This is a genomic window from Micromonospora sp. WMMD1120, assembly GCF_029626235.1.
Lineage (GTDB): Bacteria > Actinomycetota > Actinomycetes > Mycobacteriales > Micromonosporaceae > Micromonospora.
On record NZ_JARUBO010000005.1, the window covers coordinates 2,827,804 to 2,883,336 of the forward strand.

At 72.6% G+C, this 55,533-nt stretch carries 62 protein-coding genes, 2 tRNA genes and 1 pseudogene (2 of these 65 cut by a window edge); 43 read left to right on the top strand and 22 right to left on the bottom strand.

The window, feature by feature from the left end:
- Both O7634_RS13345 and O7634_RS13350 read right to left on the bottom strand, forming a co-directional pair.
- A protein-coding gene (locus O7634_RS13345; protein WP_278150446.1) for a CoA-binding protein crosses the window boundary here: on the bottom strand, window positions 1-12 show its beginning. The gene continues 396 nt to the left of window position 1, outside the view; 12 of the gene's 408 nt are visible here — the first part of the coding sequence; the start codon lies at window positions 10-12; its stop codon lies beyond the left edge, outside the window.
- A gap of 25 nt (window positions 13-37) precedes the next feature.
- Window positions 38-1,081, bottom strand: a complete 1,044-nt coding sequence (locus tag O7634_RS13350; protein WP_278150447.1) for an Rv2578c family radical SAM protein — start codon at window positions 1,079-1,081, stop codon at window positions 38-40.
- 92 nt (window positions 1,082-1,173) lie between these two features.
- Here O7634_RS13350 and O7634_RS13355 point away from each other — a divergent pair, with 92 nt between their 5' ends.
- A complete protein-coding gene (locus O7634_RS13355) occupies window positions 1,174-1,593 on the top strand; it encodes a DUF393 domain-containing protein (protein WP_278150448.1) in 420 nt (139 codons plus the stop codon).
- Here O7634_RS13355 and O7634_RS13360 read toward each other — a convergent pair.
- The 3 genes from O7634_RS13360 to trxA form a co-directional block, all read right to left on the bottom strand.
- Complete coding sequence (locus O7634_RS13360) at window positions 1,557-2,525, bottom strand: HTTM domain-containing protein (RefSeq protein WP_278150449.1); 969 nt, start codon at window positions 2,523-2,525, stop codon at window positions 1,557-1,559. The genes O7634_RS13355 and O7634_RS13360 overlap by 37 nt on opposite strands.
- On the bottom strand, window positions 2,522-2,962 hold the full coding sequence (locus O7634_RS13365; protein WP_278150450.1) for a hypothetical protein: 441 nt from the start codon (window positions 2,960-2,962) through the stop codon (window positions 2,522-2,524). The genes O7634_RS13360 and O7634_RS13365 overlap by 4 nt, the downstream gene beginning before the upstream one ends.
- Before the next feature lie 158 nt (window positions 2,963-3,120).
- Entirely contained in the window at window positions 3,121-3,483 is a 363-nt protein-coding gene (gene trxA / locus O7634_RS13370; protein WP_278150451.1) for a thioredoxin, read from the bottom strand.
- Between the two features lie 561 nt (window positions 3,484-4,044).
- Between trxA and O7634_RS13375 the strand changes: the two genes are divergently transcribed.
- From O7634_RS13375 to O7634_RS13425, 11 genes are all read left to right on the top strand, one after another.
- Entirely contained in the window at window positions 4,045-4,560 is a 516-nt protein-coding gene (locus O7634_RS13375) for a MaoC family dehydratase (protein WP_278150452.1), read from the top strand.
- Between the two features lie 93 nt (window positions 4,561-4,653).
- Window positions 4,654-5,190, top strand: coding sequence for a hypothetical protein (locus O7634_RS13380; protein ID WP_278150453.1), 537 nt, complete (start codon window positions 4,654-4,656; stop codon window positions 5,188-5,190).
- Between the two features lie 52 nt (window positions 5,191-5,242).
- Window positions 5,243-5,866 (top strand): RNA methyltransferase, encoded by a 624-nt coding sequence (locus O7634_RS13385; RefSeq protein ID WP_278153957.1) that lies wholly within the window; start codon window positions 5,243-5,245, stop codon window positions 5,864-5,866.
- Between the two features lie 79 nt (window positions 5,867-5,945).
- Window positions 5,946-6,623, top strand: a complete 678-nt coding sequence (locus O7634_RS13390) for a DUF6758 family protein (protein WP_347404250.1) — start codon at window positions 5,946-5,948, stop codon at window positions 6,621-6,623.
- A gap of 116 nt (window positions 6,624-6,739) precedes the next feature.
- A complete protein-coding gene (locus O7634_RS13395; protein WP_007455302.1) occupies window positions 6,740-6,898 on the top strand; it encodes a hypothetical protein in 159 nt (52 codons plus the stop codon).
- A 6-nt stretch (window positions 6,899-6,904) separates the two neighbouring features.
- Complete coding sequence (locus tag O7634_RS13400; RefSeq protein WP_278150455.1) at window positions 6,905-7,780, top strand: PH domain-containing protein; 876 nt, start codon at window positions 6,905-6,907, stop codon at window positions 7,778-7,780.
- A gap of 103 nt (window positions 7,781-7,883) precedes the next feature.
- Complete coding sequence (locus O7634_RS13405; RefSeq protein WP_278150456.1) at window positions 7,884-8,696, top strand: SigE family RNA polymerase sigma factor; 813 nt, start codon at window positions 7,884-7,886, stop codon at window positions 8,694-8,696.
- A gap of 56 nt (window positions 8,697-8,752) precedes the next feature.
- Window positions 8,753-9,955, top strand: coding sequence for a hypothetical protein (locus O7634_RS13410; RefSeq protein ID WP_278150457.1), 1,203 nt, complete (start codon window positions 8,753-8,755; stop codon window positions 9,953-9,955).
- Window positions 9,956-9,997: 42 nt separating this feature from the next.
- On the top strand, window positions 9,998-10,870 hold the full coding sequence (locus O7634_RS13415; protein ID WP_278150458.1) for a PHP domain-containing protein: 873 nt from the start codon (window positions 9,998-10,000) through the stop codon (window positions 10,868-10,870).
- Window positions 10,871-10,911: 41 nt separating this feature from the next.
- Window positions 10,912-11,526: a MarC family protein gene (locus O7634_RS13420; protein ID WP_278150459.1), complete on the top strand. Its 615-nt coding sequence runs from the start codon at window positions 10,912-10,914 to the stop codon at window positions 11,524-11,526.
- A gap of 44 nt (window positions 11,527-11,570) precedes the next feature.
- Entirely contained in the window at window positions 11,571-12,500 is a 930-nt protein-coding gene (locus O7634_RS13425; RefSeq protein WP_278150460.1) for a PD-(D/E)XK nuclease family protein, read from the top strand.
- A 16-nt stretch (window positions 12,501-12,516) separates the two neighbouring features.
- Here O7634_RS13425 and O7634_RS13430 read toward each other — a convergent pair whose 3' ends face one another.
- Together O7634_RS13430 and O7634_RS13435 are read right to left on the bottom strand one after the other, a co-directional pair.
- A complete protein-coding gene (locus O7634_RS13430) occupies window positions 12,517-13,380 on the bottom strand; it encodes an oxygenase MpaB family protein (RefSeq protein ID WP_278150461.1) in 864 nt (287 codons plus the stop codon).
- 51 nt (window positions 13,381-13,431) lie between these two features.
- Complete coding sequence (locus O7634_RS13435; RefSeq protein WP_278150462.1) at window positions 13,432-13,860, bottom strand: Fur family transcriptional regulator; 429 nt, start codon at window positions 13,858-13,860, stop codon at window positions 13,432-13,434.
- Between the two features lie 185 nt (window positions 13,861-14,045).
- On the opposite strand from O7634_RS13435, the gene O7634_RS13440 reads away from it, so the two are divergent.
- The gene (locus tag O7634_RS13440; RefSeq protein ID WP_278150463.1) at window positions 14,046-14,528 is read left to right on the top strand and encodes a DUF2231 domain-containing protein; all 483 of its coding nucleotides are present in this window, start codon (window positions 14,046-14,048) and stop codon (window positions 14,526-14,528) included.
- A gap of 64 nt (window positions 14,529-14,592) precedes the next feature.
- Here the strand turns inward: O7634_RS13440 and O7634_RS13445 are convergent, their stop codons facing one another.
- Entirely contained in the window at window positions 14,593-15,162 is a 570-nt protein-coding gene (locus O7634_RS13445) for a hypothetical protein (RefSeq protein WP_347404251.1), read from the bottom strand.
- A gap of 104 nt (window positions 15,163-15,266) precedes the next feature.
- Here O7634_RS13445 and O7634_RS13450 point away from each other — a divergent pair, with 104 nt between their 5' ends.
- The gene (locus O7634_RS13450) at window positions 15,267-15,449 is read left to right on the top strand and encodes a hypothetical protein (RefSeq protein ID WP_278150464.1); all 183 of its coding nucleotides are present in this window, start codon (window positions 15,267-15,269) and stop codon (window positions 15,447-15,449) included.
- A 249-nt stretch (window positions 15,450-15,698) separates the two neighbouring features.
- Here the strand turns inward: O7634_RS13450 and O7634_RS13455 are convergent, their stop codons facing one another.
- Complete coding sequence (locus tag O7634_RS13455) at window positions 15,699-15,935, bottom strand: hypothetical protein (protein ID WP_278150465.1); 237 nt, start codon at window positions 15,933-15,935, stop codon at window positions 15,699-15,701.
- A 338-nt stretch (window positions 15,936-16,273) separates the two neighbouring features.
- Between O7634_RS13455 and O7634_RS13460 the strand changes: the two genes are divergently transcribed.
- Window positions 16,274-16,531: a hypothetical protein gene (locus O7634_RS13460; RefSeq protein ID WP_278154137.1), complete on the top strand. Its 258-nt coding sequence runs from the start codon at window positions 16,274-16,276 to the stop codon at window positions 16,529-16,531.
- 14 nt (window positions 16,532-16,545) lie between these two features.
- Here the strand turns inward: O7634_RS13460 and O7634_RS31895 are convergent.
- Window positions 16,546-16,860 (bottom strand): annotated as a pseudogene (locus O7634_RS31895) (FmdB family zinc ribbon protein); the annotation flags it as partial.
- Window positions 16,748-17,425 carry a 5-formyltetrahydrofolate cyclo-ligase gene (locus O7634_RS13470; protein ID WP_278150466.1) on the bottom strand — a complete coding sequence of 226 codons (678 nt, stop codon included), beginning with the start codon at window positions 17,423-17,425 and terminating at the stop codon, window positions 16,748-16,750. The gene O7634_RS13470 and the pseudogene O7634_RS31895, both read right to left, overlap by 113 nt.
- Window positions 17,426-17,509: 84 nt before the next feature.
- Here O7634_RS13470 and O7634_RS13475 point away from each other — a divergent pair, with 84 nt between their 5' ends.
- The 6 genes from O7634_RS13475 to O7634_RS13500 all read left to right on the top strand — a co-directional run bounded on the left by O7634_RS13475 (window position 17,510) and on the right by O7634_RS13500 (window position 24,457).
- Entirely contained in the window at window positions 17,510-20,023 is a 2,514-nt protein-coding gene (locus O7634_RS13475; protein WP_278150467.1) for a diguanylate cyclase, read from the top strand.
- 9 nt (window positions 20,024-20,032) lie between these two features.
- Window positions 20,033-20,995, top strand: coding sequence for a UTP--glucose-1-phosphate uridylyltransferase (locus O7634_RS13480; protein ID WP_278150468.1), 963 nt, complete (start codon window positions 20,033-20,035; stop codon window positions 20,993-20,995).
- Window positions 20,992-22,305: a gephyrin-like molybdotransferase Glp gene (gene glp, locus O7634_RS13485; protein WP_278150469.1), complete on the top strand. Its 1,314-nt coding sequence runs from the start codon at window positions 20,992-20,994 to the stop codon at window positions 22,303-22,305. Before O7634_RS13480 ends, glp begins: the two co-directional genes overlap by 4 nt.
- 100 nt (window positions 22,306-22,405) lie before the next feature.
- Window positions 22,406-23,056, top strand: coding sequence for a GNAT family protein (locus O7634_RS13490; protein ID WP_278150470.1), 651 nt, complete (start codon window positions 22,406-22,408; stop codon window positions 23,054-23,056).
- A 239-nt stretch (window positions 23,057-23,295) separates the two neighbouring features.
- Window positions 23,296-24,081: a hypothetical protein gene (locus O7634_RS13495; protein WP_278150471.1), complete on the top strand. Its 786-nt coding sequence runs from the start codon at window positions 23,296-23,298 to the stop codon at window positions 24,079-24,081.
- A 302-nt stretch (window positions 24,082-24,383) separates the two neighbouring features.
- A tRNA-Ala gene (locus O7634_RS13500) sits at window positions 24,384-24,457 on the top strand.
- Between the two features lie 42 nt (window positions 24,458-24,499).
- Here the strand turns inward: O7634_RS13500 and O7634_RS13505 are convergent.
- The gene (locus O7634_RS13505) at window positions 24,500-24,622 is read right to left on the bottom strand and encodes a hypothetical protein (RefSeq protein ID WP_278150472.1); all 123 of its coding nucleotides are present in this window, start codon (window positions 24,620-24,622) and stop codon (window positions 24,500-24,502) included.
- Between the two features lie 354 nt (window positions 24,623-24,976).
- On the opposite strand from O7634_RS13505, the gene O7634_RS13510 reads away from it, so the two are divergent.
- Window positions 24,977-25,459: a hypothetical protein gene (locus O7634_RS13510; RefSeq protein ID WP_278150473.1), complete on the top strand. Its 483-nt coding sequence runs from the start codon at window positions 24,977-24,979 to the stop codon at window positions 25,457-25,459.
- Window positions 25,443-25,640: a hypothetical protein gene (locus O7634_RS13515; protein WP_278150474.1), complete on the top strand. Its 198-nt coding sequence runs from the start codon at window positions 25,443-25,445 to the stop codon at window positions 25,638-25,640. The genes O7634_RS13510 and O7634_RS13515 overlap by 17 nt, the downstream gene beginning before the upstream one ends.
- Here O7634_RS13515 and O7634_RS13520 read toward each other — a convergent pair.
- A complete protein-coding gene (locus O7634_RS13520; protein ID WP_278150475.1) occupies window positions 25,634-26,059 on the bottom strand; it encodes a nucleoside deaminase in 426 nt (141 codons plus the stop codon). The two genes, O7634_RS13515 and O7634_RS13520, sit on opposite strands and share 7 nt — an antisense overlap.
- Before the next feature lie 256 nt (window positions 26,060-26,315).
- Here O7634_RS13520 and O7634_RS13525 point away from each other — a divergent pair, with 256 nt between their 5' ends.
- Window positions 26,316-27,401, top strand: coding sequence for a Gfo/Idh/MocA family oxidoreductase (locus O7634_RS13525; RefSeq protein WP_278150476.1), 1,086 nt, complete (start codon window positions 26,316-26,318; stop codon window positions 27,399-27,401).
- A gap of 70 nt (window positions 27,402-27,471) precedes the next feature.
- Complete coding sequence (locus O7634_RS13530) at window positions 27,472-28,008, top strand: hypothetical protein (protein ID WP_278150477.1); 537 nt, start codon at window positions 27,472-27,474, stop codon at window positions 28,006-28,008.
- 48 nt (window positions 28,009-28,056) lie between these two features.
- Here the strand turns inward: O7634_RS13530 and O7634_RS13535 are convergent, their stop codons facing one another.
- Both O7634_RS13535 and O7634_RS13540 read right to left on the bottom strand, forming a co-directional pair.
- Complete coding sequence (locus tag O7634_RS13535; protein ID WP_278150478.1) at window positions 28,057-28,857, bottom strand: DUF4352 domain-containing protein; 801 nt, start codon at window positions 28,855-28,857, stop codon at window positions 28,057-28,059.
- 120 nt (window positions 28,858-28,977) lie between these two features.
- Window positions 28,978-29,634 (bottom strand): 4'-phosphopantetheinyl transferase superfamily protein, encoded by a 657-nt coding sequence (locus O7634_RS13540; protein ID WP_278150479.1) that lies wholly within the window; start codon window positions 29,632-29,634, stop codon window positions 28,978-28,980.
- Window positions 29,635-29,833: 199 nt separating this feature from the next.
- Between O7634_RS13540 and O7634_RS13545 the strand changes: the two genes are divergently transcribed.
- On the top strand, window positions 29,834-30,103 hold the full coding sequence (locus O7634_RS13545; protein ID WP_278150480.1) for a hypothetical protein: 270 nt from the start codon (window positions 29,834-29,836) through the stop codon (window positions 30,101-30,103).
- A 78-nt stretch (window positions 30,104-30,181) separates the two neighbouring features.
- Here the strand turns inward: O7634_RS13545 and O7634_RS13550 are convergent, their stop codons facing one another.
- The 3 genes from O7634_RS13550 to O7634_RS13560 form a co-directional block, all read right to left on the bottom strand.
- Window positions 30,182-31,015 (bottom strand): peptidase, encoded by an 834-nt coding sequence (locus O7634_RS13550; RefSeq protein ID WP_278150481.1) that lies wholly within the window; start codon window positions 31,013-31,015, stop codon window positions 30,182-30,184.
- Window positions 31,015-32,298 carry a VWA domain-containing protein gene (locus tag O7634_RS13555; RefSeq protein ID WP_278150482.1) on the bottom strand — a complete coding sequence of 428 codons (1,284 nt, stop codon included), beginning with the start codon at window positions 32,296-32,298 and terminating at the stop codon, window positions 31,015-31,017. Before O7634_RS13555 ends, O7634_RS13550 begins: the two co-directional genes overlap by 1 nt.
- Window positions 32,299-32,649: 351 nt before the next feature.
- A complete protein-coding gene (locus O7634_RS13560; protein ID WP_278153959.1) occupies window positions 32,650-34,278 on the bottom strand; it encodes a phospholipid carrier-dependent glycosyltransferase in 1,629 nt (542 codons plus the stop codon).
- Window positions 34,279-34,449: 171 nt separating this feature from the next.
- Between O7634_RS13560 and rsmI the strand changes: the two genes are divergently transcribed.
- Window positions 34,450-35,298 (top strand): 16S rRNA (cytidine(1402)-2'-O)-methyltransferase, encoded by an 849-nt coding sequence (gene rsmI / locus O7634_RS13565; RefSeq protein WP_278150483.1) that lies wholly within the window; start codon window positions 34,450-34,452, stop codon window positions 35,296-35,298.
- Between the two features lie 30 nt (window positions 35,299-35,328).
- On the opposite strand, the gene O7634_RS13570 is transcribed toward rsmI, so the two are convergent.
- Window positions 35,329-36,393 (bottom strand): hypothetical protein, encoded by a 1,065-nt coding sequence (locus O7634_RS13570; protein WP_278150484.1) that lies wholly within the window; start codon window positions 36,391-36,393, stop codon window positions 35,329-35,331.
- A gap of 158 nt (window positions 36,394-36,551) precedes the next feature.
- On the opposite strand from O7634_RS13570, the gene metG reads away from it, so the two are divergent.
- Complete coding sequence (gene metG / locus O7634_RS13575; protein WP_278150485.1) at window positions 36,552-38,354, top strand: methionine--tRNA ligase; 1,803 nt, start codon at window positions 36,552-36,554, stop codon at window positions 38,352-38,354.
- A gap of 72 nt (window positions 38,355-38,426) precedes the next feature.
- Here metG and O7634_RS13580 read toward each other — a convergent pair whose 3' ends face one another.
- On the bottom strand, window positions 38,427-39,674 hold the full coding sequence (locus O7634_RS13580; protein ID WP_278150486.1) for a hypothetical protein: 1,248 nt from the start codon (window positions 39,672-39,674) through the stop codon (window positions 38,427-38,429).
- Window positions 39,675-39,784: 110 nt separating this feature from the next.
- On the opposite strand from O7634_RS13580, the gene O7634_RS13585 reads away from it, so the two are divergent.
- The 7 genes from O7634_RS13585 (at window position 39,785) to O7634_RS13615 (ending at window position 46,338) form a co-directional block, all read left to right on the top strand.
- Entirely contained in the window at window positions 39,785-40,684 is a 900-nt protein-coding gene (locus O7634_RS13585) for a TatD family hydrolase (RefSeq protein WP_278150487.1), read from the top strand.
- Between the two features lie 46 nt (window positions 40,685-40,730).
- The gene (gene rsmA, locus O7634_RS13590; protein WP_278150488.1) at window positions 40,731-41,600 is read left to right on the top strand and encodes a 16S rRNA (adenine(1518)-N(6)/adenine(1519)-N(6))-dimethyltransferase RsmA; all 870 of its coding nucleotides are present in this window, start codon (window positions 40,731-40,733) and stop codon (window positions 41,598-41,600) included.
- A gap of 32 nt (window positions 41,601-41,632) precedes the next feature.
- Window positions 41,633-42,217: a Uma2 family endonuclease gene (locus tag O7634_RS13595; RefSeq protein WP_278150489.1), complete on the top strand. Its 585-nt coding sequence runs from the start codon at window positions 41,633-41,635 to the stop codon at window positions 42,215-42,217.
- Complete coding sequence (locus tag O7634_RS13600) at window positions 42,214-43,164, top strand: 4-(cytidine 5'-diphospho)-2-C-methyl-D-erythritol kinase (protein WP_278150490.1); 951 nt, start codon at window positions 42,214-42,216, stop codon at window positions 43,162-43,164. Before O7634_RS13595 ends, O7634_RS13600 begins: the two co-directional genes overlap by 4 nt.
- A gap of 132 nt (window positions 43,165-43,296) precedes the next feature.
- Window positions 43,297-45,102, top strand: coding sequence for an ABC-F family ATP-binding cassette domain-containing protein (locus tag O7634_RS13605; protein ID WP_278150491.1), 1,806 nt, complete (start codon window positions 43,297-43,299; stop codon window positions 45,100-45,102).
- A 100-nt stretch (window positions 45,103-45,202) separates the two neighbouring features.
- Window positions 45,203-45,655: a DUF4383 domain-containing protein gene (locus O7634_RS13610; protein WP_278150492.1), complete on the top strand. Its 453-nt coding sequence runs from the start codon at window positions 45,203-45,205 to the stop codon at window positions 45,653-45,655.
- Window positions 45,656-45,861: 206 nt separating this feature from the next.
- Window positions 45,862-46,338 (top strand): DUF4383 domain-containing protein, encoded by a 477-nt coding sequence (locus O7634_RS13615; RefSeq protein WP_278150493.1) that lies wholly within the window; start codon window positions 45,862-45,864, stop codon window positions 46,336-46,338.
- 6 nt (window positions 46,339-46,344) lie between these two features.
- Here O7634_RS13615 and O7634_RS13620 read toward each other — a convergent pair whose 3' ends face one another.
- Entirely contained in the window at window positions 46,345-47,037 is a 693-nt protein-coding gene (locus tag O7634_RS13620) for a TetR/AcrR family transcriptional regulator (RefSeq protein WP_278150494.1), read from the bottom strand.
- Window positions 47,038-47,260: 223 nt separating this feature from the next.
- Window positions 47,261-48,226 carry an acyl-CoA desaturase gene (locus O7634_RS13625; RefSeq protein ID WP_278150495.1) on the bottom strand — a complete coding sequence of 322 codons (966 nt, stop codon included), beginning with the start codon at window positions 48,224-48,226 and terminating at the stop codon, window positions 47,261-47,263.
- A gap of 314 nt (window positions 48,227-48,540) precedes the next feature.
- Between O7634_RS13625 and O7634_RS13630 the strand changes: the two genes are divergently transcribed.
- The 8 genes from O7634_RS13630 to O7634_RS13665 all read left to right on the top strand — a co-directional run.
- A tRNA-Gln gene (locus O7634_RS13630) sits at window positions 48,541-48,612 on the top strand.
- A 109-nt stretch (window positions 48,613-48,721) separates the two neighbouring features.
- The gene (glmU, locus tag O7634_RS13635; protein ID WP_347404252.1) at window positions 48,722-50,254 is read left to right on the top strand and encodes a bifunctional UDP-N-acetylglucosamine diphosphorylase/glucosamine-1-phosphate N-acetyltransferase GlmU; all 1,533 of its coding nucleotides are present in this window, start codon (window positions 48,722-48,724) and stop codon (window positions 50,252-50,254) included.
- 58 nt (window positions 50,255-50,312) lie between these two features.
- Window positions 50,313-51,293 (top strand): ribose-phosphate diphosphokinase, encoded by a 981-nt coding sequence (locus O7634_RS13640; protein WP_278150496.1) that lies wholly within the window; start codon window positions 50,313-50,315, stop codon window positions 51,291-51,293.
- Window positions 51,294-51,615: 322 nt separating this feature from the next.
- Window positions 51,616-52,305 (top strand): 50S ribosomal protein L25/general stress protein Ctc, encoded by a 690-nt coding sequence (locus O7634_RS13645; protein ID WP_278150497.1) that lies wholly within the window; start codon window positions 51,616-51,618, stop codon window positions 52,303-52,305.
- A 94-nt stretch (window positions 52,306-52,399) separates the two neighbouring features.
- A complete protein-coding gene (gene pth, locus O7634_RS13650; protein ID WP_278150498.1) occupies window positions 52,400-52,990 on the top strand; it encodes an aminoacyl-tRNA hydrolase in 591 nt (196 codons plus the stop codon).
- Window positions 52,991-53,121: 131 nt separating this feature from the next.
- Entirely contained in the window at window positions 53,122-53,952 is an 831-nt protein-coding gene (locus tag O7634_RS13655) for a 3'(2'),5'-bisphosphate nucleotidase CysQ (RefSeq protein WP_278150499.1), read from the top strand.
- Window positions 53,953-54,026: 74 nt separating this feature from the next.
- Entirely contained in the window at window positions 54,027-54,938 is a 912-nt protein-coding gene (gene cysD / locus O7634_RS13660) for a sulfate adenylyltransferase subunit CysD (RefSeq protein ID WP_278150500.1), read from the top strand.
- Window positions 54,938-55,533, top strand: the start of a protein-coding gene (locus tag O7634_RS13665) for a GTP-binding protein (RefSeq protein ID WP_278150501.1). The gene runs 700 nt beyond the window's last position; the window shows 596 of its 1,296 coding nt (coding positions 1-596); its start codon is at window positions 54,938-54,940; its stop codon lies beyond the right edge, outside the window. Before cysD ends, O7634_RS13665 begins: the two co-directional genes overlap by 1 nt.

Here is a 55,533-nt window from a genome sequence, read left to right on the forward strand (position 1 = left end):
AGCGGTACGCACCCGCCGACTGTAGCTCCGCGCCTCGCTAGAGCAGTGTCAACTGCTCGGCGGTGGTCGGCGGCGGCTCGGGCAGGCTGCGGTTGTCGCCCCGCTCGCCACGGTGCAACCCGTGCCGGCGGGCGGAGATCCGCACCCGTGCTGTCAACTCCCGCTGGTACGCCTGCGGCGCATAGGCGCCGGCCCGGTACAGCTCGCGGTAGGTGGGCACCAGGTGCGGGTGCTCCCGGGCGAGCCAGCGCGCGTACCACTCCCGGGCGCCCGGACGCAGGTGCAGTGGCAGAGCTGTCACGCTGCTCGCCCCGGCCGCGGCGATCGCCGACACGGTGGCGTCGATCGACTCGTCGCTGTCGCTGAGGCCGGGGAGGATCGGGGCCATCAGCACGCCGACGGAGAAGCCGGCGTCGGTGAGCGCCCGGACCGCGTCGAGCCGCCGGCGCGGATGCGGCGTGCCCGGCTCGACCGAGCGCCAGAGCCGCTCGTCGACGAAGCCCACCGAGAAGGAGACACCGACGGTGGTGACCTCGGCGGCCTGCCGCAGCAGAGGCAGGTCCCGCAGGATCAGCGTGCCCTTGGTGAGGATCGAGAACGGGTTGGCGAAGTCGCGCAGGGCCGCGATGATCTGCGGCATCAGCCGGTAGCGGCCCTCGGCCCGCTGGTAGCAGTCGACGTTGGTGCCCATCGCCACGTGCGCGCCCCGCCACCTCGGCGCGGCCAGTTCCCGCCGCACCAGCTCACCGGCGTTGACCTTGACGATCACCCTCCGGTCGAAGTCGGCGCCCGCGTCCAGGTCGAGATAGGTGTGAGTATTTCTCGCAAAGCAGTAAACACAGGCATGACTGCATCCACGGTACGGGTTGATGGTCCACTCGAAGGGGACGCGGGACTGCCCGGGCACCCGGTTGAGGATGGACTTCGCCCGCACCTCGTAGAAGGTCATCCCGGCGAACTCGGGGGTGTCGAAGGTGCGGACGACGGCGTCGGGCAGCGCCAGCGGCAGGGGTGGCGTCGCTGGCGCTGCCCGCTCGGGGTCTCCCTCAACCGGGGGAGCGGCGAGGTTCTCCCAGCGCATGGGCACTATTCGAACACGTGTACGAGCAACGCGCAAGTGACGCGCCGTACACCGGTGGTCGTTCGCGTGGCGGCAGAGAGGAGGATGGACGCATGGAGACGTCGACCTTCGTCTACGACGGGGACTGCGCGTTCTGCACGCAGTGCGCCGATTTCATCGCTCGTCGCATTCCCACCGGCGCCCGCGTGGTGCCGTGGCAGTTCAGCGACCTGGACGCGCTCGGCCTCACGGCCGCCGAGTGCGAGGAGGCGGTGCAGTGGGTCGGCGCGGACGGCTCGCGGGCGGCGGGTCCGGACGCCATCGCGAAGCTCCTCGCCGCGAGCTCCCCGCTCTGGCGGGTCGCCGGCGCGGGCCTGCATTTCCCCCCGGTACGCGCCGCCGCCTGGCCGGTCTACCGCTGGGTGGCGCGCAACCGGCACCGGCTGCCGGGCGGCACGGCGGCCTGCTCCCTGCCGCAGGAGGCCCGGGAGCGGCTCTACGGCGCGGCGGGCCGCCCGAGCGCCGGGGCCTGATCGCCGCGCGGCGTCGACCCCGCCTCGGCGCCCGCCGAAGGGTCGCTGGCGTCGGCCGCCGGACCGGTCGCCTCCGTCTCCGGTACGGCGGCCGTCGACCCGTTGGTGTCGCGGCCGACCAGCCGGCGGGCCCAGACGAGCGGGCGCACCCGCTCCAGCGGGAGGAAACTTGTCATCGCGGCCAGGTGCGGCGCGAACGAGATCGTGATCGTCGCGATGGTGACCGCGTGGAACGAGTAGAAGAACCCGACCATCGCGAGTCGCCAGCGCTGCGGCAGGAAGAAGACCACCGGGCTCAGCAGCTCGAAGGCGACGATGCCGATCTGGGCGGCGATCAGCAGGTACGGCACCTGGGCGATGAGGTCCGCCAGGTCGGTGCCCCGTCGGATGATCGCGCGGGCCAGGACCGACCCGGTCAGCCAGTCCAGGCCGCCGAAGCGCAGCTTGGCGAAGGCGGCCAGGAAGTACGTGCAGACCACGGCGATCTGGGTGACGCGCAGGGCCCAGCCCCCCGCCTCGGTACGGGTGGCGTCGCCGTGCCGGGCGCGACCGGCGGTGGGGAGCACGGCCAGCGCGACGAGCAGCCCGAACCGGTCGTGGTCGACCTTTCCGTAGCTCATCGCGATGATCATCCACTCCAGGTACAGCGCGCAGACCGCCCAGCCGAGCAGCCGGGGCGCGCGTCCGGTCGCGGCCAGGAGGGCGAGCAGCAGCAGCGACCAGAAGATCACCGCCACCAGTGCCGGGGTGGGGGTGGGCAGGGGGAGCAGGCGGCCGATCAACAGGGGCTGGTACAGCTCGCCGGGCACGCTGACCCGGGTGCGTACCCAGGGGGTGAAGATCACCAGGTCGGCGGCGACGAAGAGGTAGATCAGCGTCCGGAACGCGGCGACCCGCCCGCGGGGCACGGCCTCGGTCAGCCAGCGGGTCATCGGGGGGCCTGCCAGCGAACGACTGTCTGGTCGGTGTGCTCGCCGGTGGGCCGGCCGGCGCGGATGCCGTGCCAGCGGATGACGATGCGGACCTCGACCAGCGCGGGGGCGCCCGGGTGGCGTTCGGCGTACGCGTCGGCGACCTCGGTCAGCAGTGTCGGGTCGGCGGCGTAGCGGGCCTGCTGGCCCTCGATCTCGGCGCGACGGATGCCGGTGGCGTCCTGGCCGAGGTCGACCACCTCCCCGGAGCTGTTCACCCCTTCGACGCGGGTGTCGGGCGCCGGCGCGTTCGGCGGGTTGGAGGTGGAGTACATCCGGAACGGGCCGAACGGGAAGTCGTCGTCGCTGCCCCAGAAGGTGCCCGTGACGAGCAGGACGAGGCCGAGTGCGGTCACGCCGAGCCGGGTCACGCGCCCGCGGGTGGTCAGATTCTCCATCGGGTCGTGACGATACGGGATCTACCGGCCGCGTCGGGTCCCTCCGACGGTCGGTTCGGTCCACCCGGGCAGGTGATCACGCAGGCGCTGTCACGGGTACGACGGGGGCCGGGCCCGATGCGGACCCGGCCCTCTCCGTGTCGCCCGTGTGCGACGGCTCAGTGGTTGTGCTCGGCCAGCTGCTTGCGGACGTCGTCCATGTCCAGCGCCTCGACCTGCTCGATCAGGTTCTCCAGCGCGGACTCGGGCAGGGCCCCCGGCTGGGCGAAGACGATCACGCCGTCGCGGATCGCCATGATCGTCGGGATCGAGCGGATGTCGAACTTGGCGCCCAGCTCCTGCTGCGCCTCCGTGTCGACCTTGCCGAAGACGATGTTCGGGTGCTTCTCCGAGGACCGCTCGTAGACCGGGGCGAACCGCTTGCACGGACCACACCAGTCGGCCCAGAAGTCGACCAGGACGATGCCGTCGTTGCCGGTCACCTCGTCGAAGTTCGCCGAGGTCAGCTCAACGGTTGCCATTGCACTCTCCGATCACCGCGGTTTACCTACGTCCCGTAGAACCAGGGCTGACCGTATCGAATTCCCGGGTGCCGGGTCACGAAACGTGCGACGGGCCGTCCGGGGGTTACCACCACCATCGATGAACGTCGGTACATGGTTGGCGTGCGGAACGCAAGTGCATGACGCACTTGCGTGACCTGCGGTAATGGGAGCGTTTCCAGGGAGATCGCGGCGGTTGAGCTATACGAATCAGTAACTTGCCCCTTGACAAGGAGGTATCGGGCCTGCGGAGATCGCTGATCAACCTCGGCTCCGTCACGGAGAGTATTGTTACGAAAAGATAAATGTGACGCCGATCTCTGTTGAACCTACGCCGGCGTAGGGCAGAATTCCTCACATCAGAGCGTGGGCGGCGGGTGCCGGGGAGGGCCCCGCCGCTCATTGCGTCTCCCCCCGGTTGGACGTCCCGCGCGGGCGGTCGGTGTGACATTTCCGCCCCCCTCGCGCCCCGCCGGGCACCTTAACCACCGGTAAGGCATGCTGTCCCGAACTCCATCGCCGCCCGTCGAAGGGACCAGGATGCAGTTCGGTCGCTACTACGAGGAGTTCGAGGTCGGCGCGGTCTACCGGCACTGGCCGGGCAAGACCGTCACCGAGTACGACGACCACCTCTTCTGCCTGCTCACCATGAACCACCACCCGCTGCACCTGGACGCCCACTACGCGGAGACGGCCAGTCAGTTCGGGCGCAACGTCGTCGTCGGCAACTACATCTACTCGCTGCTGCTCGGCATGTCGGTGCCGGACGTCAGCGGCAAGGCGATCGCCAACCTGGAGGTCGAGTCGCTGCGCCACGTCGCGCCGACCTTCCACGGCGACACCATCTACGGCGAGACCACGGTGCTGGACAAGCGCGAGTCCGGCTCGAAACCCGACCGGGGCGTGGTGTCGGTGGAGACCCGCGGCTACAACCAGGACGGCACCATGGTCTGCGTCTTCCGCCGCCGGGTCATGGTGCCCAAGCGGGAGTACGCGGCCGCCGCCGCGCCCGACGGAGTGGATCCGGAGCGGCCCAGCTTCCCCGAGCCGCGCTGAGCCTCGCGGCGGGGCGGCCGACCCGTCGCCGGACCTCGGGCCCCTTCCCGGCCGTCTGGCGGGGAAGGGGCCCTGTTCCGGTTTGCCGGGCATATGCTGACGCCGGAGGTCCCGATGAGCCACTCCGTCGCCGGAGAGCCGCCCTCTGCCGGCCGTCGAGCCGCACCCTCGACCACCGCTGTCTACTCCGCAGCCGAGTGGGATCTGCTCACCAGCCTGCCCGGCCGGGTGCTCGTGGCCGCCGCCGCTCCCGCCTCCGGCCAGCCCACTCGGGGGGTCGAGGCGGGCCTCGCCGGCCTGGACGCGGTGGCCGCCGGCCGGGCCTTCGACAGCGACCTGGTCCGCGCCGTGGTCGCCGCGATCTATGCCCGGCACGACGGGACCCCGCAGCCCACCGCGCGCCTCACCGACCTGGTGGACCTGCTGGCCGCCTGTCGAGCGGCGAGCCGGGTGCTGCGGCGGCGGGCCGACCCCGCCGACTCGGCCGCGTACCGCCAGTGGGTGCAGTCGGTCGCGGCCCGGGTCCGCCGCGCGGTGCCCGACGCCCACGGGCGCCGGGCGGACCAGCCGGCCAGCCCGGCGGACCGGCGCTTCCTGGACCGGCTCGGCGCCGCCCTTGGCCTGGGCTGACCGGGGTGGTCCTCGTGCCGGGCGCGGCAGTGGCCCGTACCCTCTGATGACCGTGACCGACGACCAGCTTGAGGTGGGCGTGGGCCCCTGGCCGGGGGACCCGCCGGACGACAGTCGCTACGACCCGCGGTTGCTGGCGGAGGGGGACCGGCGCAACGTCGTCGACCGCTACCGCTACTGGCGGCACGAGGCGATCGTCGCCGACCTGGACCGGCACCGGCACGGCTTCCACGTCGCCATCGAGAACTGGCAGCACGACTTCAACATCGGCACCGTGGTGCGCAACGCCAACGCGTTCAACGCCGCCGAGGTGCACATCGTCGGCCGGCGGCGGTGGAACCGGCGGGGCGCGATGGTGACCGATCGCTACCAGCACGTCCGGCACCACGAGACGATCGAGGAGTTCGTCGGGTGGGCGGCCCGGCGGCGACTGCCGATCGTCGGCATCGACAACCTGCCCGGGTCCCGGCCGTTGGAGACGGGTGTCCTGCCCCGGGAGTGCGTGCTGCTCTTCGGCCAGGAGGGGCCGGGCCTCTCCGCGCCGGCCCGCGCCGCGTGCGACCAGCTCTACTCCATCGCCCAGTACGGCTCGACGAGGTCGATCAACGCGGGTGTGGCCAGCGGTATCGCGATGCACGCCTGGATCCGCGCGCACGCCGGCGCGCCACCGGACTGACCGCGCTCGGGCACCGAATCGGACGCTCGGGCTTGACGTGTCGTCGGTGTGGCGAGACGGTGGGGATGTGAGTGTCGCGGTGAGTTGTCCGAGATGCGGGGGCCCGGTCCGGGCGCCGGATCTGATGAACACCGACTCGCGGTGCGTGCGCTGTGGCCCCGTCCCGCCACTGCACGTGCCCGAGCACATCGGAGCGGACATCGTGGCGAGCGTGGTGGAGCGGATCACCGCGACCGCGGACCCACCGGTGACGCCGCTGTGGTGCCCCTGGCCGCTGCCACCCGGATGGACACTCACCGGCGTGGCGTACGCGGGCGACGACCGGACCGGGGTGCGGGCGACGGTGGTGGCCTGCGCGGGCCCGGCGCCGCTCGGCGGCGGACCGGCCGATCTGGTCTTCGTGGCCGAGGAGCCCGGCGTGGGCCTGGGCACCCGCCTCGCCGGGCTGGCCGGTCCGGACCCGGGGCCGGAGTTGGCCGACGCGCTCACCGACCCCGGGCCCGGTCACCCGAACCACGTCGGCCAGGCCCGGATCAAGGTCGGCGGCCATCCCACTCCACTGTGGTTGGTGAATTCTCCGACGGATCGAAGCGCGTACGCCGGCGAGGCTCGGGGAATGTGGCTCCATGCGATAGCCTGGCCGGCGAGTGCGGGTCACCTGCTCGCGGAAGACGTCGTGTTGCACGACCTGACCGAGTGGACTCCACCCGAGCTCGTGTACGGCGCACCGTCCCCGTATCTACCCGGGAGGGCTTGACAACCCGCCCGGATTGACGGAGAACGGACGCAGATATTCACTGTACGACACCACACTGATACTCTGGGTGCCGCTGCGGTAATGGGACCCGGCGCCGCGCGAGAGGATGGCCCGCCATGGTCAAGAAGGTCCTCACCTGGGCCGGAATCGCATTCTTGATCTTCTTCGTCGCCTACCGGCCAAACTCGGCGGCGGATGTGTTCAAGTCGCTCGGCGGCGGGATCATGGATATCGCCCAGGGCTTCGGCGATTTCTTCACCAGCCTCGTCGCCTAGCCGCCGATGGGTAGCCCCTCCGGTCCACCCTTCGACCCGGACGACCCCGACCGGGAACGCCGCGAGCGCGACACCGAGCCGATCCCGCGGATCGGGCCCGACGACGGTCCGGGCTACGGTTCCGGCGCCGGCCTCTCCGACGGTCCGTCCCTTTCGGACGACGTCGGCTACGGCGACGGGCCCGGCTACGCCGGTCAGGGGAGTTCGGGTCGAGCGTGGATCCGTGATCCGGAGGGCGGTTACCAGCCGCCGCAGATCTCCGAGGACGAGCTGGCCGGGCTGCGCGCCGACGCGACCGGCTCGGCGCCTCGGCGGGTGCTGCCGCTGGAGGACGAGCCCAGTTCGCTGGTCGCCCGCTACCTCTTCCCCACCGAGCGCTACCGGGGTGAGTGGAAGCGGCACTGGATCCACCTCACCACCCCACTGTTGATCGGCATCGCCGCGACCTTCGTGCTCGGCTACCTCTCCGGCTTCCTCGCCGGGCAGAACGTCGGGGCGTTGACCACCATCGCCGTGCTGCTCTGGTTCGCCGTGATGGGCTGGGTGGCGTGGAAGGTGGCGGACTGGTGGTATGACCGGTTCATCCTGACCAACAAGCGGGTCATGGTGGTCAACGGCATCATCACCCGCCGGGTCGCCATGATGCCGCTCGTCCGGGTGACCGACATGAAGTACGAGCAGACTCCGACCGGGCGGGCGCTCAACTACGGCACCTTCGTGCTGGAGTCCGCCGGTCAGGAGCAGGCGCTCCGCGAGATCAAGAACCTGCCCAACCCGAACGAGCTCTACCTGCGTGTGGTCGAGGAGATGTACGAGCCGCAGGCGGTCGAGGCGCGGCTCGGCAAGGAGGCCGACGAGGCCAAGGCCGACGACGGGGCGTGAAGGTTTTCGACCGAACATCGGAGCAAGTGCGCACCTTTCGTCATGGACCCGAACGCCTCTGACGTGGCACTCTGCCAGGACGGCTGGTGCGGGGAGGTGGGCGGTGGCGAGCAGGGACTCGTTGGAGGAGCAGTTCCGCGAGTTCGTCGCGGCCCGCTCCGCCGCGCTCCTGCGCACCGCCTATCTGCTCACCGGCGACTGGGCCACGGCCGAGGATCTGCTCCAGACCGCGTTGACCAAGACCTACCTCGCCTGGAAGCGGCTCGGGGGGATCGAGGCGGTCGAGCCGTACGCCCGGCGGGTGATGGTCAACACATCGACCAGCTGGTGGCGTCGGCGTTGGCACGGCGAGCGTCCGACCGAGGTGCTGCCCGAGCGGGCCGGCGTCGACGAGATCGAGCAGCAGCTCGACCGTGACCTGCTGTGGCGGCACCTTCGGGAGCTGCCCAACCGGCAGCGGGCGGTGCTGGTGCTGCGCTACTACGAGGACATGTCCGAGGCACAGACCGCCGCGATGCTGGACATCTCACCCGGCACCGTCAAGAGCCAGACCTCCCGGGCGCTGGCCACGCTGCGCCGGCGGATGGGCGCGGACGCGGCGAGCCTCGCCAGCAGCGGGTCGGCCGCATCCGCCGCCCTCGATCGGAGCCCTCGCGCCGGGCAGTCGGGCGGTCGGTCCGTACCCCGCCCAGCAGCGCCAGGCGCGGCGGCGCTGCGCGGCACCGCGCGGCGGGAGACGGCGCTGCGTGACGCCGCGCGGCGGGAGACGGCGCTGCGTGACGCCGCGCGGCGGGAGACGGCGCTGCGTGACGCCGCGCCGGGCGAGGCCGCCCCGCGTCCGATCAGCCCGCAGGCCGTGCTGCCCCCCGCCCCGGCGGCCGTGCCCGTCGGCACGAGCGCCGGGGAGCCGCAGTGAGCCGGTTTCCCGGCCGGCCTGACAACCTGACGGACGGTCCGCAGCGTTCCTCTCAGGTGCGGCCTGACGAGCTGGAAGACGCGGTGCGGGAGACTCTCTCGCGCCAGGTCGCCCTCACCCGTCCGCTGCGCGTCGACCCCGCGGGTCAGGCCATCCGCCGCGCCAACCGGATCCGCCGCCGACGCACCGCCGCCGGCCTCGCCCTCGCCGCGGTGAGCACCGTGCTGCTCAGCGCCGGCATGGTCCAGCTCGGTGCGGGCGCCGGCCGGGAGGGCCCACCCATCCTGGTGATCGGAGACCCGGACCCGGCCAACCGGCCCAACCCGACGACCAGCATCTCCGGCCCGGCCCTCCCGTCCCCGACGGCGACTGTCGCGGTCATGAGCCAGACACTGGTCAGCGCCGACGGGCGCCGACTGGAGCTGCCCGACGTCGGGCCGGCCGAACACGTCCAGCCGCTCTCCGACAACGGCGGTTGGCTGGTGGTCAGCACGCCGAGCACCGCCGGGCGCACCCTCTGGGTGGTGCAACGCGACGGTCTGGTGCAGGCGCTGCTGGCCGGGGCCGGCGCGATCGTCCTGGCCCCGGACAGCCGCCAGGTCGCCTGGCGGGACGGCAAGGACCTGCTGGTGGCGGGAGTGGTCGGCAACCAACTCATCGGGGCGGCCCGGACCCCGGCGCCCCCGACGGCCGAACCCGTCCGGTTCGTCGGCGACAGCGTGCTGGTCCGGCTCGACCCGTCCGCCGCCGGTCACACCCTCTGGCGACCCAGCGCGGGACAGTTGCCGGGGGCCCTCGACGAGAAGACCCTGAACGTCTACGGGCCGCTGCCGGACGGGCGGCTGGTCGGTCAGATCACCACCGACCGCCCGGGTAGGACATGCCTGGCCGTGCTCGACCCGGCGCGCCAACTCAGCCCGGTCCGCACGGGCTGCGGCCTGGAGCTGAGCCGGGACGGCGTCGGCGCGGTCTCCGCCGACGGGCGGTGGCTGTTGGTGAACGGCACGACCGGCAAGGTGAGCAGGTCCCTCCTCGTCGACCTGAAACGGCTCGGACCGGACGCGACGGCGGTGGCGGCCGGCCCGGCGATGACCGGAACGATCATCTGGAGCAACCCGGCCAGCGCCTCCTACCTCGACGGCGCCGGCGAGCTGGTTCGGCTCGACGTCTCGGCGGCGCGCGCCGGTAGGCCGGCCAGCCCCGATCCGGTGCCGGGTCTGCCCGCCGGAGATCGCCCGGTCCTGGTCCGGGGCTTCTGACCGGCGAAACACTCTCGGGGTTTTCTCGGTAGCGTCGGGCGGGTGACCTCGTGTACCGGCCCCGCCCCCCGCATCGACCTGCACGCCCACTCGACGGCGAGCGACGGCACGTTGACCCCGGCCGAGCTGGTCGGCGCGGCCTCGCACGCCGGGCTGGACGTGCTGGCGATCACCGACCACGACACCACCGCCGGCTGGGCGCCCGCCGTGCGCGCGCTGCCGCCGGGCCTGCGTCTGGTACGCGGTGCGGAGCTGTCGTGTCGCTGGTCCGGCGCGCAGCCGGCGATGCCGCTGCACCTGCTGGCGTACCTGTTCGATCCGGACCACCCGGAGCTGTTGACCGAGCTGGCCCGGGTACGGGCCGCGCGGGAGGAGCGCGGCGAACGGATGGTGGCCCTGCTCCGCGCCGACGGCATCGACGTGAGCTGGTCGGGCATCCTGGCCGGCGCGGGTGGTGGCACCGTCGGGCGGCCGCACATCGCCCAGGCGCTCATCCAGGCCGGCCTGGTCGCCACCACCCGCGAGGCGTTCGGGCCGGACTGGCTCGGTGAGCGGTACCGGCTGCCCAAGGAGGACATCGACGTGTTCCGGGCGGTCCGGCTGGTCCGGGCTGCCGGCGGCGTCCCGGTCTTCGCGCATCCCCGGGCCACCCGACGCGGCCGGGTGGTGCCCGACGAGGTGATCGCCGAGCTGGCCGCTGCCGGGCTGGCCGGGCTGGAAGCCGACCACGAGGACCACAGCCCGGCCGAGCGGGAGCACGTCCGCGCGCTCGCCGCCGAGCTGGGCCTCTTCGTCACCGGCTCGTCGGACTTCCACGGCACGCACAAGACCGTTCGGCTCGGGGCGTTCGGCACCAGCGTCGAGGCGTACGAGCGCATCGTCGCCGCCGGGGTGACCGAGGTCGCTTCGGGCTGATCCGCGTATTTCGCCCCCTCGGGCGCGGCTAGGTTGATCACGTGGATCTGAAGCTGTTCGGCGAGGTTTTCGTGACCCTGCTGGTGATCACCGACCCGCCGGGCATGATGCCGATCTTCCTGGCGCTGACCGGCCCGTTGCCCGCCCGCGACCGCAACCGGGCGGCCTGGCAGGCCGTCGCGCTGGCGCTGGGCGTCATCGTGATCTTCGCGGTGGCGGGACAGACCCTGCTGGACTACCTGCACGTGGACCTGCCGGCGTTGCAGGCCGCCGGTGGGCTGCTGCTGGTCCTCGTCGCCCTGGAGCTGCTGACCGGCAAGACCGACGGCCCCAGCTCGGAGGCCACCTCGAACATCGCGCTGGTGCCGCTGGGCACCCCGCTGCTGGCCGGCCCCGGCGCCATCGTGGCGACGATGCTCTTCGTGCAGCAGGCCGACGGCCTGGGCGACTACACGGCGATCGCCCTGGCGATCCTCGCCGTGATGGTCGCCGTCTGGATCGTCCTGCGGTTCTCCGGCGGCATCGTGAAGGTCCTGCGACCGGGCGGTATCGAGGTGCTGACCAGGATCGCCGGCCTGCTGCTGGCCGCGATCGCCGTGCAGCTCATCGCCGACGCGGTGTTCGCCTTCGTCACGCACTACGTGAACATGACCTGACCGGCGTCCCCGTGTTGTCGGGGGCGGATGGCAGGATCGCAGGCGTGCGACGATCCTCATCAGCGGGACGACCGGCGGCCGGTGGTCGGGCTCCCCGGCAGCGCGCCGGCGACACCGAGCAACTCGGCTTCGAGGGCATGCCGGAGCGACTCTTCGTCTGCACCCCGAGCAAGCTCGGCGCGTACGCGGACTGTCCGCGCCGCTACCGCTACTCCTACGTCGACCGGCCGGCCCCACCCAAGGGCCCGCCGTGGGCGCACAACTCGCTCGGCGCCAGCGTGCACACCGCCCTGAAGAACTGGTATGCGTTGCCCGCCGACCGGCGGCGTCCCGAGGCGCTGGCCACTCTGCTCAAGGGCACCTGGGTCCGCGAGGGCTACCGCGACGACGAGCAGGAACGGGCCGCCTACCAGCGGGCCCTGGGCTGGCTGGAGGCGTACGTCGAGACGCTGGAGCCCGACTCCGACCCGCTCGGCGTGGAACGGGTGGTGGCGGTCAAGACCGCGGTGCTGGCGTTCAACGGTCGCGCCGACCGGATCGACTCCCGGCCCGGCCCGGATGGCCCGGAGCTGGTCATCGTCGACTACAAGACCGGCCGTACGGGGCTGGACACGGACGACGCCCGGGGCTCGCAGGCGTTGGCGCTCTACGCCTACGCGGCGGAACGGGTCTTCCGCCGGCCGTGCCGTCGGGTGGAGCTGCACCACCTACCGACCGGCACCGTCGCCGCCCACGACCACACCGTCGAGTCGCTGGCCCGGCAACTGACCCGGGCGGAGGACACGGCGCGCGACATCATGGCCGCGGAACGGGCGGTCGCGGACGGCGCCGACGCGGACGAGGCGTTCCCGGTGGCGCCCAGCCCGCGCTGCGGCTGGTGTGACTTCCGGCGACACTGCCCGGCGGGAGCGCAGACGCCCGGCAAGGAGCCCTGGGCGGCGGTGGACCGTCCGACCGAGCCGATGAACCCGTGAGCCGGGCAGGGGCGGGTCAGCCGGCGAGCGACAGCGCGGCGTGACGCGCGGCCCGCTCCTTGGCGGCCTGTAGCAACGGCCCCTCCAGATAGCGGCGGGGCACCGCGGTGAGCGCGAGCCGCAGCGCGCGTACGGTCAGGTCCGCCGAGAGCGCCGTGGTCGGCAGACCGAGGCCACCGTACATCCGGCGGGCCCACGGCGGCAGCAGCGCGAACGCGGTGCCGGCGATGCCCAGGTACGCCCAGCGCGGCGGGCCGAGCGTGAGCCCCAGCCGGACGGGCAGGCTGAGCTTCCACGGCAGCGGCGGAGCGGTGAGGAAGAGCGCCGTCTCGGCGGCCTCCCGGGTCATCCGCAACTGTGGCCGTATGTCTCGGTAGTACTCCGCGACCTCGGCGGCGGTGCCCGGCACCGTGGCCGGGTCCAGACCGACCAGGGCGGCCGACCGACGCTGCTCGGTGTAGTAGCCGTCCACCTCGTCGTCGGTGAGCGGAAGCCCGGCCCGCCGTGCCGTGTCGAGGAAGGACTCCACCTCGGTGACGTGCACCCAGCGCAGCAGGTCCGGGTCGTCGACCCGGAACTCCTCGCCGGTCAGTGGATCGGTGGCCCGCAACCGGGCGTGCAGGCGCCGTAGCCGCGCCCCGGCGGCCTCCGCCTCGGCGGTCGTCCCGTAGACGGTGGTCGCCACGTACGTCGCCGTGCGGACCAGGCGACCCCAGGCGTCGGCGCGGTAGTTGCTGTTCTGCGCGACACCGGCCATGGCCAGCGGATGCAACGCCTGAAGATAGAGCGAACGCAGGCCGGCGACGATCAGGATCGGCTCCTCGTGCACCTTCCAGGTGACCGAACCGCTTCCGAAAAGGCCGAGGTCATCGGAGTCCACCGTCCAAGAGTGCCACGGCCGGACCGACTCCGCTGGTCACCGGCCGCCCGGTCAGACGTCGGCGGAGCGGCGGGCCCGGCACGCCGGGCAGAGACCCCAGAAGGTCACCTCCGCCTCGTCGACCTCGAACCCGTGCGTGCCGTTCGGCTCCAGGCACGGGGCGCTGCCCGTGGCGCAGTCGACGTCGGCGATCTCACCGCAGCCCCGGCAGACCACGTGATGGTGGTTGTCGCCCACCCGGGCCTCGTAGCGGGCGGGACTGCCCGCCGGCTCGATCCGGCGGGACAGCCCGGCCCGGGAGAGCGCGCCCAACACGTCGTAGACCGCCTGGGTGGAGACCGAGTCGAGACGTTCGCGCACCCGCCGGCTGATCTCGTCGACCTCGAGATGGCCGCCCTCGGCCAGCACGTCGAGCACCGCGACCCGTGGCCGCGTCACGCGCAGGCCCCTTGATCGCAGCAGCTCCTCGGCGCGGGACATTTGTCAATGACAGCACGCCCGAACAGCATCGACAACCGTCGCCAGCAGCGGGTGGGCACCGTCACCGGCGGGACGACCCCGGTGAACCTGAGCGGGGCGTCGCACGTGTCTCCTGTCGAGAGCCTGGGGACGATCGGTGGACCATAAGCTGACCACCCCTGACCATGATCCACTGGGAGGGTGAGATGTTCGAGGAGATCCTGGGTCTGCCGGTACACGCCCTGGTCGTCCACGCGGTCGTCGTGTTCGTGCCGCTGCTTGCGGTGCTGGCCGTCGCATACGTGGGGCTGCCGCGCTGGCGGCGTCGGCTGGACTGGGCGCTGGGCCTCCTCGCCCTGGCCGCGCCGGTGACCGCCTACGTCGCCGTCAAGTCGGGCGAGGCGCTCACCGACGCGCTGGTCGCCCGTGGTTTCCAGGGGCCGATCCTCGACCAGATCTTCGAGCACTCCCGCTACGGCGACATCCTGTTCCGGATCGTGGTGCCGCTCGGGATCGCGGCCATCCTGCTGCTGGTGGCGACCAGTGACCACCCCCGCCTGCCACCACTGCCGGCGCTGGTCACCCCGGTGCTGGCGGTGGCAGTGGTGGCGCTCTCCATCGCCGCTCTCAGCTACGTCTACCTCACCGGCCACAGCGGCGCGACGGCCGTCTGGGGCAACACCCTCTGACCGGTCGCCCTCTGACCGGTCGCCCGCGGGGCGTCCGCCGGGTGGGCCGCCGACAGTCGCGGGGTCAGAAGACGACCCGCGAGCAGAGCAGGCAGAGCAGCACCAGCAACACCACGCCGGCGGCCGCGCCGAAACCGTAGGTGACCCGCTGTGACCGCTGCTCGGCGGCGTCCAGGTCGGCCATGTCCTGCGCCGGCAGCGGTCGCGGCGGCGCCGGCTGCAGGTGTACGGGCGGGCGCCAACCGGCCGGCGGCGGCACGCTCGGCGGCGGGCCGGCGTAACCGGTCGGCGTGGTGCCGGCGTACGCGCTGCCCGGAGGGCCGGCGTATGCGGTCGGCGGGTCGGTCGGTCCTGGCGGTGGTGGGTTGGTGGGTTCGGTGGTTGGTGGGTCGGTCGGTCCTGGCGGTGGTGGGTTGACCGGTGCGGCAGGTGCCGGGCTGGGCTGCCCGGCCTCTGGCGGACCGGCGGGCCCGGTCGGCACTTGGCTGGGCTGGGTGGCCGGTGGTGGGCTCGTGGGCCCGGTCGGCGGCGCGGTGGCGGGCGCGGCCGGCGGTTGGCTCGCCGGGCCGTCATCGGTGCCAGGGCGTCGCCAGTAGTCGTCGTCCGGGGTGCTGCCACCGCTGGGGGTCGTCACGTTGTCCGACGCTACCAACGCGGCTGGCGGCCCGGTCGTTTCTGGCCGGCGTGCCATCGTCGATGTCCCGTACGCGCTCGCCGGCTGCGCTAGTCTTGCCGCTCGTGAGCATCGACGACCCCGGCGTGCAGGGCGTGCGTGGCGACGACGACCGCACCGTGGACCTGAGCGAGGACTTCGTGGTGCTGCCCGAGCAGACCTCGGACGACACCGACCGCGGCTGGGGCGAGCGCTCGGGCGGAAACGACGACTGGCTACTCGCCGAACGACCGCCGCACTGGGACTGACCTCGACAGCACCGCGACGCCCGGGTGCTGATCCACGCCCCGGACCTCGGCGCGCCCTCGCGCCGGGCCTGGTTCGGCCGGCCGTCGGGTGGTAGTTGATCCCGCCTGCCCTCGGCGGTGAGCCCGACCCGGCAGTCCGTCGCGCTGGTTGTCTGGGCGCCCTTGGCGCCCTGGCGTCCCGCCGGCCGGGGCGTCCCACCCGTCGAGGGGGTCGCTCCTGCCGGAGCGGGTCGTCCGGAACTCGTCGACCTATCGGGCCGAGACGTCCGCCCCGGTCGGCGCCCGCGTGGGCACCGTCGTCGGTGGGCAGCCGGGCGGGGTGTGCAGTACGGCGGCGGCCAGTCCCAGCAGCGCGGCGACCAGGCTGGCCCGGAGCAGTGTGCGCCCGCCGGGCGGTGTCAGTCGGCGCAGCGGCCGAAGCGCCCGCGTGGAATCCCGATCGCCCATCACCTTCGCCGCCTCCCGTCGCCGGGCATCGAGCGACACCAATCGGCGCAGGCTAAGCGACCTTGGCCCAGGCAGGCTGGCCGACGGCGGGCACCTGTGGACAGCCGGTGGGCCTGTGGACAACGCCCGTCCACCGGCTCGCTCTGCTATGACGCCGGCTGGACCGGTGACGCCGGCCTTGATCGACTCGAGTTCAAGGAAACCGGGCTCTCCGACCCCGCGGGAGGGGCCGATTTTCAGGGAGTCGAGTGGATCAAGCCTCGGTGGCGGCGGGTCGGTCGGACGGGGCCGGAGGGTGGGCTTTCCGGCCCGGCGGGATGGGCCGACTTTCAGGAAGCTGAGTGGATCAAGGCCCGACCGGGTGCGCCGGCCGGGCCTTGATCTCTGCTCAGGAGGCGGAGCTTGTCGCCGCCGTCTTGCTGCCGCTCGACCCGCCCGAGGACGAGCCGCTCGACCCGCCCGAGGACGACCCCGACGAGGAGCCCGCCGAGGACGACCCGGAGGAGCCGGACGACGAGGACGACCCGGACGACGAGGACGAGCTGTCACCCGAGGACGATTCGGACTTCGCCGTCTTGCTGGCCGTGCCACCGGCGTTGCTCTCCGAGCCGGACGCCCGCGAGTCGGTGCGGTAGAAGCCCGAACCCTTGAAGACGATGCCGACCGAGTTGAAGACCTTGCGCAGCCGCCCCTGACACGCCGGGCACTCGGTCAACGGCTCGTCAGAGAAGGACTGCACCGCCTCGAGCTGCTGACCGCACGTGGTGCAGGCGTACTGGTACGTGGGCACGTTCTCCTCCGGATCTGGCTCGGCCAGTTGGCACTCGACGTATTCGAGTGCCAATGGTGCGTCATTCGCCCCGGGTTCGTCCAGCGGACGTGTGGGGCGCGACACCTTGCGCCGTACCCGGGCCGTTGTCAAGCGTACGCATCCCGTCGGCCGGCGTGACGACTGCGCGCACACGCCTGTCGTGCGGTTCCGCCGGCAGCGCCTCGACCAGCTCGCCGTCGTGCAGCGGGACCACGGTCACCGTCGCCTCGGGCACCCGGGCGAGCGCCCGGTCGTACGAGCCGCCGCCGCGCCCGAGCCGCCGTCCGTGGCGGTCGACGGCGAGGGCCGGTACGACCACCAGGTCCGCCTGCGCCACGGCGGCCACCCCGAGACGGTCGCCGGTGGGTTCCCGGATACCCCGGCCCGCGGCGATCAGGGTGGACGGACCGGTGTACGCCGCCCAGTCCAGATCGTTGTCGGCGAGGAGCACGGGCAGCAGCAGCTCGGCGTCGGCCGGTAACGCCGCCCGCAGCACCTCGGGGAGGTCGGCCCCGCCCGGTTCGGAGCCGACCGGCACGTACGCGGTCATCCGGCATGGGCGCAGCCGGCGTACCAGGGAAACCAGCTCGGCCTGGACGCGCCCGGCGGCGGCCGCCCGGCTGGCGGCCGGCAGCGACCGGCGGCGGGCGAGCAGCTCGACGCGCGCGTCCCGCTTCGCCGTTCGGGTCACTTCCGCTTCATCAGAAAATTCCGGCACGCAACACTCCTGACGCAACGCCTCTCTCACGGTTGCTCTGTGTCAGCATCGCAAGCGACGGAGGCGGAACTTCCGGGGGGACGAGTGACGCTACGCGGGCGCTTGACGGCAGCCTTCCTCGTGGTGGTGCTCGGGCCGGTCCTGCTCGGCGCGCTCTTCGTGGTCTCCATCGTCGGGTCGGTCGACCGCAGCCGGTCCACCGAGCGTCTGGCCGTGGCGGCGTCCACGGTGCGGACCTCGCTCGACGCGCTCTGCCAGCAGCTACGGGCCACCGCCGACGCGGTGGCGCTCACCGCCGAGCCGGCCGTCGTCGCCGCCCAACTGGTCGACAGGGGTCTGGCCGCCGCGGTGTCGATCAGGGACGTGACCGGCCAGGTCACCTACGTCTCGCCGGACGCGCCGTCGACACCGTGGCGCGACTGCGCCGCCCCGACGAGCGCCGGCACCCCCAGCGAGACCAGCGACCCCACGGCCAGCAGCCCGACGAACGGCCCGACCCCGACCGCCGACCCGATCCCGACCAACGACCCGACCCCGACCAACGACGGGGCCGACGACCCGACCAACCCGGTCGGCGCGCTGGCCGCCCGGGTCGACCTGCGCGACCGCGCCGGCATCCGGCTGGGCACGGTGACCGCCGCGCAACGGGTCGACCCGGCCTTCGTGGCGCGGCTGGCGGCCGTGACCGGGGTGGCGGTCACCCTGCTGGACAGCGGTGTCGGCGACGCGCGGGTCACCCACACGACGGAGTCCCGCGAGGTACGCGACGCGGTGCTGGCCGCCGCCGGCACCGTCCGGGGTGAGCAGGTCACCGAGACCCGCCAGGGCCGGTACGTGCGCCGGATCGGGCCGACCGAGGCGTTGCCGCTGCCGCTGGTGCTCTCGGTGCCCGGCGAGCGGCCAGCGGGGCTGCACGCCACGCTGGTCGGTGTGGTGGTGCTGGCCGGGGTGCTGGCCGTGCTGACCGCGTCGCGGCTGGCCCGGGTGACCACCCGGCCGCTGGTGGAGTTGGCCGGCGCGGTCGACCGGGTGGCGCAGGGCGACCTGACCGCCCGGGTGCCGGTGCGCGGGCGTGACGAGCTGGGTCGACTGGCTGTCGCGTTCAACCGGATGACCCGGGAGACCGGGGCCTACGTCGCGGCCTTGACGAGCAACCGGGACCAGCTCCGCGGGCACCTCGCGGTGCTCGGCGACACCCTGGCGAGCACGCACGACCTGCAACGCATCCTGCGGGTGATCCTGCGCAGCGCCATCGGCGCGACCGGCGCGCGGGCCGGCGCCGTGCTGCTGGTGGAGAGCGGCGGGGTGCTGGTCGCCCAGTGCACAGAGGGTCTGGACGGGCGCTGGCCGGAGGAGGACGCGGACGGCGCGCACACGCTCCGGGTGCCGGTGGGCGTCGGCGTGGTCGGCGCGGTCGCCGCCACCGGTGAGCCGCGTCGGGGCAGGGCGGAGCCGGCCGGGACGCTGTCGGGCGAGCCGCGCTGCCGCACCTACGTCGCCGTTCCGTTCGCCGCCCCCGGCAGCGCGGCCCCGACCACCGGCAGCGCCATACCGGGAGCCCGTAACGGGGCCCCCGACAGCAGCAGTGGCGCACCGCCGATCCCTGCGGAGGAGACCGGCGCGGCGGCGCTCGGCGTGTTGGCGCTCTACGACCGGCTGGGCGCCGACGAGTTCGACGACGACGACCTGGCCACCCTGCGCACGTTCGCCGGACACGCGGCGGTGGCGGTGGACAACGTCAGGGTGCACGAGGAGGCGCAACGCCTCTCCCTCACCGACCCGCTCACCGGGCTGTGGAACTACCGCTACCTGCGCGAGTCGATCCGGCGAGAGGTGGAGCGGGCCAGCCGCTTCGGCCGGATGCTCAGCGTCCTCGCCCTCGACCTCGACCGGTTCAAGACCGTCAACGACACGTACGGGCACGCGGCCGGGGACACCGTGCTGGCCGAGTTCGCCAGGCGGATGCGCGCCGAGATCCGCGAGGTCGACCTGGCCTTCCGGCAGGGTGGCGAGGAGTTCGTGCTGCTGCTGCCGGAGACCGACGCGCGGGGCGCGGCGATCGTCGCCGAGCGGCTCGGCGCGGCGGTCCGCGACACGCCGATCGCCGTCGAGGGGTACGCCGGCCCGGTCGTGGTGACGGTGTCGGTGGGCATCGCCGTCTACCCGGACAACGGCAGCACCGGGCGGGAGGTGCTGGAGGCCGCCGACGACGCGCTCTACGAGGCCAAGGCCGCCGGTCGGGACACCTACCGGTTGGCCGAGGCGCGCGCGGAGCCGCCGACCCAGGAGACAGCGGACCTGCCGACCCGGGAGATACCGGTGCTCGCGTGCGCGGCGACGCCACCCGACGGGCTGCCGCGCGCCGGCCAGCCCGTGCCGGTCATCCGGGAGCCGGGCGGGCCCGCCCGGTCGGAGCCGACCGCGGGCGTACCGGAGTCGTCGCCGGCGGGGTCGGCGCAGGCCCGGCCGGAGGCGGCCGGCGACCCGGCGGACAGCGCGACCGGCGGGGCCCGGGCCGGCCCGGACCCGACACGGCCGGGGTCGCCCGGCGGCGCGTCTTCTGGGCCACACCCGCCGCGGCAGAGCCGTGGCCGATAGTCTCGCGGCATGTCGGAGCACTCAGCGAACCCCTCATCGACGGTCGCCGCAACCGGCCGTCCCCTCGCGGTCAAGGCCGTCATCCCGGCCGCCGGACTGGCCACCCGGTTCCTGCCGGCCACCAAGGCGGTGCCCAAGGAACTGCTGCCGGTGGTGGACCGGCCGGTGTTGCAGTACATCGTCGAGGAGGCCACCCAGGCCGGCATCGGTGACGTGTTGCTGATCACCGGACGGGGTAAGACGTCGATGGTGGACCACTTCGACCGGCGCCCGGACCTGGAGAGCAGGTTGGCGGAGAAGGGCGACTCGGAGCGGCTGGCCGCGGTGCGTCGGCCCAGCGAACTGGCCGAGGTCTACACGGTGCGCCAGCCCGAGCAGCTCGGTCTCGGCCACGCCGTCGGGTATGCCGAGTCGCACGTCGGCGACCAACCGTTCGCGGTGCTGCTCGGCGACGAGTTCGTCAAGCCGTCCGAGCCGCTGCTGCCGGCGATGATCGAGTTGCAGGCCCGCACCGGTGGCGTGGTGCTCGCCTTCTTCGAGGTCGACCCGGCCGAGACCAAGCGGTACGGGATCGCCTCCGTCGAGCCGGCCGAGTCGGAGCTGACCGACATCGGCGAGGTCGTCAAGGTGACCGGGATGGTGGAGAAGCCCCAACCGGAGGATGCGCCGAGCAACCTCGCGGTGCTCGGGCGCTACGTGCTGCCCGGCAGGATCTTCGACGCGATCCGGCGGACCAAGCCGGGCAGCGGCGGGGAGATCCAGCTGACCGACGCGATGGAGCTGCTGCGTACCGAGGGCACCCCGGTGCACGCGATCGTCTACCGAGGCACCCGCTACGACACCGGCATGCCGCTGGGTTACCTCCAGACCGTGGTGCAGATCGCCGCCGAGCGCGACGACCTGGGCACCGAGTTCCGCTCCTGGCTGGCCGACTTCGTCAAGGCCGACACGGCAGGCGGATCTGGTACATGACCGCGACGGCCGACGCCGAGGCGGCCGCGAACGAGTTGACGCCGCTCGCCGACTACCTGGGCAGCGTGCTGCGCAGGTTGCGCGCGCTGCCGCCACTCGACCTCGACCTCACCCAGGCGCACGGCAACGTCCTCGCCGAGGACGTCGTCGCGCCGCACGCCTTCCCGGCCTTCGACCAGGCGGCCGTGGACGGCTACGCCGCACGCTGGGAGGACATATCCGGAGGGGGCCGGGGCCCGAGCTACGTCCCGGCCCCCTCCGGCACTCGCGGGGGCCGGAGCATCCGGCTCAACGTGGTCGGCGACCTCGGGGCCGCGAGCTGGCGGCCGGTGCGGCTGACCCCGGGCTCGTGCTTCTCGGTCGCCGCCGGAGCGCCGCTGCCGGTCGCCGCCGACGTGGTGGTTCCGGTGGAGTGGACCGACCAGGGCATGGCCGCCGTGGAGATCTTCCGCACCCCCAAGCGGGGGTACGGGGTACGCCGGGCCGGTGCGGAGTTGCCCGCCGGTGCGCTGCTCGCCCGTGCCGGCACGTACGTGTCCCCGGCCCTGGTCGCGGTGTTCGCGGCGACCGGCATCGGCCACGTGGTGGTCCGGCCGAGCCCTCGGGTGGTCATCGTGGCCACCGGTGACGAACTCGTCGACGTGGGCCGGGGAAGCCAGCCCGGTCAGGTGGTGGACGCCAACTCGCACGCGCTGACCGCCGCCGCCGCCGAGGTGGGCGCGCTGGCGTACCGGGTGGGCATCTGCGACGACGACCCGGAGGGGCTGCGCGGGCTGCTGGAGGATCAGACGCTGCGGGCCGACCTGATCATCACCACCGGCGGCACCGGCACCGGCCCCGGGGACATGGTGCGTCGCATCCTCTCCCGCCGCGACGGCGGGCGCGCCGGTCCTGTCACGTTCACCGACGTGGCGCTCTATCCCGGCGCCGCGCTCGGGTTCGGCACCGTCGGCGCCGAGGAGGTGCCGGTGGTCTGCCTGCCCGGCGATCCGGGCGCCGCGCTGATCGGTTTCGAGGTGCTGGCCCGTCCCGCCATCCAACTGCTCGCCGGCGCCGAGCCGGTGTTCCGCCCCAGTGTGCGGGCGCACCTGCTGGAGACCGTGTCGTCCCCGGCGGGGCTGCGGGAATTCCGGCCGGCGCACGTCGCCGAGCGGCGCGGGGGCGGATACACGGTCCAGCCGCTCAGCGGCGGGCCGTTCACCCTCTCCGGGCTCGCCGAGGCCAACGGGCTGCTGGTGCTCGGCGAGCGGGTCACCACCGCGGCGGCCGGCTCCACAGTGGACGTTCTGCTGCTCGACCGCCGCCGGTGACGGCCCGCTCCGGTGCCGCAGGAGACCACCTCCGCGCCGTGGCGGCCGGGGTGGTGGGTCCACTTGCGCGCGGTACGGTCCCGCGCGGGAGACTGTCCCGGTGAGTCTCTTCGGACCCGCGCGGTCACCGGGTTGGCCGGTGGAGTTGGCGGACGGCCCGGTGCTGCTGCGGCCCTACCGGCGCTCCGACGCGGCGGCCTGGTCGCAGGTGCGCCGTGCCAACCAGGCCTGGCTGGCGCCGTGGGAGTCGTCGCTGCCCGGCGGATGGGACGAGCTGAACTCGCCGGCCGCGTTCCGCTGGGTGCACCGTGACCAGCGCCGTTCGGCCCGGGAGGGTGAGGGTATGCCGTTCGCGGTGTGCCTGCGCGAGGCCGACCGGGACCGGTTGGTCGGGCACCTGAATGTGGGCAGCATCGTGCGACGGGCGCTCTGCTCGGGTTATGTCGGCTACTGGGTGGACGCCCGCGTCGCCGGCCAGGGGGTGATTCCGACCGCGCTCGCGCTCGCCGTGGACCACGCGTTCGGGCCGGGTGGGCTGCACCGGGTGGAGGTCAACATCCGCCCGGAGAATCGTCCGTCCCGGCGGGTGGTGGAGAAGCTGGGCTTCCGCGAGGAGTCGTACCACGTGCGCTACATGCACATCGACGGCGCCTGGCGGGACCACATCGGATACGCGATGACCAGCGAGGAGATCGCGGCCGAGGGCGGCCTGTTGGCCCGCTGGCACCGGGTGCGCGCCGGTGCGCGGTAGGAGGCCGCCGGGAGGTCCCCGGTGCCGCAGCGGACGTGGCGGAGATTCCGACCCCGTCCCGGTCGTCCCACGGACGGGATCGGCGCGGCGCGGTGGCATCCCGGTCGGCGCACCGTAACCTCAAGTAACTGCAAGCTGCGGCAAGCGCTCTACCGGCCGGATGATCCACGCACCTGGGCGTGATCGATGGAAGATCCTGCGGTGGGAGAGCGATTGCTTCGAATTCGGCGACGGGAGGGGTGAGGGTGCCGACCTCGGTGCTCCTCGCCGTCCTCGCCGCCGCCGGCCTGCTCGCCCTGGCCCCGGCGCTGGTTCGTCGGTACGACGCCACCGAGCGGCTGGTGGCGGAGCGGGCGCAGTCGACGGCGCGGGTGCTCCAGCGCCGCCGACGGCGGCGCACTGTGCCGGGACGGCGACCGCTCCACCCGCCGCGCTCGCTGGTCGTCACCCTCAGTGAAGACGCGACTACCGGAGCGCTCGCGCCGCCGGTCTCCGCGCCGCCCGCCGCCCGCCGCTCCGGTCGGCTGCGCGCGGTGCCCCCCGCTCCGAGGCGGTCGCGCCGCCGCCGCCCGCCGCCCCGGCGGCAGCACACCCCCGCCGTGTACCGGCGACGTCGGGTGCTCGCCGCGCTGCTGCTGCTCAACGTCGTCGAGCTGATCGGCGTGCTGTTCGTCAGCCCCGGCTTCTGGGTCGGCTTCGGGGTCACCTTCCTGCTCCTCGCCCTGTACGTCGTACACCTGCGCCGCCGCGCCCTCGCCGGCCGCCGGCGCCGCCGCGCCCGGGCCCGCGAGGCCGCCTGGCTGGCTGCCCGCCAGGCCGAGGTGCGCCGGGAGCAGGCCCGTCGCGCGGCGGCCCGCCGCGAGGCCCAGCGCCGCCTTGCCGCCCAGCGTGAGGGGGTACGCAGAGCCGCCATGGGCCTGGACCGGCCGGGCGACCTGCCGGCCGCGGTGAACGGTGGCTCGGTGTCGTACCGGCGCGCCGGTGGTCTGCGCGGCCGCCCCTACGAGGCCGGCCGCGGCGCCTGAGCGCGCCGCCGGCCGGTGTCGCGGTTTTGATCGACTCGGGTTCCTGAAAGGCGGGTGATCGCGGCGTTGATCGACTCGGGTTGCAGAAAGGGGGTGATCGCGGCGTTGATCGACTCGGGTTGCAGGAAGGCGGGTGATCGCGGCGTCCGCAATAGCCCGGTTTCGTGAAACCCGAGTCGATCTTCGGGCAGGTCGCAGCGCCGCGCGGGGGGCGGATTCGCGGTGGAGGCAGGCGACCTGTTAGCCTTGCTGCCGGCCCGCCCGGTGACAGCCGGGTGGGACCGAAGCCGGTTCGCCGGTGGGGGGCTGTGGCGCAGACTGGTAGCGCACCTCGTTCGCATCGAGGGGGTCAGGGGTTCAAATCCCCTCAGCTCCACCCAGTTCGAAGGCCGTTTCCCGTGGTGGGAGACGGCCTTTCTCAATGCAGCGGTGTGGGGTGCATCGTGAGGTAGATCAGCCCCTGCTCCTCGTGGACCGTGCAGCTCAGTTCGTAGCGCTCGGCAGCGCCGATGTGGAAGACGAGAGTGACCCGATCCGGCACGAATCTCTCTGAGCCGTTGACTCCGGCAGGGCGACGAGGTCGATCGCTACCGAACGCGTCACCTCGGGAGCGGACTCAAGGCGTAGCCACTCCGTGAAGCCGGACGCTTCCCCGATCCAGCAACGCTCCAGGTACTCCCAGCCGCGAAGCTGCTCAAGGTGCTCCGCTGCCAGGAAGTCGGCGAGGCGAAGCCGCCCGAAGGCGTCATGCGACATCCCGAAGGGCTCCAACCCGACGCTCCTTGAGTCGATTGGGACTCGTGACCCTACCGCGGCTCAGCGCAACTGCTTGGCGAGCCGGGTGCGACGGATGCCAGACTTCCCTCGGTTGACGACTGCGACAGGGGGAGCGGCAGTGCGGTACGTCAGTGTCGAACGGACCAACCACGGCGTGGCGCTGGACCCCGAGGCATATCTACTGGAGTTGCCGTCACTTGCCGAGTCGTTGCCCGAGGGAGCGGGCAGGTTCGCCACTGACCCGGACCACTACGACTTCTTCGGTCAGCGGTGCGTCAAGGACCTGAAGCCCGCGCGACTGACGTCCGGGGAGACGGACGGTGGCCGCTGGCTTGAGCTGTACCTGCGGCACAACTGTTGGAAGCACGAGGAGGACCTGACGATCCGCTACAGCGGCGTCCGGAGCCTGACGATTGAGCCGGACGACCAGGGTCTGGGCGTGGTCCACCTCCAGGACGTGATGCTGGACGAGGTGCTGCCGCACGAGCACGGGTGCCAACACGAGATCGTCTGTCTCTCCGGCAGGCTGATCGTGACGAGCCGGGACCTGGCGGCGGCCTGGCGCTACGCCGACTGCGCGGAGCGTGCCCCGACTCAGTGAGACGGCGCGGATGTGCCGGGTCGCCCTGCGGCGATCGATGTCGGTGCGCCGAGGTGTGCTCATCCGCGGCACCGCCTACCACGTCAGCCAGTTCGCCGACCCGGTCCGCTTCCAGCGGCTCGACCACCCCTACCTGACCTGGTCGCTGGCGAGGCGAGAGCGGTCGAGCCCGGCTCAGTAGTGGTCGTCGATCGGCCGGCGGGCCTCGTCGAACAGCGCGGGGCCCTCGTAACGCACCGGGGGCAGCGCCGGGGTGGCCGGCTTGACCTCCTCGAACTGCTCGGCGGAGAGGGCGTACACCACCCGGCCGAGGCCGGAGCGGTCGATCGCGTAGGCGCACATCGGGCAGGGCTGGCAACTCGTGTACATGGTGGTGCGGGCGGCGACGTCCGGGGCGAGTTCGCGGGCCGCCCAGCGGGCCAGCTTCAGCTCCGGGTGGGCGGTGACGTCCGAGTCGGAGACCACGGTGTTGTGGTCCTCGATCAGGACGGTGCCGTCCGCGGCGGCGAGCAACGACCCGAACGGCCGTTCGCCGGCTGCTCCGGCCTCGTCCGCGATGGCCACGGCACGCCGCAGCAGCCTCTCGTCGTCGGACGTCATCGGGCCTCCTGGTTCCTGGTGTACGCGGCCACTGCCGCGAGGGTCCGCCACGCGCGTTCCGGCTGGCGGATCTCGGTCAGGTCGTCGCTGGCGGCCCAGGCGTCCCGCATGGCGCGCAGCGGATGCCGGTGCCCGGGGCGAAGTTGGGCACGTTCACGCCAATCTGCACGGGACCGAGGCTAGTCAGTGTGGATCACGTTGGGAACATCATTTTCTGCGTAACGGCTAGCATCCGGGCTCGACGTGAGGAGAGCCAGTGGATTCCACACCGCAGACCCGGTTCGGCCTGATCGGCAGTGGCTGGCGGGGTGAGTTCTTCCTCCGCCTGGCCCGGTCGCTGCCGGAGCGGTTCCGGGCGACCGGGGTGGTGACGCGTACCGAGGCGCGCGGTGCCGAGGTGTCGGCCAAGTGGGGCGTGCCGTCCTTCCGCACGGCGGCCGAGCTGCTCGCCCACGAGCGGCCGGACTTCGTGATCGTGTCGGTGCCCTGGCCGGTGACCCCGGACGCGACCCGTGAGCTGGTCGCGGCGGGCGTACCGGTGCTGGCCGAGACGCCGCCCGCGCCCGACCTGGCGGGGCTGCGGGCACTGTGGTCCGACGTGGGCGGCAGCGGTCTGGTGCAGGTCGCCGAGCAGTACCTGCTGATGCCGGGCCACGCCGCCCGGCTGGCGCTGGTCCGCGCGGGGGTGCTCGGTGAGCCGACCTCGGTGCAGATCTCGTCGACCCACCTCTACCACGCGGTCTCGCTGATCCGTGGCCTGCTCGGTGTCGGGTACGACGCCGCCGAGGTGAACGCGCGCGCCTTCGTCGCGCCGCTGGCCAACCCGCTGTCGCCGGCCGGCTGGAGTGGCGACGACACCCCGCAGCAGATGTCCACCACCCTCGCCACCATCGACTTCGGCGGGCGGATGGGCCTGTACGACTTCACCGACAACCAGTGGTGGAATCCGCTGCGCGGCCGCCGGCTCGTGGTCCGGGGCTCGCGCGGTGAGCTGGTGGACGACAGCGTCGTCCGGCTGGTCGACCCGACCACGCCGGTGGAGTCGTCCCTCATTCGGCGACAGACGGGTCTGGACCTCAATCTGGAAGGGCTCGACCTGAAGCACATCAGCTTCGACGGCGAGGTCGTCTACCGGAACCCGTTCGTCGGCAGTGGGATGTCCGACGACGACATCGCGGTGGCTGACATCCTGGTCCGCGCCGGCGCGTGGGCGCGGGACGAGGGACCCGCGCCGTACCCGCTGGCCGAGGCCTGCCAGGACCATCTGATCAGCGTCGCCATCGAGGAGTCGGTACGCACCGGAGCGCCGGTGGTCACCACCAGGCAGGCGTGGGCGGGGTAGCCCTCGGCGCACCGTCGGCGGCCGAAATCGCGCTTCCACCACGCCTGCCGAAATCCATACGCTCGTGCCCATGACGGGGATGGAAGCGACCTGGCCCAGGCATCGGCTCTGGCGCTGGGGATTGATCGGGTTGGTGGTCGTCGCGGTGGCGGTGGCGCTCTATCCACCGGCGCACTTCTGGGGGCCACGGCCCTACCGGCATCCGGACGGCCTCTTCGGCGCGACCCGGGGCGACTTCGAGGACGACATTCTGCCGCACTACCAGGTCAGCCTGCCGTGTGATGTGGACGGTCTCCGGTACGCCAACACCGAGGACGTGACCGGGCCGATGGGCGAGCTGTACCTGCGCTTCCGCACGTCGCCGGGGTGCCTGGACCGGATCCTGGGCGGCTGGGCGGCGGACCCGGCGCAGCCGGCGACGATGGCGCCCACCGACCCCGGGTTCCCGATGCCGGCCTCGGCCATCCCGGACACCGTCGGATGGCGCTTCGAGGCGGATTCGTACCAGGTGTACCGGCGCGCCGGGGACGTCGTGACGGGGTCGGTGGTGGCGCTGCGTGACGGCAGGCGGGTGACCGTCCACCTCATCGCCCGGTACGCGCACTGACGCGGCGGTCCCGTCGGGGTCGGGTGGGTCCACCCGACCCCGGGGACGTCACGGCTTCCAGGAGCCGGCGGTCGTGGACCGGTGCCGGTACTCCAGCGCGCCGGCCGTGTCGGGCACGTCGAAGACCACGCTGCCGGTGCGCCGGGCGCCGGCGGTCAGGCTCTTGGTGGCGGGCATCGGCTTGCCGCAGCCGGAGGAGGCCGCGCCGGTGGCCCTGGTCCTGGTGCCGTCGGTGGCGACCCACTGGAACGCGGTCGGGGTCGCCGGGGCGGTCCCCTTGGTGACCTCCACCGTGACGTCGGCGATCAGGTACACGCCCTCGTCGGGCTTGTCGCCGGAGGACCTGCAGGGTTTGGTGGCGCTGCGGAACTTCGTCACGGTGATCTCGATGGTGCCCTCGTCGCCGTTCACGACGAGGGTGTCGCCGGGCGACAGGTCACGGCCGTCGTGGCTGGCCGGTGGTGGCGTCGACGGGCGGGTGTTGGACCGGGCCGGCCCGACGGCCAGGGTCGGGTCGGGGTCGGGCAGCGCCTCGCTGACAGTGGTCGGGGCCGGGTGCGCGCTCAGCACGACCGCCACGATGGCGCCGGCGCTGGCGAGCAGGGTGAGGACGGCCGCGCTGACCGCGACCGCCACCGTCCGCCTGGCGTTGCTGGCCTCCGCCGGCTGCGGTGCGCTGATCGGACGGCCCACGGAACCGGGCACCCGATCGCCGCCGCCGGTGTCCGGGAACCCCTCCGCTGTCGCGTACGCCGCGCCCGAGAACGGCGGGTGCGGTGTCGTCGTGAGTGGACCGGTCGACGGTTGCTGGAGGTCCTGCGGCCCGGCGGAGGGCTGGGGGTGGGTCACCGTACTCCTTGACGCCTCAATACGTGCGGTGCGGGAACCAGTCGACGTTACCGTGGGTGGCGGACCGGCCGTTCGCCGCGCCCGTGGGCGCCCACCATCGACGCGGATGCGGGGGACAGGTCACCGAGGCGTCAGCGCCGCCGCGGTGCGGACCAGCCCGTCGGTGACCACGAACCGGCCGGTGATCGACGCCGGTGGGTCCTCGATCACCGCGGCGTCCACCCGGGCCGGTGCGATCGAAGCGGTGAACGTGCCGCTGTCCGGGTCGAGTCGCAGGAGGGCGTCGTGAAAGCCCAGCCAGCTCTCGACGAGCGGGTACCACACCTTGTAGACGGTTTCCTTCGCACTGAACACGACGATCGGCCAGTGGACCCCGCCCGGTAGCCGTGCGCAGTCGGCCTCCTCCTCGGGCAGCAGCACGAGTCGGCGTACCCCCGGATTGATCTCGCGGTGCTGCTCGGCGTCCATCCCGACGGACCGGATGTGGGTGGTGTGCGCCGCGGCGGCGGCGCAGTAGCCGGTGGTGTGGGTGATCGCACCGACCACGCCGGCCGGCCAGACCGGCGCGCGGTCGGCGGCGGCCGGCACGGCGGTCGGCGGCAGGCCGAGGTCGGTCAGCGCCCGGCGGGCGCAGGCCCGGCCCGCGGTGAAGTCCCGCCGACGGGTCTGCGCGGCCCGCTCGCCGAGACATGCCTGCTCAGCGGGGAGCAACTCGCCGGTCCAGTCGGCCGGCCCGGCGACGGCCACCGCGACCGTCGGCGGCAGCAGGTCACGCATCGTGTCGAGCTACCGGCCGGTAGGAATGGCGCATGCGGTCAACCGTCAACTTTCCGACTCTCACGACCGGTGAAAGTACCGCAAAGATGTAACACCGGAGGGACGCGTAGCGCTCTCCCTGATGGCTCCGGGGGGACCACCATCAACACTGGCCGGCACGGCAGTCGGCAGTCCCGAGGACTATCTGGAAGGACGTGCGATGACCGATGGTGCGGAACGGTCGGGCGTGCTGGCTGACGACCACGCCCCGAAGACCCCCTGCTGGAGCTGTGGCTCCTGCGGTGACGAGTGGCCGTGCGCGACGAAGCGCACCCGGCTGCTGGCGGAGTATGGCGGTGACCGGGCGATGCTCAGCGTCTACCTGGGCTCCTGCCTGGCGGCCGCCACCGAGGATCTGCGTGCCGCACCGGTGATGTCGCTCCAGAACCGCTTCATCGGCTGGTTGCCCCGCGGCTCCCGGCGCGCCTGAACGGTTGGTGGCCCCACCCGGAGGGCGGGGCCACCAACGCGCCGGTGCCGGTCGACGGGGTCAGCGTCCGGCGGGCGTTCAGCGCCGCCGGGGCCGCCGGGTCAGCCCGAAGCCGAACACGCCGGCCACCGCGGCGAGCACGCCGCCGATGGCGGTCCAGACCCAGCGCGAGCCCAGATCCGGCAGCCAGCCCGTCAGCGCGTCGCCGTCGTCGTCGGCCTCCGGGTCCACCGGGGGTACGGCGTCGAGCACGGTGCCCGCCCTGGTGTTCGCCACCAGCGGGGCGGCCAGCTCGCCGTCGTCGGCCGATGCGCCCCGGTCGGCGATGGTGCCGACCAGCAGGTCCACGTCGATCGGCGCGCCGAGGTCCGGCTCCGGCAGGTCGGTCACGGAGAGTCGGATCACGTACGAGCCGGGCAGCGGATCGGCCGACCACGGCTCGGCCCACGGCCGGACCTCGCGCAGCGTGCAGCCCAGCGCCACCGTCGACGCCTTCGCGTCCACCGTCGGGGTCTGCGCCCCGGCCGTGCACGCCTGGCGTCGGCGCAGCCCGTCGAAGACGTCGACGGTCCAGGTCGACGCGCCACTGCGCCCCTTGGGGAAGGTGATGGTGGCGGCGATCTCGTGCACCTGGCCGGCCTTGGCCGGGAACGACCAGTACAGGTGGTCGCCGATCGAGGCGTCCACCCGTACCGGCTGTCCGGGGGTGATCGGGGTGGCGGTGAGGAACGACGTACCGGCGCGGGTCACCGGCGTGGCCCCCGGGGAGGGCGTCGGGGCGGCGAGGGCCGCAGTGGCGGTCGGGGCGGCGAGGGCCGCAGTGGCCGCTGGGGCGGCGAGGGTCGCCGGGAGCGCCACGCTCCCGCCGACGGCGAGCAGCGCCGTCAGGGACCGGACCAGTGGGGTACGCATCAGTTCTCCCTCCAGGTGGCGACCCACCAGCGGGTGAGCAGGCCGGCGAGCAGGCCGGTGAGCAGCCCGGCGATGGTGAGCAGGGCGAGCAGCACCCACCCGCGACCGAGGTCCGGGCCGTCCGGCGCGGGGGCGGCGGCGACCACGTCGATGGTCAGCTCGACCGGCATGCCCGGAGTCGCCGCGGTGCCGGTACGCGGGGCGAACGAGTTGCTCACCACCAGGCAGACGGTGGTCGGCTCGACGACCGGCGCGGGACTCTCGTCGGTCTGCTCGGCGTCCTCGTCGTCGGCGCTGGCCGACCAGCGCAGCCCGGCGGAGAGCACGTCGGCCCGTCCGCTGCCGGCGTCCGCGCCACGGACGAGTTCCCGACCGTCCGCCGCGGTGGCCCGCAGCAGCACCCCGTAGTCCCGGCTCACCGGCCGGTCCAACGCCATGCTGACCGACGCCCGCAGCTCCTGCCCGGGGCGGATCGGCACACGGTAGTAGCGGTGCTCGGAGAACGCCTCGCGGTCGGCGTACACACCGGGGGCGAGCAGCGGCGCGGAGTCGCAGGCGTTCGCGCCGCCGACGACGGTGGGCGCCCGGGTGTGGGTGTCGCCGGCCCGCTCGACGAGCTGTTTGATCCGGCCGGTCAGCTCCTCGGCGCTCTGCGCGGCGGTGTAGGTGCCGCCGGTCGCGCCGGCGATGCAGAGCAGTTGCCGGCGGACCTTCTCGTCCGGGGCCAGCCCGAGGGTGTCGACGACCAGGCTGGTGCCCTGGGCGGCCAGTTCACGGGCCACCTCGCACGGGTCCGGCGGGGCGCAGGTGTCCTCGCCGTCCGTGATCAGCACGATCCGGCGGGTTGTCGCTCCGGTGCCCAGGTCCTGCGCGGCGGCGCGCAGCGCCAGGCCGACAGGCGTGAACCCGGTTGGTCGCAACGTCGCCACCGCGGCCTTGGCCGCGGACCGGTCCACCGGACCGACCGGCACGATCTGCTGGGTGTCCTGGCAGCCGACCTTCTTGTCCTTGCCCCGGTAGGTGGCGCCGAGCACCCGGATGCCGAGCTGGGTCTCCGCGGGCAGCGCGTCCACGACCTCGTTGAACGCCTGCTGGGCGACCGAGATCCGGCTACGTCCGTCGATGTCGGCGGCGCGCATCGACCCGCTGACGTCGAGTACCAGCTCGACCCGGGGCGGTTCCGGCGCCGGCTCCTCGTCGGCGCGTGCCGGAGCGGGCCCGGCCAGCGCGGTGGTCGCCAGCAGTCCGACGAGGACGGCCGTCGATCGTCTGTAGTTGATCACGGCCCGCAGTGTAGTGAGATCCACTTTGGATGATCACGTGGGTGGTGGCGGTCGGCTCAGGCCCTCCCGGCGGGTCGGTGACCGCCGCTGGCCCGCCGGTTCCGCGCGCTGGGTCCATGCCGGGTCACCGAGGGTCAACTGCAAAAGGCAAGTTGCTGGCCCGGCCACCATCCGTCGGAAATCTGACCCAAGTCGACCCGTTGTGCCGGTGGTGCACGGTGGTTAAGCTCTTCATGCGCGCCCCAATCGCCCGCTTCCCCCGTGGCAGGCGATCGGGGCGCGCGTCTATGTCTGAAAGGGGGCCCGCACGCTTCGAAGCGTCCGGGCCCCCTTTCGTGGCGGTGCGTCGCCCTATATCCACCGACCGTCGAGCCACATCCGGGACAGCCAGTCCGAGTACGGGATGACCTTGCCGACGAAGATCGGGTAGAAGTACGCGAAGCAGAGCCCGACCAGCAGCACGTACGCCCCCGCCGCGATGCTGCCGACGAGTCGACGTTCGTAGCTCGGGTCGCCCGGCACCAGCCGGGTCACCTCGCCCACGTCCCCGCCGTCCGGCGCGATCAGCGCCCCCAGCACGTACACCACGGCCAGCACCAGGAACGGCACCACCGGAGCGGCGTAGAACGAGAACATCGTGCGGCCGTCCAACGCGAACCAGAACCACGGCAGCAGCCCGGCGGCCACGGCGAGCAGGATCGCACCGGCCCGCCAGTCCCGGCGGGCCACGCCCAGCCAGACCAGCGCCGCCAGGGCGGGCAGGAACGACCACCAGAGCAGCGGGGTGCCCAGCAGCAGGACCTCGGAGGCGCAGGTCGGCGCGCCGCACGCGCCGTCGCTGGCGTAGTGGAACGCCACCGGTCGACCCAGCAGCAGCCATTGCCACGGCCACGACTGGTACTTGTGCGCGTCGTCGAGCTGGGCGTGGAAGCCGTACGCCGCCCGGTGGTACTCCACCAGGTTGATCAGCGGGCCGATCACCGGCCGGTCGCTGAGCGGGGCGCCCGGGTAGGCCGACGCGAGCCGGTAGTAGCCGTCGTCGGTGATCAGCCAGCCCGACCAGGTGGCGAGGTAGGTGCCCACCATGAGCACGCCGGCGAGCACCAGCCAGGGCAGCTCGTCGACAACGGTGTCCCGCCAGGGGCGGCGGACCCCGGCCGAGCGGCGTACGCCGACCTCCCAGAGGATCACCAGCAGCGCGAACACGGGCACGAAGTAGAGGGCGCTCCACTTCACCGCGCAGGCGCAGCCGATCAGCACACCGGCCGCCAACCGCCACCAGGGCCAGGTGCGCCAACCGGTCGGCGGTCGGCCGGCGCGGCCGGGCCGGCTCGGGTCGAGCCCGTCGTCCAGCGCCCGCGCCCACCGGCGACGGCGGGCGTCCCGGTCGAGCACCAGCGCGCCGAACGCGGCCAGCACGAAGAAGAGCAGGAAGATGTCGAGCAGCGCGGCGCGGGACAGCACCAGGTGGAAGCCGTCCAGGGCGAGCAGCAGGCCGGCCGCGCAGCCCAGCACCGTCGAGCGGAACATCCGCCGGCCGATGCGGACCAGCAGCAGCACCGACAGCGTGCCGATCACCGCCGCCGAGAAACGCCAGCCGAACTCCGGCGCGGTGGTCATCAGGTGCCCGGGGACCGAGACCTTGGAATCCGCGTCCTGGTAGCCGAAGGCCCACTCGCCGATGCCGATCAGCCACTTGCCCAACGGCGGGTGCACCACGTACGACGGGACGTTGTCCTTGTAGTTCCACTCCACGCCTCGGCTGATCAGCCCGTAGGCGTCCTTGGCGTAGTACGTCTCGTCGAAGATCTTGCCCTTCAGGTCGGACAGCCCGACGAAGCGCAGGATCGCCGCGATGGCCACCACGACCGCCGTGGCCAGCCAGGAGTAGCGGTCGGCCTGGGTGTCGACGGTGGCGAACCGTCGCCGGACCGCGGCGCTCAGGCCGCCGCCGCCGTCGGCGCGCGGCGCCTCCGGCACCTCCGGACCAGGGCTGCTCCCGGCGGTCACCGCGACCGTCTTGGCAGGATCGGCGCTCGGGCTCTGCGCTGTCGACGCACTCGTCACCCGGCGATCGTAGGCTGCCAGGATGGTCGACGGCGTCTGTCGTCCCTGATACCGGTATTCGCAATCAACGAGGGAGACGAATCCGTGGGTGAAATGTCCGAAGCTGGGCGCCTGATCCTGCTCGGTGCCCCGCTCGGCAACCCCGCCGACGCCTCGGCCCGGTTCCGCGAGGTCTTGACCAACGCGGACGTGGTCGCGGCCGAGGACACCCGCCGGCTCACCCGGCTGGCCCGCGATCTCGACATCACCGTCGGCGGCCGGATCGTCTCCTACTTCGAGGGCAACGAGGAGCGCCGCACCCCCGAGCTGGTCGAGGTCATCCTCGGCGGGTACGTGGTGGCGCTCGTCACCGACGGCGGAATGCCCAGCGTCTCCGACCCCGGCTACCGGCTCGTCCGCGCCGCGTTGGACGTCGGGGCGCCGGTCACCGTCGCCCCCGGGCCGAGCGCGGTCACCACCGCGCTGGCGGTCTCCGGGCTGCCCTGTGACCGGTTCTGCTTCGAGGGCTTCCTGCCCCGTACCCCCGGCGGCCGTCGGTCGCGGCTGCGGGCGCTCGCCGCCGAGGAGCGCACCCTCGTCTTCTTCGAGGCGCCGCACCGGATCGGGGCGACGCTCACCGACCTGGCCGACGCGTTCGGCGCGGACCGGCCGGCCGCCCTCTGCCGCGAACTCACCAAAACCTACGAGGAGGTGGTCCGCCGCCCGCTCGGCGAGCTGGCCCGGTGGGCCGTCGAGGGCGAGCCGCGCGGCGAGATCACACTGGTGGTGGCCGGCGCCCCGGCGACCGCCGCCGAACGCCCCGACGACGACACCCTGCGCGCGGCAGTGGCCGAGCGGGAGGCCGCCGGCCGCTCCCGCCGCGACGCCATCACCGACGTCGCCACCGAGTACGCGCTGCGTCGCCGGGACGTCTACACGATCGTGCACAGCTGACCGGAGCTGCCCGGCCAGGTCGGGGCGGGATCACCAGGCGGCGATCAGAAAGCCGACGGTGATCAACACCGGTCCGCTGACGGCGGCGACCACCGCCCAGCGGCGGTGCCGGCGACCGGGCAGCCTTGCCGACCCGGTGCACCGGACGATGCCGGCGGTGCAGCCGAGCACCACCAGCAGGCCGGGCAGCCAGCGCAGATGCCGGCTCACGCCGACGTCGGCGTACGCGGTGCCGCTGTCCGCGCCGATCATCCCGGCCGGCAGCGACGTGCCGGCCACGTCCGCTCCGGCGGGCACGCCGGTGACCCGCACGCCGTGCGCGACGAACCGGCCGTCGTCCGCCAGGAAGGTCCCCCGGCACCGCTGGGTCAGCCCGTCGCTGGTGCAGTCGTCGAGCACCACAGCGCCCGCTCGGGCGTGCCCGACCGCCAGCCAGAACGGGCCGGCGCTGACCCAGGCGAAGAAGGCGGTGGCCAGGGTCAACCCCACCAGCGCGGCGAGGCCGGGCAGCGGGTCCGGCGGTGGGGTCGGCCGGGAGCGCGCCCCGCGCCACGGCAGGCGGAAGCGGCGCTCCCGCCTCGGCGCGGTCTCCGTACGCACCGGGGTGCCGTCCCAGTGGACCTGCTCGATCGGCGCCCAGAAGACCACGCCGTCGTCGTCCTGCGGGTCGCCGTCCGGCCGGTGCGGCTCCGGTCGGCGCTTCTGCTGGCGTACGGGCACCCGGCGGGGCACCGCGTCGACCGGCGCTCCGGTGGTCGGCTCCACCTCGACGGCCGCCCCGGTCGGCTCCACCCCGGCAGTCGCCGTGCCGGCCGGTGGGCTCGACGTACCCGGCCGGGTCGGGCTGGGTACCGGCGCCGTCGGGGTCGGTCGGGCCGGGGTGGGTGTCGGGGCGACCGGCGTGGGCCGGGCCGGCGTGGCGGACCTCCCGGCCGGTGTGGGGCGTTGGTCGCTCGGGTCGTCGCCGGGCACCGGCCGGGGTTGTGGGGCGACCCCGGTGACCCGGGGCGCGGCGACGTCGGGCCCGGGATCGTCGTCGATCGCCGGCCCGGTGGGGCGGTCGTCCTGGTCCCGCGCCGCTGGTCTGCCCGTCACGAGGTTCATTGCACACCGGCCCGGGGGCCGGAACGGGCAGGTGGGCCGCGTGTCGGCGACAAATCGGACCATCGGGCGGGATCGGCGGGCCGGTCCGCCGGTCCGGCACCCCCTATTGGTTCGCCGACGCCCCGGGCGGGTCACTAGGCTTGCTGCTCATGAGTCACGTTCTCGCGGCGGTGGCCTGGCCGTACGCCAACGGCCCCCGCCACATCGGCCACGTCTCCGGTTTCGGCGTTCCCTCCGACGTCTTCGCCCGGTACATGCGGATGGCCGGCCACGACGTGCTCATGGTCTCCGGCACCGACGAGCACGGCACCCCGATCCAGGTGCAGGCCGACGCCGAGGGGGTGACCCCGCGCGAGCTGGCCGACCGGTACAACAGGGTGATCGTCGAGGACCTGCACGGCCTCGGTCTGTCGTACGACCTGTTCACCCGCACCACCACCCGCAACCACTACACGGTGGTGCAGGAGTTGTTCGAGGGGATGCACCGCAACGGCTACATCGTGTCGAAGACCACCATGGGCGCGATCTCCCCGTCCACCGGCCGCACCCTCCCGGACCGCTACATCGAGGGCACCTGCCCGATCTGCGGCTACGAGAGCGCCCGTGGTGACCAGTGCGACAACTGCGGCAACCAGCTCGACCCGATCGACCTGATCAACCCGAAGTCGCGGATCAACGGGGAGACGCCGAAGTTCGTCGAGACCGAACACTTCTTCCTGGACCTGCCCGCCCTGGCCGACGTGCTGCGGCAGTGGCTGGACACCCGGGAGGGGTGGCGGCCCAACGTGCTGCGGTTCTCCCGCAACCTGCTCGACGACCTCCAGCCCCGGGCGATCACCCGCGACCTGGAGTGGGGCGTGCCGATCCCGCTGGAGGGCTGGCGCGACCGGCCGGACAAGCGGATCTACGTCTGGTTCGACGCGGTGGTCGGCTACCTGTCCGCCTCGATCGAGTGGGCCCGCCGCTCCGGCGACCCGGAGGCCTGGCGCAGGTGGTGGTCCGCCGACGGTCAGGGCAAGGACGCCCAGTCCTACTACTTCATGGGTAAGGACAACATCGTCTTCCACTCGGTGATCTGGCCGGCGCTGCTCTCCGGATACTCCGGCGAGGGCTCCCGCGACGGCGAGCCGGGCGAGCTGGGCCGACTCAACCTGCCCACCGAGGTGGTCTCCAGTGAGTACCTGACCATGGAGGGGCGCAAGTTCTCCTCGTCCCGCAAGGTGGTCATCTACGTCCGGGACTTCCTGGAGCGCTACGACGCCGACGCGTTGCGCTACTTCATCGCCGCCGCCGGCCCGGAGAGCACCGACACCGACTTCACCTGGGCCGAGTTCCTCCGCCGTAACAACGACGAGCTGGTCGCCGGCTGGGGCAACCTGGTCAACAGGTCCGTCTCGATGGCGGCGAAGAACTTCGGGGCCATCCCACCGGTCGACCCGGCCGGGCTCACCGAGGCCGACGAGGCCCTGCTGGCGGTGGCCCGGGCCGGCTTCGGCACGGTCGGCGACCTGATCGGCCGGCACCGGCAGAAGCAGGCCATCGGCGAGGCGATGAGGGTGGTCGCCGAGGCCAACAGATACCTGTCCGAGCAGGCGCCGTGGAAGCTCAAGGCCGAGGCGGACAAGCCCCGGATGGGCACCATCCTGCACGTCGCCCTCCAAGTGATCAGCGACGCCAACACGCTGCTCACCCCGTTCCTGCCGCACTCCGCGCAGCAGGTGCACGAGCTGCTGGGCGGCACCGGCGTGCACGCGCCGATGCCGGTCATCGAGCAGGTCGACGACCTCGACGGCGGCCCGGCGTACCCGGTGCTGACCGGCGACTACACGGTCGGCGCGCGGTGGGAGTCGGTGCCGATCGAGACGGGGCGCCCGCTGTCCGCGCCCAAGCCGGTGTTCCGCAAGCTCGACGCGTCGATCGTCGACGAGGAACTGGCCCGACTGGCCGGCTGACCGCACGGCGCTCTCCCGGACCCCGTCCGCGAGAGCCAGCGCGGCGGCCGGGCCTCCGGCCGCCGCGCGCCGTCACATCGCGTACCGCGTGTCCATCACCTGGTCGTCGGTCACCTCGGCGCCCGGCGCCCAGGACTCGTAGATGCCCCGCTCCTGGCACTGCGCTCCGGTCGCCGTGACGCTGTCCGGGTTCGGGTGGCGCAGTCGCATCCGCAGCCAACCGGCCTCCTCCCGCAGCACCAGGCACGGCACCCCCCGCCACCGGGCGAACCGGAGCCGCCGGGCCACCGCGTCCACCGGGTAGCGGGCCGCCCGGGTCATCGCCAGCACCCGGAACCCGCCGGGCAGGTCGGCCACGGCCTCGTACTCCTCGTCGCCGTATCTGCCGACCAGTTGGGTGGAGCGCGGCGCGTCGGCGTTCGGCACGTACTCCTGGTCCGGGGAGATGCCCGGCACCCCGGCCAGCAGGTGCCGCCACTGCGGGCCCACCATCCGCAGCCACCCGCGCTGCTCGGCCTGGTAGGTGTAGAGCACCACCTCGATGCCCTGGGCCGGGTAGGCGACCAGTGTGGCGTTCGCCGGCATCGGCAGGTCGGCGAAGTCCCTGGTGACGAACTCCGGGATGAGCTGACCGTTGCTGGGCACGAACCCCGTGCCGAGCACCGGCGCGCCGAGCCGGTCCCGGGGCGCGAGAGCGGTCAGGCCACGGTGCGCCGCGCCCGCCGGCACGTCGTAGTCACCCGGGTCGGACGCGCGCCAGCGCAGCGCGTACGCCACGTCGGAGCCCTCCCGACCCACGTCGCCGTCGGTCCGCAGCACCGTCGTCGCCGCCGGCGTACGCAGGTGTGCCACGTCGTGTTCGCGGAAGCAGAAGCCGTGCGGCAACCAACCCCGGACGTATCCGGACAGCTGCTGGGCCGAGAGCACCTTCAGCATCCGGGTGCCCCTGCGGACCACCGCCGACGCGCGCGCCATCGCCAGGGTCGGGTCGTTCGCCGCGGCCGGTTGCTGGCTGAGCTGGTGCAGGTGCGCCCACCCGCGCTCGCGGTGCGCCGGCACCAGCAGCGGCGCCTCCGGCTCGTCGGCTGGTTCGGTCGCCCCGTGCACCGCTGTCACCTCGGTGACGTGTACGAACCGACGCCACGGCAGGGCGCTGCCCGGGCGGGGCGCCCACTCGAAACCGTCCACCTCGTCCGCGCTGAACAACTCGTACGCGGCCCCGCGGGCGATCTCCTCGGCCGGGTAGACGCCCCCGGCGTACGCCACGCGCAGCCCGGTCCGCTCGTCGGCGGTCCCGCCGACCTCCGGGGTGACGCTCACGCCGTCACCTCCTCCGTCGGCAGCGGGCTCGCTCACCGGCGACGGTAGAGTCGCGCGGCGTAGTCGAGGTGAACGTCGGGTGGCGGGCAGATGGACAGGCCCGGTGTGTGATGCTGTCGCTGATGAGCGAGCCCACTGAGTCCCGCCGCGAGCGGGCCGCGCGACGGGCCGGAGAGTTTCCGCCCGCCCCCGAGCCGCTGCCCCGCCCGGTGCTGGACAGCCACACGCACCTGGACATCACCGTCAGCGAGGCCGGCGTGCCCGGCGGCGGGCCGGCCGACGATCCGGTCGCCACGGCGATCGCGGTGGCCACCGGGGTCGGCGTGGACCGGCTGGTCCAGGTGGGCGTGGACGTCGCCTCCTCACGGTGGGGGGCGAAGACCGCCGACGAGTACCCGGCCGTGCTGGCCACAGTGGCCCTGCACCCGAACGAGGCTCCCCGGTTGGCCGACCTGGACGAGGCGCTGCGGGAGATCGAGTCGCTCGCTGCCCGGGACCGGGTCCGGGGCATCGGCGAGACCGGCATGGACTTCTTCCGGACCGGCGACGAGGGGCGTGCCGCGCAGGAGGAGAGTTTCCGGGCGCACATCGCCATCGCCAAGCGGTACGACAAGACGCTCGTCATCCACGACCGGGACGCGCACGCCGACGTGCTGCGGATCCTCGACGACGAGGGCGCTCCCGACCGGGTGGTGCTGCACTGCTTCTCCGGCGACGCCGACTTCGCCCGGGAGTGTGTTCGCCGGGGCTACCTGTTGAGCTTCGCCGGCACCGTCACCTTCGGCAGTGCCGCCGCGCTGCGCGAGGCCGCCGCGCTGACCCCGGTGGACCAACTGCTGGTGGAGACCGACGCCCCGTATCTCACCCCGATGCCGCATCGCGGCCGGCCGAACGCCTCGTACCTGATCCCGCTGACCGTCCGCGCGCTCGCCGCGACCACCGGCAGCGACCTGGACGAGCTGTGCGCTGCCATTTCCGCCACCGGTGACCGGGTCTTCGGCCCGTGGTGAGCCCGGCCCGCCGGTCGGCATCGACCCCGTCGCTACGCTGGCGGGCATGACCGGTCTCCTCGGCCCGGCGGAGATCCGGGAACTCGCCGCCCGGCTGGGCGTCGCGCCCACCAAGAAGCTGGGCCAGAACTTCGTGCACGACCCGAACACCGTGCGTCGGATCGTCACCGCCGCTGGCCTGACCCCCGACGACGTGGCGCTGGAGGTGGGCCCGGGGCTCGGCTCGTTGACGGTGGGGCTGTTGCCGGTCGCCGGGCACGTGCACGCCGTGGAGATCGATCCGGTGCTCGCCGGGGCGCTGCCGGAGACCGCCGCGCGGCACGCCGGGGCCGACGCGGCCCGGCTCACCGTGCACCAGGCCGACGCGCTGCGTGTCGACGCCGCCGAACTGGCCGATCCGCCACCGACGGCGCTGGTGGCGAACCTGCCCTACAACGTGGCGGTACCGGTGGTGCTGCACCTGCTCGCCGTGCTGCCCACCCTGCGCCACGGCCTGGTGATGGTGCAGAAGGAGGTCGCCGACCGGCTCGTCGCCGGTCCCGGCTCCAAGGTGTACGGCATCCCGTCGGTCAAGCTCGCCTGGTACGCCCAGGCCCGCAGCGCCGGTCGGGTGCCGCCGAACGTGTTCTGGCCGGTGCCCAACGTCGACTCGGGTCTGGTCTCCTTCGCCTGTCAGGAGCCACCCCGCGGCGACGTGTCCCGGGAACGGGTCTTCGCTGTGGTGGACGCGGCGTTCGCGCAGCGCCGCAAGACGTTGCGCGCCGCGCTGGCCGGCTGGGCCGGTGGCGCGGACCGGGCCGCCGAGGCGCTCACCGCCGCCGGTGTGGACCCCGGCGCCCGCGGGGAGTCGCTGACCGTCGAGCAGTTCGCCGCCATCGCCGCGTCGGCCCCGGTCGGTACGACGGCCGCGAAGTAGGCTGACGCCGTGCCCGCCGAGGAGGTGTACGAATGACCGCGCAGCCGATCGAGCCCGCCGCCCACGGGATGTGGAGTCCGGACCCCGTCCGGCAGCGGCTGGCCAACCACACCATCGAGGACGTGCTGGCCCTGCCGGACGACGCCCCCCGCGTCGAGCTACGTGACGGAGTCCTCGTCGTGGTCCCCTCGCCCACCTTTGGCCATCAGAACATCGGCAACCTGTTGTGGATGTGGCTGCGACAGCACGCGCCGGACGAGCTGACGCCCGCCACCGCCGTCGGGGTGGCGATCAACTACCGGAACACCCTCGAACCCGACGTGGTCCTGTTGAAGCGTCCGGTGGCGGTCGACCATCACTATTTTGAGGCCGAGCAGGTCGTGCTCGCCGTCGAGGTCGTCTCGCCCGGCACCCGACGTCGGGACCGGTTGGAGAAGCCGGCGGACTACGCCGACGCCGGTATCCGGCACTACTGGCGGATCGAGCAGAATCCGGTGCACGTGTACGCGTACGACCTGGTCGACGGCCGGTACGAACTGGCTGCTGACTCTGCCGAGGAGCTGATCGTGGCCAAGCCGTTTGACATCCGCCTGCGCGTGCGGGACATCACCCCGTGACCGAGGCCTGGCGACCGGACGACGAGGACGAGCGACGGGGTGCCGTCGGGCCGGTGCGGGTCCGGGTGCCGGCGAAGGTCAACCTGCACCTCGGGGTGGGTCCGCTGCGCCGCGACGGCTACCACGAGCTGAACACGATCTACCACGCCATCTCGATCTACGACGAGCTGACCGCCCGCCGGGGTGACACCCTCGCCCTGACCATGGAGGGTGAGGGCACCGGCGAGCTGGCGCTGGACGACAGCAACCTGGTGATCCGTGCGGCACACGCCCTCGCCGGGTACGCGGGCGTGCTGCCGCACGCGCGACTGCACCTGCGCAAGCAGATCCCCCTCGCCGGTGGGCTGGCCGGCGGCAGCGCCGACGGGGCCGCCGCGTTGGTGGCCCTCGACGCGCTCTGGGGCACCGGGCTCTCCCGGGACGAGCTGGCCGGGATCGCCGCCGACCTGGGCTCCGACGTGCCCTTCCTGATCTACGGCGGCACCGCGCTGGGCACCGGCCGGGGCGAGGCGGTCAGCCCGGTGCTGGCCCGGCCCACCTCGTGGCACTGGGTGGTGGCGATCGCCGACGGCGGCCTCTCCACCCCGGCCGCCTACCGGGAGCTGGACCGGCTCCGCGACTCGGGCGCCGCCAGCGAGCCGTTGGGCAGCACCGACGCCCTGCTGGCCGCGCTGCGCCAGCGCGACCCCCGGGTGCTCGCCGGCACGCTCGGCAACGACCTGCACGATGCCGCGCTGACCATGCGTCCGGCGCTCGCCGACACGCTCAAGGCCGGGGAGGCGGCCGGGGCGCTCACCGGCATCGTCTCCGGCTCGGGCCCGACCTGCGTCTTCCTCGCCGCCAGCGCGGCCGACGCGGAGCGGATCGCCGCCGAGCTGAGCGCCGCGGGCGTGTGCCGGGAGGCGCGGGTCGCGCACGGTCCGGTCGCCGGGGCCCGGCTCGTCTGACCACCCGGCGCGTCGGTCGCCAGCGGGGCCGTGGGCACGCGGCGCGGGCTTCCGAGGTGTCCGCGTACCCTTGGGTCAGGCGTCCCGTGGTGCCCGCCGGCACCGGGACGCCTTGATCATGAAGGGTGGAACGTGGCGAACATCGTCAATCTGGACCGGGTGTCGAAGGGCTACGGGGCCGCCGGACGGCTGCTCACCGACGTGTCGCTCGGCCTGGACGACGCCGACCGGATCGGCGTGGTCGGCCTGAACGGCGCCGGCAAGTCCACCCTGCTGCGGCTGCTCACCAAGCAGGAGGAGCCGGACGACGGTCGGGTGACCCACCGCCGTGATCTGCGCGTGCTCTGGTTGCCGCAGCAGCTCACCCTCGCCCCGGACGCCACGGTGCGGGACGTGGTGCTCGGCACCGCCTGGCTCGCCGAGGGCATGGGCGCGGAGCACGAGTGGGCCGGCGACGCAGGGGTGCGGGCGATCCTCGACGGTCTGGGCATGCCGCACCTCGGCCTCGACCAGCCGGTCGGCCCGATGTCCGGTGGCGAACGACGCCGGGTGGCGCTCGCCGCGCTGCTCGTCCGCGACGCCGACCTGCTCATCCTCGACGAGCCCACCAACCACCTGGACGTCGGTGGTGTCGACTGGTTGGCCCGGCACCTGGTCGGCCGCAAGGGCGCCCTGGTCGTGGTCACCCACGACAGGTGGTTCCTGGACGCGGTCTGCACCACCACCTGGGAGGTCGCCGACCAGACCGTCCGTGCCTACGAGGGTGGCTTCGCCGCCTGGACGCTGGCCCGCGCGGAGCGGGAGCGCGTCGCCGCGGCCGTCGAGGCCCGCCGGCAGAACCTGCTCCGCAAGGAGATCGCCTGGCTGCGGCGGGGGCCGCCGGCCCGGACCTCCAAGCCGCAGTTCCGCATCGATGCCGCCAACGCGCTGATCGCCGACGTGCCGCCGCCGCGCGACACCATGTCGTTGCAGCGCATGGCCGTCTCCCGGCTGGGCAAGCAGGTGTACGAGCTGGAGGACGTCGAGCTGCACGCCGGGCCGAAGGAGATCCTGCGCGACCTCACGTGGCTGGTCGGCCCCGGTGACCGGATCGCCATTCTCGGCGCCAACGGCGCCGGCAAGACCACGCTGCTGCGGATGCTCGCCGGCATCACCCGCCCCGACGGCGGTCGCCTGCACACCGGGTCGACGGTGCGGCCGGCGTTCCTCTCCCAGGAGTTGGCCGAGCTGCCCGGGCACCTGCGGGTGCTGGAAGCCGTGGAGGAGGTCGCCCGCCGGGTCCAGCTCGGCGACCGGGAGGTGTCCGCCGCGCAGCTCGCCGAGGTGTTCGGCTTCGACGACCGCCGACTCTGGACGCCGGTCGGTGACCTCTCCGGCGGGGAACGCCGCCGGTTGCAGATGCTGCGGCTGCTCGCCGGCGAGCCCAACGTGCTGCTCTTCGACGAGCCGACGAACGACCTGGACACCGACACCCTCGCCGCGCTGGAGGACCTGCTCGACTCGTGGCCGGGCACGATCATCGTGGCCAGCCACGACCGTTACCTGATCGAGCGGGTCACCGACACCGCGTACGGAATGTTCGGCGACGGTCGGTTGGTGCACCTGCCGGGCGGGGTGGACGAGTACCTGGCGCGGACCGCGGAGCGGGCCGGCGCCACCCGGGGTGGCCCCAGCCAGGGCAGCGCGCCCACCGCTCCGACCGGCGGTGGCATGTCCGCCGCCGAGGTCCGGCAGGCCCGCAAGGAGCTGGTCCGGCTGGAGCGGCAGCTCGGCAAGCTCGACCAGCGCGAGGCGACGGTGCTCGACCAGCTCGCCGCGGCGGCCACCGACTACACCCGGGTCGCCGAGTTGGACGCCCAGCTCAAGGATCTGCGCGCCGAACGGGAGCGGATCGAGGAGAGCTGGCTGACCCTCGCCGAGGACCTGCCGGAGACCTGATCGACCGGCGCGCGTCCCCCCGGGGCCGCGTGCGGCAGCACACCGGCACATGCGAGACAATCGACGGCGACACTCACCTCACCGCGTTGGAGACACAGACATGCACACCCCCGTCAACCACCCCGCGCGACCGATCCACCGGGCGATCGGCGGGCTGACCGGTCTGTACCTGGTCGTCTTCGGCGTGCTCGGCATCATCACGAGCGCCGGCAACGAGATCCTCGCGCAGGACGACACCCGCGTCCTCGGTCAGGGCACCAACCTCGGCTTCTCGCTGCTCAGCGTGCTGATCGGGCTCGTCGTGCTGGTCGGTACGGCGCTCGGCCGCAACATCGACGTGGCCATCAACCAGTGGCTGGCGTACTCGCTGATGGTGATCGGCCTGGGCGGTCTGGCGTTCATCCGGACCGACGCCAACATCTTCAACTTCAGCGTCGTCACGGTGATGGTGGTGCTGTCGATCAGCCTGGTGCTGCTCGTCATCGGCATGTACGGCAAGGTCGGCACCGACGAGGAGGCCGAGGCGTTCCAGAAGGCTCGTCTCGTGCTCTGAGGGTTCTCTTCGGTTGCGGTGGTGGTTTTCGCCGGAGCCCGAGCTGCTCCGGGCGGTCAGGCCTGATCCCTGCGCAGCTCGGGCTCCGGCGAAAACCTGACCTGGTCCGGCCCTCGGCGGACCCTTCCGGGGTTGTGGTTTCTTCGGACAGTTGCCTCTGCCCTGGGTGACAATCCTCCTGAACCGGTCATTCAGGGGGTCTGGTTATGCCGCACTTTCCGGTCAATCATCCGGCACGGCCGCTCTACCGGGTGCTCTCCGGGCTGATCGGCGTCTACATTCTGGTCTTCGGCGTCTGGGGGGTCGCCGAGACGATCGGGGAACCACTCTTCGCCCGGAACAGCACCTGGGCCCTCGGGCTCCGGACCAACCTGGCGTTCTCGCTCGCCTCGGTGATCTTCGGGATCGTTCTGATCATCGGGGCGTCGCGGCGCACCAACCTCGGTCACTACATGAATCTCACCGCCGGCGCGGTGTTCCTCGTGACCAGCATCCTGATGATGTCGGTGCTGCAGACCGAGGCGAACTTCCTCAACTTCTCGATGTCGACGGTGATCGTGTCGATGTTGTTCGGGCTGATCCTGCTGGGCACCGGCCTCTACGACAAGGTCGGTCCACCGGAGCACGCCGAGGCGGAGCTGGACCGCCGCAAACACCCGGTGGCCGACGCGCACCGCCGCTGACTCCGGTCAGCGGCGGCGCGCCGTGATCAGCGTCGGCTTCGCCTCCAGGTGCGACAACCCGTTCCAGGCGAGGTTGACCAGGTGCGCCGCCACTGTCTCCTTGCGCGGCTTGCGCACCTCCAGCCACCAGCGCCCGGTGAGCGCCACCATCCCGACCAGCGCCTGCGAGTACAGTTCGGCGAGCTTCGGGTCGTACCCCCGGCTCTTGAACTCGGCGCCCAGGATGTGCTCGACCTGGTGTGCCACGTCGTTCATCACGCTGCTGAAGTTGGCGGTGCCGGACATCAGCGGTGACTCGCGGACCAGCACCCGGAAGCCGCTGGTCTCCTCCTCGATGTAGCCCAGCAGGGCCAACGCGGCCTGCTCCAGCAGCTCTCGGGGATGCCCGGCGGTGAGTGCCGTGGTGATCCGGTCGAGGAGGGCCCGGACCTCCCGGTCCACCACCACCGCGTAGAGCCCCTCCTTGCCGCCGAAGTGCTCGTACACGACCGGCTTGGAGACCTTGGCGCGGGCCGCCACCTCCTCGATGGAGGTGGCGTCGAAACCGCGCTCGGCGAAGAGTTGCCGACCTGTCGCGATCAACTGCTCGCGTCGTTGGGCAGCGGACATGCGTACCCGGGAGGTGGTCTTGGGTTTGGCCGCCGGCGTCGTTCGCCGGGCGCCGACACCTGCGCTGTCCCCGTCGTTGACCTGGGGCATGTCGCCGCCTTGCTGGCGCTCGGTGACGCCCTGCCGTGGAATGGTGCCTTCGCTGTGCCCGTTCACGTCGTCGCCTCACTGACAGGCGGTCCGGCCGCCCTGCCGCGCCGTTCGACCGTGCCCGGATCGGACCCGGCTCCCCGTCCGCCGAGCCGTCCGGTCCCCCCGCGTGGCTCGGTCATCCGGTCATCCTGCCAGGCGGCATCCGCCTGCACCGCCCGGTTTAGCGGGGTGCGACCGGCTTCACCAGCTTGGCGGCGAGGCGCTCGGGCTTCGGCCAGCGCACCTGCGTCGCCGCGCCCGTCTTCTCGAACAGCCAGATCACCCGGGCGGAGATGTCCACCTGACCGCGCAGGACGCCGTGCCGGGCGCTGGTCGGGTCGGCGTGGTGCAGGTTGTGCCAGCTCTCACCGAACGACAGGATCGCCAGCGGCCAGAAGTTCGACGCGCGGTCGCCCTGGCGCATGGCGAACGGACGCTCACCGTAGACGTGGCAGACCGAGTTGATCGCCCAGGTGACGTGGTGCAGCAGGCCGATGCGGACCAGACCGGCCCAGAAGAAGGCGGTCAGCGCGCCCTGCCAGGACCAGGTCACCAGGCCGCCGATCAGCGCCGGGCCGAGCAGCGACACGGCCACCAGCATCGGGAAGAGGCGGTCCACCCGGCTGATGTCCCGGTCGGCGATGAGGTCGGGCGCGAATCGTTCGCGGTTGGACAGTTCCCGGCGGAACAGCCAGCCCACGTGCGCGTGGAACAGCCCACGGGTCAGTGCCCAGAAGCTGGTGCCGAAGCGCCACGGGGAGTGCGGGTCACCCTCCAGGTCGGAGAACGCGTGGTGCCGTCGGTGGTCGGCCACCCACTGGATGATCTCGCCCTGCACGGCCAGCGAACCCGCCACCGCCAACGTGACCCGCAGCCACCGCTTGGCCTTGAAGGAGCCGTGCGTGAAGTAGCGGTGGAAGCCAACGGTGATGCCGAGCCCGGAGACGACGTACCAGACCAAGCCGATGATCACGTCCGTCCAGCCCAGCCAGCCGCCCCAGGCCACCGGCACGGCGACCAGCAGGGCGACGAAGGGGATCACCACGAACGCCCAGAGGGCGACCAGGATTCCGGAGGACTGGCTGCCGTCGGTGAGTGGCTTGGGACCGGGGGCGGCGGTGTTGGGATCGAGCAGGGCAGTGGACACGGGACCTCGCAGGGGGAGTGGAGACGATCTCTAAGCTACGCCTACGTCACCGTAACTTACGGCACCGTAGATCGCACGGGGAAGTTCGAAAAGCGCTCGCGTAGCGCATCGAAGTCGCAGGTCACCGCGCTCAGCCGCAGTGCCGGGCGGAGCCGGGCGTCGATGATGATCATCCCTGCCGGGTCGCCCGGCGGGGACGCCCCGCCGCCGGCCACGCCCGCCCGGGGCGGGATGAGCGCTGGCGCCCGCCCATCGGGACGCTAAGGTGTAGCAGCGGGGTCTCCGTGCCCCGTGCGACGTGCTCGCGTCGCTGATCGGCCGTGGTGTAATTGGCAACACCCGGGTCTTTGGTACCCGTATTTCAGGTTCGAACCCTGGCGGCCGAGCTGCACACCCGCGTCCCTTTTAGGTTCTGGTGGGGTAAGAGGGGAACGTGCCCGACCCCGCGGTTAGCATGGCCGCGAGAGTGTCCGCCGTCCCGACGGGAGCCACGTCGTGCCCCAGCCCCACCTCCGTACCGTCGTCGTGCTCGCCGCCGGTGAGGGCAAGCGGATGAAGTCGGCACTGCCCAAGGTGCTGCACCCCCTGCTCGGTCGGACGCTGCTCGGCCACGTGCTGAGCGCCGCCGCCCCGCTCGGCGCGGACCGTACCGTCGTCGTGGTGGGGCACGGCGCCGACCAGGTGCGCGAGCACCTTGCCGAGGTCGCGCCGACCGCCACCCCCGTGCTCCAGGCCGAGCAACTCGGCACCGGGCACGCCGTCCGGATCGCGCTGGAGGCCGTGCCGGACGGCGCCGGCACCGTCGTGGTGATCAACGGGGACGTGCCGCTGCTGCGCCCGGAGACGGTGGGCGCGCTGGTGACCGCGCACGAGGAGGCCGCCGCGGCGGCCACAGTGCTGGCCGCCGAGGTGCCCGATCCGACCGGCCTCGGACGGATCGTGCGGGACGCCGACGGCCGCCTCGAGCAGATCGTCGAGGAGCGCGACGCCGACCCGGCGCAGCGGGCGATCCGGGAGATCAACGCGGGCATCTACGCGTTCGACGCGGTCCGGCTGCGCGAGTCGCTGGGCAAGCTCTCCACCGACAACGACCAGGGCGAGGAGTACCTGACCGACGTCTTCGGCCTGCTCCGCTCGGCCGGCGAGCCGGTCGCCGTGCACGTGGCCGGGGACCACGTCGAGACGTTGGGCTGCAACGACCGGGTGGAGCTGGCGACGCTGCGCCGGCTGCTGCGCGACCGGATCAACGAGGCCTGGATGCGTACCGGGGTGAGCCTGCTCGACCCCGCCACCACCTGGATCGACGTCACGGTGGCGCTGGACCGCGACGCCGTCGTCGAGCAGAACACCCAGCTACGGGGCGGCACGGTCGTCGGCGCGGGCGCGCTTGTCGGCCCGGACGTGACGCTCGTCGACACGATCGTCGGCCCCGGCGCCTCGGTGGTCCGCAGCCACGCGGTCGGCGCCGAGGTCGGCGCGGGCGCGACCGTCGGGCCGTACGCGTACCTGCGGCCGGAGGCCCGGTTGGGCGAGAAGGCGAAGGTCGGCACCTTCGTCGAGGTGAAGAACTCGCAGCTCGGCGCCGGCGCGAAGGTGCCGCACCTGACGTACGTGGGCGACGCGACGATCGGCGAGCAGACCAACATCGGCGCGGCATCGGTCTTCGTCAACTACGACGGGGTCAACAAGCACCGCACGGTGATCGGGAGCCACGCGCGGACCGGCGCGGACAACATGTTCGTGGCACCGGTCGAGGTGGGCGACGGGGCGTACACGGCCGCCGGTTCGGTCATCGTCGACGACGTGCCGGCGGGCGCGATGGGTGTCGCCCGGGCACGTCAGCGCAACATCGAGGGCTGGGTGGCGAAGCGGCGCGCCGGCACGGCGGCGGCCGAGGCGGCGCAGCGGGCCGTAGCCGCGAAGGGTGCGTCGGAGGGTGCCGGCACCGCAAGTGACAGTGAGGCAATCCACGGGGTGGGCGAGACGGTGGGCGGCGCCTCCGGCACGGGAGATACTGCAACCGACTAGTCCCTGACCCACCACCACCGGGTCGGGTACCGCCGACAAAACGGGAGCAGACGGGCCCATGGGCAGCATCGTCGCCGAAAACCGCAAAAGCCTGATGCTCTTTTCCGGACGGGGCTTTCCGGAGTTGGCCAAGGAGATCGGCGAGGTGCTCGGCGTCGCGCCGACGCCGGCCGACGCGTACGAGTTCGCCAACGGCGAGATCTTCGTACGGTTCAAGGACTCGGTGCGTGGTTCGGACGCCTTCGTGGTGCAGTCCGTCACGCACGGGGTGAACACCTGGGTCATGGAGACCCTGATCATGGTGGACGCGCTCAAGCGCGGGTCGGCCAAGCGGATCACGGTAGTGCTGCCGTTCTACCCGTACGCGCGGCAGGACAAGAAGCACCGCGGTCGGGAGCCGATCTCGGCCCGCCTGGTGGCGGATCTGCTGAAGACCGCCGGCGCGAACCGCATCCTCACCGTCGACCTGCACACCGCGCAGATCCAGGGCTTCTTCGACGGCCCGGTGGACCACCTCTTCGCGATGGACATCCTCGCCGAGTACGTCGAGCACAAGTACGTCGGCCGGCCGATGACGGTCGTGGCGCCGGACTCGGGCCGGGTGCGTGTGGCCGAGCGGTGGACCGACCGGCTGGGCGGTTGCCCGCTGGCGTTCATCCACAAGACCCGGGACCCGTTGAAGCCCAACCAGGTCGTCGCGAACCGGGTCGTCGGCGAGGTGGAGGGTCGGGTCTGCCTGATCGTCGACGACATGATCGACACCGGTGGCACGATCGCCAAGGCCGCCGACATCCTCAAGGAGTCGGGCGCGGCGGAGATCGTTGTCGCGTCCACCCACGCGCTGCTGTCCGATCCGGCGACCGAGCGGCTGAAGAACAGCTCGATCAGCGAGATCGTGGTGACCAACACGCTGCCGCTGCCGCCGGAGAAGCAGCTCGACAAGCTGACCGTGTTGTCGATCGCGCCGCTGCTGGCGCGGGCGATCCGCGAGGTCTTCGACGACGGGTCGGTGACCACGCTCTTCGGCGGCCTGAGCTGAGCCTCGCGCCCCGTCTCGGCAGTGGCGGCGGGGCCTGGCAAACTGGACGAAACGGGACCGGCACGCCGGTGGAAGCCGCACCGACGCGCCGGTCTCGAGGCATGACCGGGGACTGCCGGAAACGCTGGAAACAGCTCGGGTAGACTGGTGCGGTTGCCACGGCGAGGGTGCCCGGCGGGCCGCTGAAAAGCGCCGCACGGAGGCACCGTCATCGACGCGGTGCTCCGGGCAGTCGTTCATGACGCATGAGCCCCAGCGAGCCCCTCGCCCCAGCACCGCCAGACGACAAGCCGCCGCAGCGAAAAGCATCAGGAGTTTCCCCGTGTCCGAGGTAAAGATCAGCGCCGAGCCCCGCACCGAGTTCGGCAAGGGTGGTGCCCGCCGTACCCGCCGGGCCGGCAAGGTGCCCGCCGTGCTGTACGGCCACGGCGAGAAGCCCAAGCACATCGCGCTGCCGTCGCGGGAGTTCGCCGCGGCGATCCGCAAGGGCGGTGCCAACCAGCTCTTCGCGATCGACATCACCGACGGCACCCAGGTGCTGGCGCTGCCGAAGGCGATCCAGCGTGACCCGATCCGGGACACCTTCGAGCACGTCGACCTGCTCCTGGTCCGGCGGGGCGAGAAGGTCACCGTCGAGGTTCCGGTCCAGCTGACCGGTGAGGCCGCGCGGGACACCCTGATCGTGCACGACCACGACACCCTCTCGGTGACCGCCGACGCCACCAAGGTTCCGGACCACCTCGAGGCCTCCATCGAGGGCCTGGAGGCGGGCAGCCAGGTCACCGCCGGCGACGTCGACCTGCCGTCCGGCGTGGAGCTTGCCGCCGACGCGGAGCTGACCGTCGCGTCGGTGACCGCCGCCCCCACCGCCGAGCAGCTCGAGGCGACGCTGCCCGAGGTCGAGACGGCCACCGAGGAGGCCGAGGCCGAGGCCGGCGAGACCACCGAGGGCTCCGAGGGCGCGGACGCCCCCGAGGGCGAGGAGACGACCGAGGCGCGCGCCGAGGCCTGATCGGTTCGTACAGTGCGACAGGCGTCCCCGGGTGCTCGGGGGCGCCTGTCGGCGTATCGGCAGGCGGTGGGATGAGCGTCGGGAGGGACGGGTCGTGACTGACGAGTCGGGGCCGTGGCTGGTGGCAGGTCTGGGCAACCCCGGTCGGGAGTACGCCGGCAACCGGCACAACGTCGGGTTCATGGTGGCCGAGCTGCTGGCCGGCCGTACGGGCGCGCGGTTCGGGCGGCACCGGCGCGCGGTGGCCGAGGTCGCCGAGACGCGCCTGGGGTTCGGCGGGCCGAAGCTGGTGCTGGCGAAGCCGCTGACCTACATGAACCTCTCCGGTGGGCCGGTGTCCGCGCTGGCGGCGTTCTACAAGGTGCCGACGGCGCAGATCATCGCGGTGCACGACGAGCTGGACATCGAGTTCGGCCAGGTGCGGATCAAGTTCGGCGGCGGCGAGGGCGGGCACAACGGCCTGCGCTCGATGTCCAAGTCGTTGGGCACGAAGGACTACGCCCGGGTGCGCTTCGGTGTCGGCCGACCGCCGGGTCGGCAGGACCCGGCGGATTACGTACTGTCGGATTTCGGCGCGGCCGAGCGCAAGGAGCTGGATTTCCTTGTCGATCGGGCCGCGGACGTGGTGGAGTCGGTGATCCTCAAGGGCGTGGAGCCGACGCAGAACCTCTACCACGGGGGCTGAGCCGGGCGGGGCGTACCGGGTCGGACACAGTCGGCCGGTAGTCTGCGCCTTTCGGCGTGCCGCGACCGGCGACGCGAGTCGCGGCGGATCGGCCCGTGCGGGCAGCGCGGGGAGGCGACGGGAGCGGGCAGATGAGCAGTCCTCCGATGATCGACGGCGCGTTCGCCAGATGGCTGGCGTCCCGGGCCGGGCAGGCGTTGCTCGACCTGCGCACCGAGATGGGTTTCGCGGACACCGGCGCGCTCAAGTCGGCCGGTGACAAGGTGTCGCACGACCTGATCCGCACGGAGCTGGCGAAGTGGCGTCCGGGTGACGCGGTGCTCTCCGAGGAGGACGAGGGGTCGCGGCTGGCCTGGGCCGCCGAGGTCAACACCGGAGCGGTGTCGCGGTTGATTGCCGATCGCGTGTGGATCATCGACCCGCTGGACGGCACCCGCGAGTTCTCCGAGGAGGGCCGCTCGGACTGGGCGGTGCACGTGGCCCTGTGGGCGCGTAACGCGCCGAGCCCGCACGGGCTGGTGGCCGGGGCGGTGGGGCTGCCGGCCCAGCACCGGGTGCTGGCCACCGACTATCCACCGGCGTACCCACCGATGACCGTCGAGGCGGCCATTGCCGGCGAGCGGAAGATCCGCCTGGCGGCGAGCCGGAGCCGGCCGCCGGTCTTCCTGACCGACCTGGCCGAGGACGTCGGGGCGCACCTGGTGCCGATGGGCTCGGCGGGCGCGAAGATCGCCGCGGTGGTGACCGGTGAGGTGGACGCGTACATCCACGCCGGTGGGCAGTACGAGTGGGATTCGGCGGCACCGATCGCTGTGGCGACGGCCACCGGACTGCACGCTTCCCGGATCGACGGTTCTGCGCTGAAATACAACGAGGCGGATCCACGCCTGCCGGACCTGTTGGTCTGCCGCAAGGATCTCGCCAGCCGGTTGCTTGCAGCGCTGCAGAGGCATTCCGGGTAGCCTGAGCAGACTTCTTGACAAGTCCGACCGGAAAGGTCTGGAAATCGGATGAGCGAGCGAATCGAGCCGGTGTCATGACCACTCCCGCGGCATACCAGGTCTCCCACCTGGACGCGCTGGAGGCGGAGAGCATCTTCGTGATGCGCGAGGTGGTCGCCGAGATGGAACGCCCGGTGCTGCTCTTCTCCGGTGGCAAGGACTCGATCGTCATGCTCCGGCTGGCGCAGAAGGCGTTCGCCCCGGCCAACATCCCCTTCCCGGTCATGCACGTCGACACCGGGCACAACTTCCCCGAGGTCCTGGAATACCGCGACCAACGGGTCGCCGAGCTCGGACTGCAACTCGTGGTGGCGAGCGTCCCGGAGGCCCTGGCCAGCGGCCTGGTCCGGGAGTCCGCCGACGGCATGCGCAACCGGATCCAGACGCCGGTGCTGCTGGACGCGGTCGAGAAGCACCGCTTCGACGCGCTGTTCGGCGGTGCCCGCCGGGACGAGGAGAAGGCCCGCGCCAAGGAGCGGGTGTTCAGCTTCCGTGACGAGTTCGGCCAGTGGGACCCGAAGAACCAGCGGCCGGAGCTGTGGTCGCTGTACAACGGCCGGCACCACGCGGGCGAGTCGATCAGGGTCTTTCCGCTGTCCAACTGGACCGAGCTGGACGTCTGGCACTACATCGCCCGGGAGCGCATCCCGCTGCCCTCGATCTACTACGCGCACGAGCGTGAGGTGATCGAGCGGGACGGCATGTTCTACGCCGTCAACGAGTTCTTCCGGCCCCGCGCGGGTGAGGAGCGGTTCAAGGCCCAGGTGCGCTACCGCACCGTCGGCGACGCCTCCTGCACCGCGGCGGTCCGCTCCGAGGCGGACACCGTGGAGAAGGTCATCGAGGAGGTGGCGGCCACCCGGATCACCGAGCGCGGCGCCACCCGCGGCGACGACCGGGTCAGCGAGGCCGCCATGGAGGACCGCAAGCGGGAGGGCTACTTCTGATGACCACCGAGACCGTGGCGCCGACCGCCGAGACGCGGGCGATGGACCTGCTCCGCTTCGCCACCGCCGGCAGCGTGGACGACGGCAAGTCCACACTGATCGGTCGCCTGCTCTACGACACCAAGTCGCTCTTCACCGACCAGTTGGCCGCCGTGGAGGCGGTCAGCGCGGCCCGTGGCGACGAATACACCAACCTGGCGTTGCTCACCGACGGCCTGCGGGCCGAGCGCGAGCAGGGCATCACCATCGACGTGGCGTACCGCTACTTCGCCACCCCGCGGCGCAAGTTCATCATCGCCGACACCCCAGGACACATCCAGTACACCCGCAACATGGTCACCGGGGCCTCGACGGCCGATCTGGCGTTGATCCTGGTGGACGCGCGCAAGGGTCTGGTCGAGCAGTCCCGCCGGCACGCGTTCCTGTGCTCGCTGCTGCGGGTGCCGCACCTCGTCCTCTGTGTCAACAAGATGGACCTGGTCGACTGGTCGCAGGAGGTCTACGAGCGCATCGCCGACGAGTTCACCGCGTTCGCCGCGAAGCTCGACGTCCCGGACCTGACCGTGGTGCCGATCTCCGCGCTGCGCGGCGACAA

Bases quoted from the DNA above. Each gene is read 5' to 3' on its own strand.
- metG (WP_278150485.1), top strand. From the start codon at position 36,552: ATGAGTCACGTTCTCGCGGCGGTGGCCTGGCCGTACGCCAACGGCCCC.
- O7634_RS13365 (WP_278150450.1), bottom strand. From the start codon at position 2,962: ATGGAGAATCTGACCACCCGCGGGCGCGTGACCCGGCTCGGCGTGACC.
- O7634_RS13640 (WP_278150496.1), top strand. From the start codon at position 50,313: ATGGGCAGCATCGTCGCCGAAAACCGCAAAAGCCTGATGCTCTTTTCC.
- O7634_RS13595 (WP_278150489.1), top strand. From the start codon at position 41,633: ATGACCGCGCAGCCGATCGAGCCCGCCGCCCACGGGATGTGGAGTCCG.
- O7634_RS13545 (WP_278150480.1), top strand. From the start codon at position 29,834: ATGACCGATGGTGCGGAACGGTCGGGCGTGCTGGCTGACGACCACGCC.
- O7634_RS13435 (WP_278150462.1), bottom strand. From the start codon at position 13,860: ATGTCCCGCGCCGAGGAGCTGCTGCGATCAAGGGGCCTGCGCGTGACG.
- O7634_RS13350 (WP_278150447.1), bottom strand. From the start codon at position 1,081: ATGCGCTGGGAGAACCTCGCCGCTCCCCCGGTTGAGGGAGACCCCGAG.
- O7634_RS13355 (WP_278150448.1), top strand. From the start codon at position 1,174: ATGGAGACGTCGACCTTCGTCTACGACGGGGACTGCGCGTTCTGCACG.
- O7634_RS13620 (WP_278150494.1), bottom strand. From the start codon at position 47,037: ATGCCCCAGGTCAACGACGGGGACAGCGCAGGTGTCGGCGCCCGGCGA.
- cysD (WP_278150500.1), top strand. From the start codon at position 54,027: ATGACCACTCCCGCGGCATACCAGGTCTCCCACCTGGACGCGCTGGAG.
- rsmA (WP_278150488.1), top strand. From the start codon at position 40,731: ATGACCGGTCTCCTCGGCCCGGCGGAGATCCGGGAACTCGCCGCCCGG.
- O7634_RS13440 (WP_278150463.1), top strand. From the start codon at position 14,046: ATGTTCGAGGAGATCCTGGGTCTGCCGGTACACGCCCTGGTCGTCCAC.
- O7634_RS13585 (WP_278150487.1), top strand. From the start codon at position 39,785: ATGCTGTCGCTGATGAGCGAGCCCACTGAGTCCCGCCGCGAGCGGGCC.
- trxA (WP_278150451.1), bottom strand. From the start codon at position 3,483: ATGGCAACCGTTGAGCTGACCTCGGCGAACTTCGACGAGGTGACCGGC.
- O7634_RS13480 (WP_278150468.1), top strand. From the start codon at position 20,033: ATGTCGGAGCACTCAGCGAACCCCTCATCGACGGTCGCCGCAACCGGC.
- O7634_RS13610 (WP_278150492.1), top strand. From the start codon at position 45,203: ATGCACACCCCCGTCAACCACCCCGCGCGACCGATCCACCGGGCGATC.
- O7634_RS13530 (WP_278150477.1), top strand. From the start codon at position 27,472: ATGACGGGGATGGAAGCGACCTGGCCCAGGCATCGGCTCTGGCGCTGG.
- O7634_RS13375 (WP_278150452.1), top strand. From the start codon at position 4,045: ATGCAGTTCGGTCGCTACTACGAGGAGTTCGAGGTCGGCGCGGTCTAC.
- O7634_RS13400 (WP_278150455.1), top strand. From the start codon at position 6,905: ATGGGTAGCCCCTCCGGTCCACCCTTCGACCCGGACGACCCCGACCGG.
- O7634_RS13655 (WP_278150499.1), top strand. From the start codon at position 53,122: ATGAGCAGTCCTCCGATGATCGACGGCGCGTTCGCCAGATGGCTGGCG.
- O7634_RS13395 (WP_007455302.1), top strand. From the start codon at position 6,740: ATGGTCAAGAAGGTCCTCACCTGGGCCGGAATCGCATTCTTGATCTTC.
- O7634_RS13540 (WP_278150479.1), bottom strand. From the start codon at position 29,634: ATGCGTGACCTGCTGCCGCCGACGGTCGCGGTGGCCGTCGCCGGGCCG.
- O7634_RS13615 (WP_278150493.1), top strand. From the start codon at position 45,862: ATGCCGCACTTTCCGGTCAATCATCCGGCACGGCCGCTCTACCGGGTG.
- O7634_RS13380 (WP_278150453.1), top strand. From the start codon at position 4,654: ATGCTGACGCCGGAGGTCCCGATGAGCCACTCCGTCGCCGGAGAGCCG.
- O7634_RS13550 (WP_278150481.1), bottom strand. From the start codon at position 31,015: ATGCGTACCCCACTGGTCCGGTCCCTGACGGCGCTGCTCGCCGTCGGC.
- glp (WP_278150469.1), top strand. From the start codon at position 20,992: ATGACCGCGACGGCCGACGCCGAGGCGGCCGCGAACGAGTTGACGCCG.
- O7634_RS13520 (WP_278150475.1), bottom strand. From the start codon at position 26,059: ATGACGTCCGACGACGAGAGGCTGCTGCGGCGTGCCGTGGCCATCGCG.
- O7634_RS13360 (WP_278150449.1), bottom strand. From the start codon at position 2,525: ATGACCCGCTGGCTGACCGAGGCCGTGCCCCGCGGGCGGGTCGCCGCG.